Below are 55,994 nucleotides of genomic sequence, written 5' to 3'. Positions count from 1 at the left end.
CCGCCTCGCTGGACACGTGGAGCAAGGTCGCCGCCTGCGAATCCACGAGCAACTGGCACATCAACACCGGCAACGGCTACTACGGCGGACTCCAGTTCAGCCAGAGCACCTGGCGCGCCTTCGGCGGAACCGCGTACGCCGCCCGCGCCGATCTGGCCACCAAGGCGCAGCAGATCGCCGTGGCGGAGAAGGTGCTGAAGGGTCAGGGCCCGCAGGCCTGGCCGGTCTGCGGGAAGAAGGCCGGACTCAGCCGCAGCGGCCCGGCGCCCGCGCTCGGCGCGCAGGGCAAGGCGACCGGACCGGGGAAGGCGACGGCTCCGAAGGTCGCGGCCCAGGCCGCGCCGAAGGCGACCCCGAAGGCCGCTCCCCAGAGCACGACGCCCCGCCCGGCCGGGACTTCCGTGCTGCCCGACCCGTACGTCGTTGCTTCCGGCGACTCGCTGTCGGAGATCGCCACCGAGCAGCACGTCGAGGGCGGCTGGCAGTCCCTCTACGCGACCAACCGGGCCGTCCTGGGCGGCGATCCGGACCTGATCTTCCCGGGGCAGAAGCTCACCCTGCGCGTGACGGCGGCGCCGCCCGCGCAGCCCGCGCCGAATCCGGAGAAGCCGCCGCGCACGGCCGAGCCCGTGAAGCCCGTGGCACCGGCGAAGCCCGCCGAGCAGGCCGGCAGGAAACCGGCCGAAAAGCCTGCCGAAAAGCCCGCGGAAAAGCCGAAGGCCCCCTCCGGTGCCTTCAGCGCCCCGGTCGACGCGGGCCTCGGCACCTCCTACCGGGCCTCGGGCTCGGCCTGGTCCAGCGGCTACCACACCGGCATCGACTTCCCGGTGGCCACCGGCACCACCGTCAAGGCCGTCAGCAACGGGCAGGTGGTCTCAGCGGGCTGGGCCGGTGCGTACGGGTACCAGGTCGTCATCCGGCACACCGACGGCCGGTACTCCCAGTACGCGCACCTCTCGGCGCTCTCGGTCAAAGCCGGCTCGGCGGTCTCCGGCGGACAGCGGATCGGCCGCTCGGGCTCGACCGGCAACACGACCGGGCCGCACCTGCACTTCGAGATGCGTACGGGACCCGGCTACGGCACCGACATCGACCCGCTGAGGTACCTGCGGGCGCACGGAGTCTCCATCTGAGGCAGGGGCCGCGGCCGAAACCGGAGTCCGGGTTTCGGCCGTAGCCGTCGCCGGAGCTGCAGCCGGCGCCGCTCCCGATGCCACGGGTACGCGCGCGTCCCGGGGCGCGACCGTGAGCAGGACGAGCCCGGTCGCCGCCACCGCCGCGCTCACCAGCGCCGCGGCGGCGCCGGCCGCCCCGTAGCGGAAGCCCTCGTCGAACAGCGCGATGCCGACCGCCGCCGCGACCACCGGGTTGGCCACCGTCACGGTGGCCAGCGGCGCGGTCAGCCCGGCGCCCCGGTAGGCCGCCTGCGACAGCAGCAGTCCGGTGGCGGCCAGCGCGGCGATCGCGGTCAGCTCCGGCCAGAGCGTGACCAGCGCGTCCGGCGAGAAGCTCTCGGCCACCGACTTCGTGAACACCGAGCCCATCCCGAAGGCGGCTCCCGCCGCCGTGGCCAGCAGCACGCTGTGTGCGGTGACCCGCCGCACCCGGCGCGCGGCCAGGAACAGTACGGACACCAGGGCGCCGGTCGCCGCCAGGAGCAGGCTCTGCTCCTGGCCCGACAGGGACTGCTCGGCCCGCCCGCCCCCGCCCGTCAGGGCCAGCAGCCCGGCGAGCCCGGCCGTGGCCAGCACGGCCCCGCGCCAGGCCGCGGCCCCCGCCCGCCGCCGTACGAACACGGCGGCCATCGGGAGCGCGAAGACGATGGTGAGCGCGCCGAGCGGCTGTACCAGGCTCAGCGGCCCGTAGGCCAGCGCCACCACGTGCAGCAGGGCGCCGAGGCCGTTCAGCGCGATCGCCGCGTACCAGGCGGGCCTGCGCACCGGGGCGTACGGCAGGCCCGTCGTACCGGACGCGACCCGCTCCTGGACGATCGCTCCGGCCGCATACGCCACGGCGGACACCAGGCACAGCAGGACCGAAAACGCTAGGGCACTCATAAAAGTCACAATGCCCGAGTCCGGAGAGCTATTCCTCCCCCTCAAGGCGGGCACGGGTACGCCCCTGGTCGTACTCCGAACGCAGTAGCCGCGAGCGCGGGAGTGCGTTTGTCTTCCCCCGTGGGGGATCCGTACACTAGCCCTTTTGGGGACTTCCGCATCCGGCGGACGCGGACGACTGATCAAGGAACGCAGCGGGTATGACGGTGACCGAAGACAGCCAGGAGCAGGGCCACGCCTTCGGGCCCGGCATCGACCCCGACCGCCTGGCCCTCTGCCTGAGCGTGCTCGACGAGCTCGACAAGCTCGACGTCGACCACCCGGACGCGATCACCGTGCGCCGCGCCACCGCCGGTCTGTACCGGACGGTCAAGCAGCGCCGCCGCCAGGACCGCCGCGCCGCCAAGACCGCCAACGACAGGGCCGTCACCGAGGCGACCGCGACCGGCTCGGCCGAGCGCATCGACGACGAGACCGAGGGCCTGCTGCCCTCCTCGGTCACGGAGGCCGGCCGGATCGCCGGAGTCCTCCAGCGCCCTCGCTCCTGCTACGTCTGCAAGACGCGCTACGTAGAGGTCGACTACTTCTACCACCAGCTCTGCCAGGACTGCGCCACCGTGAACCGGACCAAGCGGGAGGCCCGCGCCGACCTCACCGGCAAGCGCGCGCTGCTCACCGGCGGCCGCGCGAAGATCGGCATGTACATCGCGCTGCGGCTGCTGCGCGACGGCGCGCACACCACGATCACCACCCGCTTCCCCAAGGACGCCATCCGCCGCTTCAAGGCGATGGAGGACTCTGCGGACTGGATGCACCGCCTGGAGGTCGTGGGCATCGACCTGCGCGACCCGGCCCAGTCCGTGGCGCTCGCCGACCAGGTGGCCGCGGACGGTCCGCTCGACATCCTGATCAACAACGCGACGCAGACCGTGCGTCGCCTGCCGTCCGCGTACGCGGCGCTGGTCGAGGGGGAGAGCGCCCCGCTGCCGGCCGGCGAGCTCCCGGCCCACCACGTCATCGGCGCCTTCAACTCCGGCGCGGTCGACGGCCTGGCGGCGCTGCCCGTCGGCGTGAGCGGGCTCGAGGCGCAGAAGGTCGCCGACCTCGCACTGGTCGCGGGCAACGCCAGCCTGGAGCGGCACCTCGCCGGTACCGCCATCGACGCGGGCGGCCTGCTGCCCGACGTCGTCGACAGCAACACCTGGGTGCAGACCATCGACCAGATCTCCCCGGTGGAGCTGCTCGAGACCCAGCTGTGCAACTACACCTCGCCGTTCATCCTGATCAGCGCGCTGCGGCCCGCCATGGCCGAGGCGGCCCGGAAGTCGGACGGCGGGCGGGCGTACATCGTGAACGTCTCCGCGATGGAGGGCGTCTTCAGCCGCGGCTACAAGGGCGCGGGACACCCGAACACCAACGCGGCCAAGGCCGCGATGAACATGGTGACGCGGACCAGCGGCCAGGAGATGTTCCAGGCCGACCGGATCCTGATGACCTCGGTCGACACGGGCTGGATCACCGACGAGCGCCCGCACTTCGACAAGCTCCGCCTCGCCGAGGAGGGCTTCCACGCCCCCCTCGACCTGGTCGACGGCGCGGCCCGGGTCTACGACCCGATCGTCCGCGGCGAGCTCGGCGAGGACCTGTACGGCATCTTCCTCAAGGACTACGCGCCCGCCAACTGGTAGGCCGCGCGTCCCAGGGCCGCCAGGCCCCGGTCACCCGCCCCGCGTCACATGAGCGCCCCCGGTCACCCTCCCCGAGAGGGTGACCGGGGGCGCTCATCTGTTCAGGCCGTACGGCCGTAGGCCCCGGCGGCGACCAGCTCCAGCACCGGGCGCCAGTCCTCCAGCACGCCCGCGTCCAGGCCCGCGGACCGGCCCGCTTCGGCCGCGTGACCGAGGGACTCCGCGTCGGGGTCCGGCCCGGGCGGCGGTGTGCCGGGTCTGTGGAGCCCCGCGCCGTGGAACCGTACGAGCCGGGCCACCCGCTCGCCCAGCAGGGGGCGGATCGCCTCCGCGGGGTGGTGGATCAACAGCCCCGCGACCTGCAGTTCTTTGTCGAAGGGGTGCGACCGGCGCAGCAGCGCCGCCACCCGCAGCCCGTGACCATCGCCGTGCTCGCCCCGCAGCAGGTCCATCAGCTCCCCGACGCTTCCGACGACCACCGGCACTTCGGACTTCGCCACTGTCGTTCCCTCCGTCGCCCGACCGCGCATCACCCGTATGGCGCCGTCGAGCAGATCAGCCGTACACGACGCGCCGCCGTGCGAGGTGATGAACTCGTGGAGAAAACAAGCTGTCCGGAGCGGATTTTACCTTTCCATCGAGCGGGGGTGCGCTCATATGTGTACTCTGATCGCCATGAGAGCCCCACACGGGCACTCGCTCCAGCAAGGCGCCACCGCGTCCGGAAACCCCCTCTTCCCGCACCCGCGCGCGGTTCGCCCGCCGGGTTACGCGACACAAAGGAGTGCGCGGTGACGCCAGAACTCACGACGACCGACCAGACGGCCAGGGAACGGACCGGGACGCGGAGCACGAAGCGCCCCGAGACCCTCGGCAACCTGGAGGTCTGGGCCCGGTCCGCTCCGATCCGTCTCGCCGGCTACGAGGACGACCTCGCGGAGCCGCACATCCTGCCCGGGATCGACTGATCACGCTCCAGATCCGTACGGTGCGTTCCGCCCGTCGTCCCCGGTGTGAAGACCCGGGACGGCGGGCGGCGGTCTGCGGTGGGGGAGCGGCGGGCGCTCGATGACGGCTCCGTTCCATGTCGGACGGCGCCCGGAAGTTCCCGGTATCGGTACGCCGTGGGCGTCATCGCTGTGGGCGATCAAGGGTTATGCGGACCACCGGCCCCGGGCAGGCTGACCTGCATGAAGCTGCTGATGCTGGGTGGAACCGAATTCGTCGGGCGCGCGATCACCGAAGACGCCCTGAGCCGCGGGTGGGAAGTGACCGTCTTCCACCGCGGGAACCACGCGCCCCCGCCGGGCACCAAGGCCCTGCACGGGGACCGCACCGCCCCCGGCGGCCTGGACGCCCTCGTCGAGGGGGAGTGGGACCTCGTCGTCGACACCTGGGGCAACGCCCCCACCGCCGTCCGCGACAGCGCCCGCCTGCTGCACGGCCGGGTCGGCCGGTACACGTACATATCCAGCCGCTCGGTGTACTCCTACCCCGCCCCCGCCGGTCTGGACGAGAGCGGCCCGCTGGTCGAGGGCTCGCCCGACGCGGACGCCACCGCCTACCCCGAGGACAAGCGCGGCGGCGAACTCGCGGCCCTGGACGCCTTCGGCGACCGCGCCCTGCTGGTGCGCGCCGGGCTGATCATCGGCCCGTACGAGAACGTCGGCCGGCTGCCCTGGTGGCTGAACCGCGTCGCCCGCGGCGGCCCCGTCGTCGCTCCCGGGCACCCCGAACTGCAACTGCAGTACATCGACGTGCGCGACCTGGCGCGCTGGACCCTCGACGCGGGAGCGGCCGGGCTCGGCGGCGCCTACAACCTGGTCTCCCCGGTCGGCCACGCCACCATGGGCAGCCTGCTGGAGGCCTGCGCCACCGCCACCGCCACCGGCGCCGAGTTCGATCCGCGCTGGACCGACTCGGCGCTGATCGAGAAGGCGGGCATCGAGCCCTGGACCGAGCTGCCCATCTACCTTCCCGAGGGCGAGCTGCACGACTTCATGTTCGGCGGGGACGTCACCAAGGCTCTGGAGGCGGGCCTCGTCTGCCGCCCGGTGGAGGAGACCGTCGCCGACACCTGGACCTGGCTGCAGACGCTCGGCGGAGTCGCCCCGCACCGGCCCGACCGGCCGCAGAAGGGCATATCGGCGGAGCGGGAGGCGGCGCTACTCGGGCTCTGACCGGGGGTTCGGTCGGGGTTTCGACCGGGGTTCCGGCCGGGGCTCCGACCAGGACGCCTCCGCGAGCCGGGTCGGCGGCAGGTACTCGCGCACCAGCGTGCGGTGCCACCACGCCCCGGTCTCGCGGAGCTCCCGCCAGGTCGTGAACCGGTAGCGGTACAGCCGTGCCCGGACGTAGAGCGGCGGTGCGTCCGGGAAGGGGTTGTACCGGATCAGCTTCAGGGTGTCCCGGTCGCCCGCCAACAGCCGCTCCACGAACGGCCCGAACCAGTCGCGGGCGTAGCCGGGGGAGAGCGCCGCGAACCACATCAGCCAGTCGAGGCGCAGGTGGTACGGGGCGAACTGGCGCGGCATCCGGCGCACGTCACCCGGCTTGCCCCTGAACCCGTACTCCCGCCACGCGCCGTCCTCCCGGGGCCACCGGTCCGCGGTGCCCTCCACCACCACCTCCTCGCGGATCCGGCCCACCGTGCCGAACGCCCCGTAAGTGTTCACCAGGTGGAGGGGGTCGAAGGACCGGTTCATCACCTGGCCGCGCGAGATCATGTTGGCCACCGGGTGCCGGCTCAGCACGAGCACCAGCGCGGTCATCGCGCACACCAGCACCACGTACCAGAGCGGGCCCTGCCGGGAGGCGGCCGGCGGCGGGTCGCCGGCGAGCGCGCCGAAGTCGATGGCCGGCAGGGCCGCCGTGATCGTGATCCAGTTCAGCCAGGCGAAGTTCCCCGACACCACCAGCCACAGCTGGGTCGCCACGATGATCCCGGCGGCGTACGAGGCCACCGGCTGCGGGGTGAACAGCAGGACGGGCACGACCAGTTGGGTCACGTGGTTCGCGGCGCACTCCACCCGGTGCAGCGGCTTCGGCAGGTGGTGGAAGAACCAGCTCAGCGGACCGGGCATCGGCTGCGTCTCGTGATGGAAGTACAGACAGGTGAGCCGGCGCCAGCAGGGGTCGCCCCGCATCTTGATCAGCCCCGCGCCGAACTCCACCCGGAAGACCACCCAGCGCAGCAGCCACAGCACCAGCACCGGTGGCCCCGCCCGCGCGTTGCCGAGGAAGACGGCCAGGAAGCCGACCTCCAGGAGCAGCGACTCCCAGCCGAAGGAGTACCAGGTCTGCCCCACGTTCACGATCGACAGGTACAGCAGCCACAGCAGCGCCCACATCGCCATCGCCGCGCCCAGCGGCACCGCGTCCCCGGCCCCCGCGGCGAGCGCCGCCGCCAAGGCGGCCCCGGTCCAGGCGCAGACGGCGAAGAACCGGTCGGAGTAGTGGAGGTGGAACAGGCTCGGGGCGCGCCGGAAGGGCACGTACCGCAGGTGGCGCGGCACGGGCAGCATGCCGTGCGCCCCGATCAGTGCGCGGAACTGCAGGGCGGCCCCGGTGAAGGCGACGAGGTAGACGCCGGCCAGGGCACGCTGGAAGATCAGCCGCCCCAGCCAGTATCCCGGCGCCGTGAACCATTCCATCCCCTCCAGTATCGGGCCGGCGCGGGCCGGGCGCCCGAGGCGAGGCGCCGCACGTACCGCCCGAGGCGGCGGGCGTAGGCCTGCTGGAGGAAGGGGACGACCGGGCCGGCGAGGCGGGTGTACCAGGTTGCCGGGCGGCTGAAGGCGTTCACCTCGAACCACACCGAGCCGTCCGGCTCCATGTCCACGACGAAGGACTCCTCGCCGCTCTCGGGATGCCCGGCGAGCGTGCCGTAGGCGAAACCGGTCCGGCGGGGTTCGTACGCGGTCCAGATCACCTCGCACGGGGCGTCGATCCGCACCGGGCCGATCCCGATCCCGACCACGACCCGGTCGCCGGGCCGGACGGGGAACGCTCCGGCGGTGACGAGCATGCCCGAGGCGCGGTGCGCGCGGAAGGTGGTGACGGCCGCCCCGGCGGCGTCGAAGGCGGCCTGCCCCTGCCCGATCCGGGTGCGGTGGTGGGTGAAGTGGTACCCGGCGGGCAGTGGCCGCCGGGCCGTGGCGCCCCGGTCGGGGTAGTTGAAGGTGCTGCGGCCTACGCTGCGGCCTACGCTGTGGCCTGCGCTGCGGCCTTCGCTGATGAGGCGGCTCATGCCGGGATCTCCGTTCGGTCGGCCAGGGCGGCCGGTGCGGGCAGGGCGGCGGGTGCGGGCAGGTCGGCCCCCGCAGGCGGTCCGGGTGGGCGGGTGGTCAGGCGGCGCCAGGCCAGCAGCGAGCACAGGCCGAAGCCGAGGGCGTTGCCGAGCCCGTGGGTCGCGGCCATCCAGGTCAGGGTGGGGTGCACGATCCCGGTGGCCTCGCCGAGCGCCCACCACAGGGCGAGCAGCATGGTGGCCACCAGAACGGCCGCCGAGCTCGCGAGCAGCGCGCCGGTGATCCGGTCGCGCACGGCGGCCCCCGGGCGGACGTCCCGCCAGGTGAGCAGGGCCACCGCCCACATGCCGCCGGTCAGCGTCACGGCGCCCACCAGCTCGGCCCAGTCGTCGATGAAGTAGCCGAGCAGCACGAGCGCCGTCCCGGCCGGGACGCTGTACGCCGCCCAGCGCGCGAGGGCTCCGTCGGCGCAGGCCCGGCACACCAGCCCGGCGACCAGGGCCGCGGCGAAACCGGCGAAGTGGAAGTGCGGCACGGTCAGGGCCAGGATGTCGAGGTCGAAGCCGAAGAGCCGGTACCCGGCGCGTTCGGCGACCAGCGCCGTCCCGGCGACCGAGGGCGCCACGAGTGCGGTGAGCACGGCCACCTCGGCGGGCCCGAGAGCCCGACCGGGTGCGCCGGTACGGGTCAAGCTCCGCGCCGACGGGTCCGGGACCCGCGCAGACGCGGCCGGTACCCGCACCGACGGGTCCGGGACCCGCGCCGAGGACCGTACCGACAGGACCACGGTCCGTACCGCCGGGACCGCGGCCCGTACCGCGAGGGCCAGCGCGGCCGCCGCGTAGAGCGCGGCGAGGGCCGTGGCCGTGGCTCCCCGGGGCAGCCACAGGCAGACCGCTCCCGGGGCCGCGAACAGCGGCCACAGCCGGGCCGTCCGGCTGAACCGGACCGGATCGATCAGGCGCAGGCCGGCCGGGACGACGTACAGCATGCCCAGGGTGACGATCAGATTCACGAGCACGGTCACCGAGGATCCCCCCTCCCAGGAACGAACGCATTGAACGCGTTCAACTCACGATCGTGAGCCTAGACCCTCTCTTGAACATGTTCAAGAGAGGGTCCGGTGCGTGATCTCCGGTTGCGGCCACCCCGGACATGCGGCAGACAAGAGGGAGCAACCGGGGCGAAAAGGGAGATGCAACGTGTACGCACCGACACCTCGTCAGGCGCCGCGTCGTCACGCACCGGCCCGTGCGGCCCTCTTCACCGTCCTCGGACTCCTCGCCGCGGCCTGCGGGGCCTCCGGCGAAGAGGGACGGACCAAGGGCCCCGCCGCCGAGAGCCAGGACGTCCACCTCCAGCCCGTGGCCTCGGCCGGCCCGGACCCCTTCACCTCCTCCTCCGCCACCGGCGAATCGGCCCCCGTCCAGCCCCCGCTGCCCAACGCGACCGGCCGGGGCATCCGTACCGTCAACGCGGCCACCCCCGGCCTGTACGGCGGAACCCAGCGGCTCGGCAGCTGCGACGTGGAGGCGCAGGTCCAGTCCCTGACCGCCGACGACGCCAAGGCCCGCGCCTTCGCCCGGGCCTCCCAGGTGGAGCAGGAGCAGATCCCCGACTTCCTGCGGGGCCTCACCCCGGTCGTGCTGCGCGCCGACACCCGGGTGACCAACCACGGCTTCGTCGGCGGCAACGCCAACGCCTTCCAGTCCGTCCTCCAGGCCGGCACCGCCGTCCTCGTCGACGACCACGGCATGCCCCGCGTCCGCTGCGCCTGCGGGAACCCGCTCCTCTCGCCACGCGCCGCCCCCGGCGCGCCGGTGCTCAAGGGGGAACCCTGGAGCGGCTACCAGCCCACCCAGGTCGTGGTCATCGAGCCGACCATGCAGGTGATCAACAACCTGGTCATCGTGAACATCGCCGACAACACCTGGATCGAGCGCACGGCCGGCGACGACGGAGCCCAGGACCGCACCCCGCGGACGCCGCCCCCGTACGACCCGGCCGACGGGATCCCCGCCGGTCCCGCGACCCCGCCCGGCACCGCGCCGGCCGAACCGTGCCGGACCCCGGAGAGCAACAGCCTCGCCCGCACCGAGCCGCCGCCCACCGGCCCGCCGAGCCCCGGCCGCAGCCCCGCCCCGAACGCGGCCGACTGCCCGCCGGGCTCCCCGCAGACGGCCCCGAACACCCCGAACACCCCGGTGACCCCCGACCAGCCCTCGTCCGGCATCCCCTCGGGCCCGCCCACGGCCCCGCCGCCCGCCACCGACCAGCCCTCGGACGTGCCCACCGACATCCCCTCCGACCTGCCCGGCCAGACCCCGAGCGACCCGGGGACCCTGGTGGGCCCCGACGGGGTGTCGCCGCAGCCGAGCGATCCGTACGCGGACCCCTATGCGGACCCGTACGCGGACCCGTACGCCGACCCCTACTCCGTCCCCGAGCAGCAGCCCTCGGCCCCGTACGACGGCCAGTACCTGGAGAGCGCCTGACCGGCCCGTGTGTCATGGTGGACCGGTGCCGACCGCCGTATCGCTGCCGGAGGACTGGCCCGCACACCCGGACCGGTCCCTCTCGCTGAACCGCATGGGCAGTTTCGACTGGGACCTGGTCACCGGTCTCATGCACATGGACTCGGCCGCCCTCGAGGTCTTCGACACCACCCCCGAGGATTACGACGGCCGGCCCGGCTCGCTGTCGCCGCGCGTCCCGCCCGCCGAGGGTGCCCGGCTCGACGCGCTGGTCTCCTCGGCCCTCAAGAGCGGGGTCGACAGCTACGGCGCCTACTTCCGCATCCGCTGCCACGACGGCCAACTGCGCTGGACGCACACCCAGGGACGGGTCATGCGCGGCCCGGACGGCCGCCCGTACCGGATCATCGGCATCGTCCGCGACGCCACCGACGAGCTCAGTCATTCGGCGGAACGCCTCGGGCTGGACGAGGAGCGGCGCCGCCAGACGTCCGTGGTCGAGTCCACCACCGCCGCGCTCGCGCACGCCCGTACCGTCCAGGACGTCATCGACGCGCTCGGCGACGCCCACGGCCTGGAACGGCTCGGGTCCATGGGCATGGTGATGGGACTGGTCGAAGCCGGCCGGATCCACCTCGTCGCCGAGGGCCCCGCGGGCAGCTTCGTCCCCGGTACCCGCTACACCCGCATCGACGAGCAGTACCCGATGAGCGAGGTGGTGCGCTCGCTCCAGCCGCGCTTCCTGGACTCCGCGGCCGAGTTCGCCGCCGGCTATCCCGGGCTCTGGGCGAAGATCTCGTCCATGCACATCTCGGCGGCCGCCTACCTGCCGCTGATCGCCCAGGCCCGCCCGATCGGCGCGATCGGCCTGCTCTACCGGGACAAGGACGGCTTCACCCAGGAGGAGCGGAACCTGCTCGTCGCGCTCGGCAGCAGCATCGCCCAGAGCCTCCAGCGGGCGATGCTGCTGGAGCAGGAGCACGATCTGGCGGAGGGTCTCCAGCAGGCGATGCTGCCGCGCCGGATCCCCTCGGTACCGGGCGCCGAGATCGCCGTACGGTACCGCTCGGCCCGGATGGGCCGGGACATCGGCGGCGACTGGTACGACGTCATCCCGCTGCCCGGCGGCCGGGTCGGCGCGGTCATCGGCGACGTCCAGGGCCACGACACGCACGCGGCGGCGGTCATGGGCCAGCTGCGGATCGTGCTGCGCGCCTACGCCGCCGAAGGGCACTCGCCCGCCACCGTCATGGCCCGGGCCTCCGTCTTCCTGCACGAGCTGGACACCGACCGCTTCGCCACCTGCACGTACGTCGAGGCCGACCTCTCGACCGGGGTGCTGCAACTGGTCCGGGCCGGCCACATCGACCCCCTGATGCGCACCCGGGACGGCGGCTGCGAGCGCCTCGCGCTGGAGGGCGGGATGCCGCTGGGGCTGTCCGCGGAGTTCGGGCTGCTGGAGTACCCGGTGACCACGGTCGAGATGGGACCGGGGGAAACGCTTCTGCTGTGCACGGACGGCCTGGTGGAACAACCCGGAGCCGACCTCGACGACGGCATCCGCCTCCTCGCCTCCCTCGTCCGCACCGGACCGGCCGACCTGGCCCTGCTCGCGGACCGGCTGTGCGAGGTCGTCGACGACCGGGGCGGCGACGACGACATGGCCCTGCTGCTGCTCCGCCGCGACGCCGAGGAGGCCCAGCAGGCCGGCGGCCGGCTCCAGCAGCACGTGGCCCCCGGCGACCCCGAAGCCCTCGTTTCGGCCCGCCACATGATCGGCGCGGCGGTGCGGGCGTGGGGCGCGCGGGACCGGGCGGACGAGATCGAGCTGATCGCCGACGAGCTCATCGTCAACGCCCTCATGCACACCGACGGTCCCGCCATCGTGACGCTGCGGGTCCTGAGCGGCCCCGAACGCAGGCTCCGCGTCGAGGTCGAGGACCGCTCCAGCGCCCTGCCCCGGCGCAGGGAGGCGGGCGACTCCGGGGTCTCGGGACGCGGCCTGATGCTGGTGGACCGGCTGGCGGACGTCTGGGGCGTGGAATCGCGGGGGAGCGGCAAGTGCGTGTGGTGCGAGTTCACGATGCCGTGAGCTGCCGCTGCCGCTGCCGCTGCCTCAGCGGAACTCGTGCACCACCTGGATCGCGCCGACGATGTGAGCGTTGAAGTCGTCCAACTCCTTGGCCGGAACCCACAGCTCGAGGATCGTCCGTCCCCCGGCCTGCTGGACGGGGTACCGGCTCAGGAACTCGGACTCGACCTCGAACCGGGTCACGAAGCCGACGCCGCTGTGCTTCACGTTCCAGTCCCTCGCGATCCTGATCGCGTAGTCCTCGTTGAGGACCGGGTAGAAGATCGGCTGCTCGGGGAGCCGGGGCGGCCAAGCGCGCCAGTTCAGGCCGCGGACCAGGTCCAGCTCCTCGGGGCCGGTGGGGCGCCACAGGGTCGTCGTTGCTCGCCGGCTGGTCATGTGAATCGCTCTCCGGGTGCGGAAGGCCGCTGGTACGGCTGCTCGGAGAGCGGACAGTACCGGCGCGGGCGACTCGACTGCCACACCGTTTCCGCACCGGGACGTCCCCGGCTCGCGCTCCGCCCGGGGCCGCGGCAGGCTGGGGGCATGCCCGAGCTGCCCGAAGTCGAGGCCCTGAGGGGGTTCCTCGACGAGCACCTCGCCGGGCGGGTGGTCGAGCGCGTCCTCCCGCTCGCCGTGAGCGTGCTCAAGACGTACGACCCGCCCCTGACCGCGCTCGAAGGGCAGCGGGCCGGGGCCACGGCCCGGTACGGCAAGTTCCTCGCCCTGCGGATCGGCGAACTGCACCTCGTCACCCACCTCGCCCGGGCCGGCTGGCTGCGCTGGATCGACACCGTTCCCGACCGGCCGCCGCGACCCGGCAAGGGGCCGCTCGCCCTGCGCCTCGTCCTGGAGGGCGGCGGCGGGTTCGACCTCACCGAGGCCGGGACCCAGAAGCGGCTCGCCGTGTACGTGGTCCGCGATCCGCAGGAGGTCCCCGGGATCGCCCGGCTCGGCCCGGACCCGCTCTCCGAGGACTTCGGCCGCGAGGCCTTCGGCGCGCTGCTCGCCGGGGAACGGCGGCAGATCAAGGGCGTGTTGCGCGACCAGAGCGTCATCGCGGGCATCGGCAACGCCTACAGCGACGAAATCCTCCACCACGCCAAGGTCTCGCCCTTCAAACTGGCCGCCTCCTTCGACGAGGCGCAGGTGGACCAGTTGTACGCGGCCGTCGAGGAGACCCTGCGCACGGCCGTCGAGCGGGCGCACGGAGTGGCCGCCGGACGCCTCAAGGCAGAGAAGAAGAGCGGGATGCGGGTCCACGGCCGCGCGGGCGAGCCCTGCCCGGTGTGCGGGGACACCGTCCGCTCGGTCTCTTTCGCCGACTCCTCGCTCCAGTACTGCGCCACGTGCCAGACCGGGGGCAAGCCGCTCGCCGACCGGCGGCTGTCGAAGCTGCTGAAGTAGGTCCCGGGGCCCTTCCCGGGAGGGTTCCGGGCGGCCCGGCTCCGGTTAGACTCCGGCCCATGGCCGAGGAGCAGCAGCCGCAGCCGCCCCGGAGGGAGGTCGTCACGGGGGTCCCGCGCGGCAGCCGCCGCAGGCCCCCGGCGCACACGCCGGCCCGCTCCGAGATCTCCGAGCAGACCACCCTCGGAGCCACCTACGTACGGGCCCTCATGCGCAGCCAGCTCCGCGCCGGACTCGGCGCCCTGGCCGCGCTCGTCCTCCTGGTGGGCCTGCTGCCCCTGCTGTTCCTGGTCCCGCGGGTGGCGTCGGGCCCGCTGGTCTGGGTCGTGCTCGGGGTCCTGGTGTATCCGGTGCTGTGGTGCGTCGCCCGCGCCTACGTGATCCGGGCCGAGCGCAACGAGGCCGCCTTCACCGGGCTGGTCACCGACCCGACGGAGCCGCCGGGGCCGCGCCGGCCGCAGTAGCGGGCCGGGCGCGGCACGTACGCGCCCTCAGAACAGGTGCATCGCCAAGTGCCCCAGCGGGAGCCCGAGTTGCCAGGCCGGGGTCCAGACCCGGGCGTTCTCGTCCAGGCCCGGCGGGGTGTCGGCGTGGCCGTGGCGCCCCGGGTCGAGGTTGGTGGCGAACAGCTCCGTGTGGTCCAGCCAGCGCCAGGCCGCCCGGGCCAGTTCCAGGTCGGGGTCCTCGCCCCGGCCGCGCTCGCGGGCCTCCTCGCCCAGCGCGAGGAACCGGGTGTGGACCCAGTCGCGCCAGGGGTGCCCGTACGCCGTCAGCGACATCCACTCGTCGAGCTGCGAGACGACCCGGATCCCGGAGAGTTCGCCGGCGGCGTCCGAGAGGTAGATGGTCAGCGCGAGCGTGTCGCGTCCGGCGCGGAACTCCAGGGTGCTGACCGGGATCAGCCGGCCCGTGCGCAGCAGTTCGTCGGCGATGTACTCCGCGTAGAGCCATGCCATGGGCACCGCGAGCCCACCGTCACTGGTGCCGTTCGTACCCTCGGGCTGCACCGTTCCACCTTCTCCCGCAAGCGTCGAGTCTTCCCGCCGTCAACGCCGAGCCTTCCTTGCGCGGCTCGCGGATCGGGGGATGTTTACTCAACTTGAACGCTCCCATGCCTGTTTCGATGCGGTTCGTGTCCGCTTCGACGGCGTTCAGGCCATTCTTTGACGCGTTCGTCGTAGGTCGTCGGGCCGTGGGTCCTCCTCCGGAACCGGACCGGTCAGACCGTGGCGATCACGGCGTGGCGTTCGTCGGTCACCGCGCGCCCCCACAAGGCCGCGTCGTCGCCGAGGGGTTCGACGCGCACGGTGGTGACGAGCGGTCGTACGGCGGCGGCGAGTTCGTCGGCGCCGACGCCGCGTCCCGCAGCCGGCACTGGCAACGCCCCGGGCGCCGGCCCTCAGGCACCTAGTCCGTACCCGTAGCCCTGGAGGCCCTTCCGCAGGGCGCGCAGGGCGTAGTACGTACGGGACTTGACCGTACCCGCCGGAATGCCGAGCTCCGCCGCGGCCTCGGCCACCGAGCGGTCCTGGAAGTAGACCTGCACCAGTACGTCCCGGTGCTCGGGCCCCAGTGATCCCACCGCCCGGCGTACGTCGATGGCGGTCACCGAGCCCGCCACCGCGTCCCCCGGCGCCGGTGCCTGCTCCAGCCCCGTCGGGTCCACCTCCAGGGGCCTGGACAGGCGTGCCCGGCGGGCGTCTATGGCGAGCCGCCGGGCCACCGTGAACAGCCAGGGCCGCAGGGACTCGTAGTCGCTCCCCAGGACCTCCGGATGCTGCCAGAGGCGCAGGAGGGTCTCCTGCACGAGGTCTTCCGCGCGCTGGGCGTCACCGGCCGTCAGGCCCAGCAGGAAACCGAACAGGGCCCGTCCGTGTTCGCGCTGGAGTTCGGCCAGTGCCTCGGGGTCGGTGTGTCGGAGGGCGGGGGCAAGGGGCACGGGAGGCTCCTTCCGGGGGGCGGTGCGGGGGTGGTCGAGGTCGACGGATCCACCCTGACCTGCACCGGGCCCGCCCGGAACCGTCCCGCCCGGACGGTGCGCCCAAGCACCCGGGTCATCCGGTGGGCGGCCGCGCCGGGCGGTGAACGGTCGAACGGCGCGCCGAACGGCCATTGGGGTGAGTGTGCGGCCGGCCGGCGGAGCCGTTCCTTGACTTCAGGCGTCTCTTTCTATGGATTGACGGAAGATCATGTAGTCGTATTAATCAAGGAGAGCTGGGACCGATGACCGCGCGCACCCGCCACGCCCTCGCACTGCTGACCGCCGTGGTGCTGTCGGCCGTAGCCGGCTGTTCTGCCGGCGGGGACCCCGCGCCGGCCCGCCTCGGCGGGTCCCGGACCACCCAGGCGCCCTCCGGCGCTCCCGGATCGACCACGGCCCCCGCCGCCGGCTCGATGAAGGGCTTCACCCTCGTCGCGAGCGGCGACGTGCTGCCCCACGAGTCGGTCATCCGGCGGGCGGCCTCCGACGCGGACGGCGACGGCCACGACTTCCGGCCGATGTTCTCCGCGGTCAAGCCGATCGTCTCGGCCGCCGACCTGGCCCTCTGCCACATGGAGACCATCTACGGGCCGGATGGCGGCCCGTTCACCGGCTACCCCGCCTTCCAGTCCCCGCCCGAGGTCGCCGACGGCCTCAAGGACGCCGGGTACGACGGCTGCTCCACGGCCTCGAACCACACCCTCGACGGTGGTCGCGCCGGGCTGAAGCGCACCCTCGACCGCTTCGACAAGGTCGGTCTGAAGCACGCGGGGTCGGCCCGTACGGAGGCCGAGGCGGGCACCGTGACGATGTACGCGGCGGGCTCCGCGAAGGTCGCGCACCTCGCGTACACGTACGACACCAACGGCTACCCGATGCCCGAGGGCCAGCCCTGGGCGGTCAACCTGATGGAGCAGGAGAAGATCATCGCGGACTCCCGGGCGGCCCGGAAGGCGGGCGCCGACGTGGTCCTCGTCAGCCTCCACTGGGGCACCGAATGGCAGACCGCACCGGACGAGAAGCAACTCGCGCTCGGCAAGGCGCTGACCGCCTCGCAGACCGGCGGCCGCCCCGACGTGGACATGATCCTCGGCACGCACGCCCACATTCCGCAAGCGTACGAGAAGGTCAACGGGACCTGGATCGTCTACGGCATGGGCGACCAGGTGGCCGGCGAGATGTTCAACTACAGCGGCGCCCGCGACATGCGCGGCAACTACGGTTCCATCGGCCGCTTCACCTTCGCCCCGCCGGCCGCCCCCGGGCAGCGCTGGCAGGTCACCAAGGCCGAGTTCGTCCCGCAGATGATGGACCTCGGAGCGGGCCGGGTCGTCAACCTCCCGGCCGCCCTCGCCCAGTCGCCCGGCCGCGAGGACTACGAGGAGGCCCGCGACGAGATCACCGAGGCCGTCCTCGGCCGCGGCGCGGCCAAGGACGGGCTGACGATGGCGAAGTAGGCCCGAAGGGGGCTGGAGGGGGGCCGCCCAGGGACCGAGGGGGCGGGGTCAGGCCGCGGCGTTCGGACCCTGGGCGGCCTTGACGGCCTGGAGCGCGGTCAGCTTGCGCACGAACAGGACGGCCAGCACGGCGGCCAGGACGATGACCAGGTCCGCGACCACGGCGAGGGCAGAGGCGTCGCGGACCGCCTCGCCACCGACCGCCTGCCTGTACTCGTACGAGCCGAGCCCGTTGAGGAGCCAGGCGGCCACACATGCCAGCCACCACGCGACCACCGGGGCACCCGAGACGGAGCGGAAGGAGCCGTCGGGCGCGTTCTGCGTGCTGGCGTTCCAGGTCTCCCGTGCCGTCCGGTACGGGAAGAAGAGGTTCGCGATCGGGACGAACCACCCACCGATGGCCCAGCCGGCGGACTGACTGAAGCCGTCGGGGCGGAACACCTCGGCATTGCAGCGGACCCGGTGGAACCACACGATGAAGACCGCGATCGTCGCCAGCATCGTGAGGCTCTCGGCCAATCCGACCAGGTTGATGAGGATGTCGTGCGAGACGATCTCGCCGTGGATGATGCTCTGGGGATCGGCGAGCACCTCCTCTATCTGCTGCCACCTGTACAGCTTTCCCCAGGCCGAGAGCAGAGTGAACACCGCTCCCACGGACAGCAGCACGATCACCGCGGTCGCGGTCGCCTGCGGGGAGCGCAGGACCTGGGCGGGCCGGGACGGCGGAAAGGGCGACGGTGACGGCGACGGACCGGGCGCGATCGAGGACATGACGAAGTACCCCCCACGGGAACATGTGCGACGTATGACAGGGAAGCGGAACGGCCTACAGGCCGTCCGAGCTGCCCGAACATACGTCAGCAGCGGCGCCGACGTCTACGGTGATCATGTTGCGCAGGCAAAGAAATGCGGTGGTCGCCCACCGTTTACGGAACCACCGTGACCGGCCAGCGCCCCGCCTTTACCAGGCGGATCGCCACCGAGCCCACGATCCGGTGCCCGGCCTGCTCCGAGGCCCCGACCACCACCGCGTCCGCCATCAGCTCCTCCGCCGCGCCCACCAGCCCGGCGTACGCGTCCCCGCGGAAGGTGTGGAACTGCCAGCGGACGTCGTAGACGCCCTTCAGCCGCTCCGCGGACTCCCGGATCTCGGCCACCAGCCCCTCCGCGATCTCCTCGGTGGCCTCCGACACCGGAGCCCCCAGCGAGGCTCCGGCCGGCATCACCGGCTGGACGTACACCAGCGCCAGCAGCGCGTTCTGCCGCCGGGCCAGCCCCGCCGCGTAGGCGGCCGCGCGGAGCGAGGACTGCGAACCGTCCACCCCGGCGAGGATCACCTTCGGACCGTCCGTACCGCGCTCGAATCCCGTACCCACGTCCTCTGTCACCCTTCCGAGGTTAGGGCGTGTGGTGCCACACGCCCTGACCCGCTCACCGCGCGAAGGGGCGCGGCCCTCCTTACAGTGCGAACCATGAGTGCCACCGTGGAGGAGACGCGCGGGACGCGCGGCAGCCGCAGCCGCTTCCTGAACCGGGTGCCCGACGCCTTCGGAGCGTTCTTCGGAACGCTCGGGCTGTTCTGCGCCCTGCTGGCCCTCTCCCCGGCGCTGCGCCGCCTGCTGCGGCCCGTCGTGCGCTTCCTCGACGCCATCGTCGTGCCGGTCAGCGCCAACCTCGCCTACGCCGTCTTCCTCTTCCTCCTCGCCGCCGCACTCGGCATGCGCAAGAAGGTCGCCTGGTGGATCGTCGTCACCTATTTGGCCCTGCTGGTCCTGGTCGACGTGCTGACCGTCGCCGCCGAGGACTACTGGGTGGGCTTCTCCTCCATGGCCCTCGCGATCGCCGCCCTCGTGATCCTGATCGGCGCGCGCAAGGAGTTCAACGCCGCTTCCCGGCCGGGGGCCCTGTGGCGGGCCATGCTCGTGCTCGGGCTCGGCCTGCTCGCGGCGGTCTTCCTCGGCTGGGGCCTGGTCGCGCTGTTCCCGGGCACCCTGCCCAAGGGGCAGTGGCTGGACTGGTCCGCCAAGCAGGTCTTCGGCGGGCTGTTCTCGGCCCGGCAGTTCGACGGACACCCGGCCAGGCCCCTGTACTTCCTGCTCGGCCTCTTCGGCGCCCTCGCCCTGCTGAACGCCGCCGCAACCCTCTTCCGCTCCCAGCGGCTGACCGCCGCCCTGCACGGGGACGAAGAGCCCCGCATCCGGGCCCTGCTGGGCGCCTACGGGCGGGGCGACTCCCTCGGCTACTTCGCCACCCGGCGCGACAAGGCCGTCGTGTTCGCCCCGAACGGCAAGGCCGCCGTCACCTACCGGGTCGAGGCCGGCGTCTGCCTCGGCAGCGGCGACCCCGTCGGCGACCCGGCCGCCTGGACCCCCGCCATCGACGCCTGGCTCGCCGTCGCCCGCCGCTACGGCTGGCAGCCCGCCGTCATGGGCGCCTCCGAGGACGGGGCGACCGCGTACGCCCGCTCCGGGCTCGGCGCCCTCCAACTCGGCGACGAGGCCATCCTGCACGTCGCCCACTTCGACCTCGACGGCCGCGACATGCGCGTCACCCGCCAGGCCGTCAACCGCGTCAAGCGGACCGGGGCCAGCACCGTCATCCGCCGCCACTCCGCCCTCTCCGAGGACGAGATGCAGATGATCGTGGACCGGGCCGACAAATGGCGCGACACCGAGACCGAACGCGGCTTCTCCATGGCCCTCGACCGGCTCGGGGACTCCGCCGACGGGGACTGCCTGCTCGTGGAGGCCTTCGACGACAAGGGCGAGCTGATCGCCCTGCTCTCCTTCGTGCCCTGGGGCAAGGACGGCATCTCCCTCGACCTGATGCGCCGCGACCGGGCCGCCCCCAACGGGGTCATGGAGTTCATGGTCGCCGAGCTCTGCGCGGCCGCCCCGGGCCTGGGCGTGCGCCGCATCTCCCTCAACTTCGCCGTCTTCCGCTCCGCCTTCGAAGAGGGCGGCCGGATCGGCGCCGGTCCCGTCCTGAAGGTGTGGCGCAAGCTGCTGCTCTTCTTCTCCCGCTGGTGGCAGCTGGAGGCGCTGTACCGCTCGAACGTCAAGTACGGCCCCGAGTGGTACCCGCGGTTCCTCTGCTTCCAGGACGCCGGCTCGCTCGCCCGGGTCAGCCTCGCCTCCGGCATCGCCGAGGGGTTCGTCTCCGTACCGAGCATGCGCACCCTGTGGGGCAACGGCCACCCGCGCGGGCTCACCGCCCCCGCCACCACCGCCGGCCTGCCGCCCATCGAATCCCTCGGGCTGGAATCCGCAGGGGAGGAGGACGGCGCGGGAGCGCGGTCCGAGCGGCTGCCCGAACAGGTCCGGGTCCGGCACGACAAGCTGGAGCGGATCCGGGCCGCCGGCACCGACCCGTACCCCGTCGGCATCCGGCAGCGCACCCACACGGTCGCCGAGCTGAAGGCCGCGCACCCCGGCTACCCGCCCGGCTCCCGCACCGGCTCGCCGGTCACCGTCGCCGGACGGGTGATGGTCGTACGCGACCTCGGCGGCGTGGTGTTCGCCGTCCTGCGGGACTGGTCGGGGGACATCCAGCTGATGTTCACCCGGGACGAGGCGGGCGCCGCCGTGCTCGGCACCTTCACCTCCCAGGTCGACTTCGGCGACCACGTCGTCGCGAGCGGCGAGGTCGGCGCGAGCAAGAGCGGCGAACTGTCCGTGGTCGTCGACTCCTGGCAGCTCACCGGCAAGTGCCTGCGCCCGCTGCCCGACAAGCGCAAGGGCCTCGCCGACCCCGAGGCCAAGGTCCGCCGGCGCTACCTCGACCTGGTGGCCAGCCCCGAGGCGCGCGACGTCGTACGGGCCCGGTCCAGCGCCGTCCAGGCCCTGCGGCAGGGGCTGCTGGACCGGGGCTACCTGGAGGTCGAGACCCCGATGCTCCAGCAGATCCACGGCGGGGCCAACGCCCGGCCGTTCCGCACCCACATCAACGCCTACGACCTCGACCTGTACCTGCGCATCGCGCCCGAGCTGTACCTGAAGCGGCTGTGCGTGGGCGGCATGGAGAAGGTCTTCGAGATGGGCCGCACCTTCCGCAACGAGGGCGTCTCCTACAAGCACAACCCCGAGTTCACGATGCTGGAGGCCTACGAGGCCTTCGCCGACTACGACGTGATGCTCGACCTGACCCGCGAGCTGATCCAGGGCGCCGCCACGGCCGCCTTCGGCTCGCCCATCGCGCACAAGGCCGGACCGGACGGAAAGCTCGTCGTCCACGACATCTCCGGGCCCTGGCCGGTCAAGACGATGTACGGGGCGATCAGCGAGGCGCTGGGCGAGGAGGTCGACGCCGACACCGAGGAGCACGTCCTGCGGCGGCTGTGCGACCGCGCGGCCGTGCCGCACACCCCCGACAACACCCGGGGCGACGTGGTCCTGGAGATGTACGAGCGGCTCGTGGAGGAGCGGACCAAGCTGCCCACCTTCTACAAGGACTTCCCGACCGACGTCTCCCCGCTCACCCGGCAGCACCGCAAGGACCCCAGGCTCGCGGAGCGCTGGGACCTGGTGGCCTTCGGCACCGAACTGGGCACCGCCTACTCGGAACTGACCGACCCCGTCGAGCAGCGGCGCCGGCTGACCGCGCAGTCGCTGCTGGCGGCGGGCGGGGACCCGGAGGCGATGGAGCTCGACAACGACTTCCTGGACGCGCTGGAGTACGCGATGCCGCCGACCGGCGGCCTGGGCATCGGCGTCGACCGGCTCGTCATGTTCCTCACGGGTCTGACGATCCGGGAGACGCTGCCGTTCCCGCTGGTGCGGCGGGGCTGACCGGCGGCGACGGCCGGAGGGACTGCTCCGAGCGGGTGAGCGGCGGGGGCCGTGTCCGCGCCTCTCGACATCTGCGGCGATGTCGTTGATACGTAGTAGTAATGAAAAATGACGAGCCGACAGTAGGGCGACGCATGCTCCTGCGTTCCGCCGTCTTCCTCGGAGTCGCCGCCGCCGCAGGGCTGCTGACGGGCGGCGAAAACGATCTCCCGACATCGGGCGCGGGGACCCCCGCGGCAGGAGCCGGACCCGGGGCGGTGCCCGGCGGAGCCGCAGGCCCCGGACCCCTCACCGGAGCCCCCGGCCAGCTGCCGCAGTTCCCGCGCGGATCCCCGTACCGGCTCGAGCCGATGACCTCCGAAGGGGCCCCGGAGCGCGCGCCCGCGGCGAAGCCCGCCGTACGGAGCCGGCCGATCCTGGAACTGCCCGCCGACGCCCAACGTGGGTCGGCGAGCGCCATGACCCTCACCTTCGACGACGGGCCCGACCCCCGCTACACCCCGGGCATCCTGGACACCCTCGCGCGCCACGGCGTGCGGGCCATGTTCTTCGTCTGCGGGGAGATGGCCGTGGACAACAAGGACCTGCTGCGCAGGATGGTGGCCGAGGGACACGTCATCGGCAACCACACCTGGACCCATCCGCAGCTCACCAAGATCAGCCGGCCGGCGATGGCCTCCGAGATCGGCCGGACGAGCGAGGTCGTACACCAGGCCGTCGGGACGGCTCCGCTGTGGTTCCGGGCGCCCTACGGGGCATGGAACCGGGCCGCCTTCGAGATCGGCGCGGAGCTCGGCATGGAACCGCTCGCCTGGACCGTGGACACCCTGGACTGGAAGGAGCCGGGCACCACCGCGATCGTGTCGCGGGTCCTCAAGCAGGCCGCGCCCGGGGTGATCGTGCTGAACCACGACGCGGGCGGCAACCGCTCGCAGAGCGTGCAGGCGCTGGCGAGCTACCTGCCGCAACTGCTCGGACGGGGATTCCGGATGACGCTGCCGGAGCTGCCGCCGCACTGAGGGGCCGTACTGGGCGTACCCCCCGCGCGGCGGCGCCGTCCGTCGCCGCGCGGGTGGGTCAGCGGGCCTCCACCATCCGCGCGAACACGACGACGTTGCCGTCGTAGCCGCGCCCCTTCGAGTAGCCGCCGCCACAGGTGATCACCCGGAGCTCCGGGTGCCCGGCGTCCCCGTAGACCCGGGATCCGGGAAAGGTGTTCTTGGAGAAGACCTCCACGCCGTACACCTCGAACACCGCCGTGCGGCCGTCGTAGCGCGCCACCTCGACGCGGCTGCCCTTCTGGACCGAGCCCAGCCCGTAGAAGACCGCGGGACCCTGCGCGTTGTCCACGTGGCCCACGATCACCGCCGAACCCTGCTGGCCCGGCGAGATGCCGTTCAGGTACCAGCCGGCCAGGTTCTTGTCCTGCGGGGGCGGTGCGTCGATCCAGCCCTGCGCGTCCAGCCCGACCGTCATCACCGGTGCGTCCACGCTGATCGACGGGATTCGGATGCGCTGGACCGACGAGTGGCCCAGCACCTCCATGTCCGGCGGCGGCACGGGCGGCTCGGCGGGCGCCTGGTCGGCCTGCGGCCCGACCGCCGACCCGGCCGGTGCGCTGACCGCCGCCGCGGCGGCCGGCTGCGGGGGGCCGTCGCCGGCCTCGGCTCCGTTGCGCATCATGGCGAGGCCGCTGAGCATGACCAGCGCGATCGCACCCCAGGGGGAGCGCCTCCTCGGTGGCCTCTCACCCTCGTCCTCGAGCATGGTTCTCCCTTCCCGACGCGGGGGTCCCGACCCGCGTTCCTGTCCCACCCCTTCACGCCCTACTTCACGCACGCTAAGGCGGTGCGTGCGGGACGGCGATCGGGGAAGGGCGAACGGGTGGTGGGGCCGGAAGGGGTGCGCCCATCCAGGTAATCGTCACATAAATGCCTGACGGGTCGTGACCTGCGGATCCGTCAGCAAACGCGTCCGCGCATCGGCGTGTCGCTCAACCTTGCGGCCCAAAGGTGGAAATGCGCTGGTTGCGGACCGAGCCGAGGGTTCGTGATGGGAGGCGTTCTCGTCGATCTGCCCGGGCCACCGCTCCGGGGCGCTTCCCGCTGGAGGTTCCACCATGCGTGTTCTCCGCGCTCTTACCGTGACCGCGGCGGCCACTTGCGCCGCCATCGCCCTCAGTGCCCCATTCGCCTCCGCGAACCCTGCGGGCGGTCCGCCCTCGGGAGGCAACGGCGGGCCCAGCAATGTCACCGTCAACCCGTACTCCGTGCACCAGGGCTCCACGATGCAGGTCAGCGCGGCCGGTTGCCACCACGGCGGCATCGTCTTCTCGCACGGCAACTTTCCGCAGACGAACCTGTCGGCCGGCTCCATCGGCTTCGCGACCGTCCGGATCTTCAACCACGCCTCGCCCGGGCACCACACACTGTCGGTCAAGTGCCACGACAACAGCCTGGTCGCCACGCACCGCTTCACGATCCTGGACGGCCGAGGCGCCCAGGGCGGCATCGGCGGCTCCCTCGGCCCGTCCACCACCGAGACCGCCATCGGCGCGAGCCTCGTCGGTGCGGCGGCCCTCGGTGCCGGCGCCCACGTGATGCGCCGTCGGCGCCCGATCCGCGGCCGGGCCTGACCGGCCGACCTCCCCGGTCGGCCCGGACAACCGCCGGTCGCCCCGTGTCCTGGCCAGGACACGGGGCGACCGGCGGTTTCGGGAGGATCGCGGGGGTGGGGTGGGGGTGTGCGGGTGGGATGGGTGTGGGCCGGTGGTGCGGCGCGGTCAGTGGACGCGGCGGATGTCGCGGCGGCGCAGGGCGTAGCCGAGACCGACCAGCCCGCCGAGGACGAGTCCCGCGCCGGCGCCGAGCTCCAGCGGATCGAGCCCGGCGATGCTGCCGCCGAGGCCTCCGCGGACGCCGAGGGCGGCGGGGCGCGAAGCGCCCGTACCGGTGCCGGCGCTGGTACCCGTACTCGTACCGGCGACCGCGCTCGGGCTCTTGCGGGCACCGACGGTGGAACTGGTCGTGGGCCTGCCGGTGCCGCCGGTGATCGTGAGGTCCGCCGAGCCGGTCTCGCCGGCGCAGGTGAAGGAGACGGAGTACTGGGCTCCGCGCCGCGCGTCCTGGTCCACGGTGACCCGTGCGGTCTTGCCCCGGTCGATGCTCACGGTGTCGAAGACGCCGGAGGAGACGGTGGCGAAGGCGGCGTTGCAGCCGGTGACGGACAGCACCACTTGGCCGCCGGGGGCGACCGTCGAGGGGGTGATGGCGAAACCGAAGGAGGTGATGGGCGCGGCTTCGGCCGCACGCGCGGCGGGCGCGGCCGCCGCGCCGAACACGAGGAGGGCGCCCGCCGCGGCGGCGCCCAACAGGGCTGTGGGGGAGGTGGGTATCGCGCCCATGGTTGATTCTCCGGATCCCCGAGGAGCAGCCGCGGAACGGTTTCCGCACGTGGGGGGTCGTGCGCCTCGATGTCCGCCACGCTAGGTCCGGGCGCGGTGACCCGCGATCAGGAGCGGGCGAATGGGGCATGGCGGTAGGCCGAACCGGGGACGGGAGGCCCGTCCCCGGTTTGCCGTGCCGCGGTGGGGGGCGGTCGGTTCCCCGGTGCGGTGCGGTGCGGTGCGGTGCGGTGCGGTGCGGTGCGGTGGGGCGTACTACGGCCGCAGGGGCGACGCCGTGTCAGCCGCTCAGGCCCAGATGCGGGAACTGGGAGAGGAACGGCTCGGCGGTGGCGGCGATGCCCCGGCCGAAGGGTGCGTCGAAGTCCCAGATGAGGAACAGCAGGAACGCGATCAGCGCGCTGAACAGCCCCGCCAGCAGCAGTTCCCGGAACGAGCGCCTGATCTGCAGGGTGAAGATCAGGCCCACCGTCACCAGGGCCCCGGCGATCAGGCCGAACCAGACCACCCCGGGCATGGTGGCCCCGGCGCTGAGGCCGCGCGCGTTGCGCGCGTCGTCGACCACGGCGACCTGGTCCACGAGCGGCTGGTACGCCTGGCCCTCGTGGTCGGTCTGCGGTTCGTAGTCCGTCACATCGCGGCGGATGCGTTCCAGCAGCTCCCCGCTGCGGTCCGTCAGTTCGCCGTTCTCGGCCATCTCCTTCCATTCGGTGTCGACGACGTAGGTCACGTAGGCGTCGACGTCGGACCTGATCTTCTTGCGGACCTCGGCCGGGTAGACCTCGGAGCGGACGCTGATTTCGTGCAGGGCCTGCGATTCCTGGCGCACGTACTCCTGGGCGGCCCCGCGGCCCTCCCAGACGCCGGCGATCGCCAGGCCCAGCACGATCGCGTAGATCACGCCGATCATCATCGTCATGTACTCGATGACGTCCGGGGTCTCGCTGGGATCGTCGTCCTCACCGATCCGGCGCTGGTTGAAGAAGGCGATGGACAGCACCACGGCACACGCGGCGGCCATCGCGAGGGACAGGACGAGCCATTCCGACAAGATGACTCCCAATCGATTGCGGGGTGGAATGCGGCTGCTCTAGCGCGGGCGCAGCGCGATGATCGCGAGCACCGCGGGGGTCGCGGTCATCAAGGTGAAGGTCACCGGTGAGATGTGGTGCTCGACCGGCTTGCGGGCCGCCGCGTGGTAGGAGGGGCGCTCGACCGGCTTCTGGGGCGCGGCCACGGGGATCACCCGGGGCGGAGCGGGCGCCGGCGCCGGTGGCGCGGGCGGCTTCACGACGGGTTTCGGGACCGGCTTGGGGGCCGGTTTCGGGGCCGGGGGAGCGGGGGCCGGGCGCGCGGGGGGCGGGGCCGGCTCGGGGGGTTTCGGGACCGGCTTCGGAGCGGGCGGTGGCGGGGGAGGTGGCGGCGGTTTCGGGGTGGGCGTCGGCTTCGGGGGTGGCGGCGGAGGGGGCGGGGTGGGCTTGGGCGGGCACGGCGGTGGAGGCGGCGGCGGGCAGGGCGGATGCCCGTGGTGGCCGCCGTGACCGTGGCCGTGACCACGGCAGTGTCCGCCGTGGCCGTGGCCGTGGCCTTTGCCGTGCCCGGGCTTGTCCGGTCCGACCCGGTTGCCGCGATCGCCCCGGCCGACCTGGTTGCCGCGGTCGCGCGGGCGGCTCTCGTCGCCGTGACGTCCGCCACCTCGGATGCCCCCGGTCGCGCTGCCGAAGACGGACGCGGCGTGCCTGACGGCGCTCGCCCCGTCGCCGGCGTCGATCGTCGCGTATGCGCTGCTATCGGCCATGGCCGGTGTCGCGGACAGGGCCGCCCACAGCAGGACCGGGACTGCCAGCAGGCGCCTGGAAGAGGCTCTTTTCACCCGGGGATCATGGGGTCGCGCGCGCCCGCGCGCGGGAAGGTTGACCTTGGTTCGCCTGAACGGGTGAGGCTTTGGCTATGGAGGTTTGAGCCAGACTCGCTTCGTGTCGGATCGTTCACCGACCTTTTCCCAAAAGGTATTTGTCGGTTTCGGTCATTCCCCGGACGCCGCCCGTCCGGCCTTTGACGTGTGACGAAGAACGGATCACCAATTTCCGCTTTCGCTCGCTCCGTTGGGCAATGATCAGTACATTCGGCTCGGACAGGAGTCCGATCTGCCCGGACCGCTGCAGGACTAAGGCTTGGAGACCCCGATGGAGCGCCCCGCCTGGGCCCCGCAAGGCATCGACATATCGGTGCCGAGCGTGTCCCGCATCTACGATTACTACCTGGGCGGCTCCCACAATTTCGAGGTCGACAGGCAGGCGGCCCGCCGGGCCATGGAATTCATGCCGGGCCTGCCCAAGATCATGCAGGCCAACCGGGCATTCATGCGCCGTGCCGTCCGCTACGCCGTCGCCGAGGGCGTGACGCAGTTCCTCGACATCGGCTCCGGCATCCCGACCTTCGGCAATGTCCACGAGATCGCCCAGGCCGCCAGCCCCGAGGCGCGCGTGGTCTACGTCGACCACGACCCGGTGGCCGTCGCCCACAGCCAGGCCGTCCTGGCCGGCACCGAGCGGACCGGGGTCGTCGCAGCCGACCTGCGCAAGCCCCAGGACATCCTGGCCGCCCCCGAGGTGGCCCAGGGGCTCGACCTGAGCCGCCCGGTCGCCCTGATGCTGGTCGCCGTCCTGCACTTCCTGGAGGACTCGGACGACCCCTACGCCGCCGTCGCCCAACTGCGCGACGCGCTGGCCCCCGGCAGCCTGCTGATCCTCACGCACGCCTCGTACGAGGGGATCCCGCTGTCAGCGGAGGTCGCGAGCGGAACCGTCGGCGTCTACCGCGAGATCCGCAACCCGCTCGTCATGCGGGACGGGGAGCAGATCCGGCGCTTCTTCGACGGCTTCGGCCTGATCGAGCCCGGCCTCGTGTCCATGCCCGACTGGCGGCCCGACACGACCGGCGGGCCGGAGGGCGGGACCGCGGACGAAGACCCCTACGCCTTCTCGGGCTTCGCCGGAGTGGGACGCAAGGCGTGAGACTGCCGACGCAGACGGCGGACGACCCTGCCGCGCCGCAGGGCGGCCTGGAGGACCGGATCGGGCGGTTCGCGACCATCTGGGGGAGGGCGATCTTCCCGGTCACCGCGACCTCGCTCACCCGCGGCGAGTTCGAACGCCACCTCGTACCGCTCACCCGCACCCTCGTCGAGGCCCTGCGCGCCCGCCCCTTCGACTCCTCCGTCGGCCAGCGGGTCGGGGAGGAACTCGTCGCGGTCCACTGCACCGACCCGGAGGCGCTGGCCGGCACGCTCGGCGTCGTCGAGTCCTACCTGGTGCTGTACTGCGGTCCGCAGGGCCCCGACGCCGAGAGCGTCGAGGGAACCGAGGAGTACCGGTCGCGCTGCGCCCGGCTCCAGCACGGCATCGCGGCCGGGTTCGCCCGCGCCCTGCGCGAGCGCACGCTCAAGGAGCAGGAGGCCATCGCCCGGTCCGCCCTGACCGCCCGCATCGACGCCCAGCAGGCACTGCACGCCAGCGAAGCCCGTTTCCGGGCGGTCTTCGAGGGCGCGGCCGTCGGGATCGGCATCGCCGATCTGGAGGGCAACGTCCTGGAGATCAACGACGCGCTGCTGCAGATGTTCGGCGGCATGGACGGGCACGTCCGCGGCCGCAACGTCAGCGAATGGAGCCACCCCGACGACACCCCGCACGTGTGGCGGATGTACGGGGAGCTCGTGCGCGGCGAACGCGAGAGCTACCGCGTGGAGAAGCCGTACTACCGGCACGACGGGACCGTGCTGTGGACCAACCTGACGGTCTCGCTGCTGCGCGACGCCGAGGGCGTGCCGCAGTACCAGCTGGCGCTGATGGAGGACACCACCGAGCGCCGGCTGCTGAACCTGCGCCTGCGCTACGAGGCCACCCACGACGCCCTGACCGGCCTGCCGAACCGGACCCTCTTCTTCGAACGCCTGGAGAAGGCCCTGAGCGGCTCCGGCGGCTCGCGCTTCGGCCTGTGCTACCTCGACCTCGACGGCTTCAAGGCCGTCAACGACAGCCTCGGCCACTCGGCCGGCGACCGGCTGCTGGTGGAGGTCGCCGACCGGCTGCAGAGCTGCGCGACCGGACCGGGCGAAGTCGTCGCCCGGCTCGGCGGCGACGAGTTCGTGGCGCTGACCACCGGTCCCGACACCGAGGAGAAGGCCACCGAACTGGCCGTCCGTATCCTCTCCGCCCTTTCCGTCCCGATCCGCCTGGAGGGGCGCGAGCTGACGGTCCGGGGCAGCATCGGCATCGTCGAGGGCCCGGCGCGCGAGCGCACCCCCGCCGAGGTGCTGCGCAGCGCCGACATCACCATGTACCGGGCCAAGGCGGCCGGCGGCAACCGGTTCGAGTTCGCCGACGCCGCTGCCGACGCGCGCGCCATCACCCGGCACGGGCTGACCAACGCCCTCCCGGCGGCGCTGGAACGCGGCGAGTTCTTCATCGAGTACCAGCCGTTGGTCCACATGCACGACGGCAGCGTGCACGGCGCGGAGGCGCTGGTGCGCTGGTCGCACCCGCAGCACGGGGTGCTCGGCCCGGACCGGTTCATCCCCCTCGCCGAACGCACCGGCCTGATCGTGCCGCTCGGCCGCTGGGTCCTGGAGGAGTCCGTCCGCCAGGCCCGCGCCTGGCAGCACCAGAAGGGCGGTGCCACGCTGCGGATCAACGTCAACCTGTCACCGACCCAGCTGCACCACCCCGGCCTGGTCGCCGACACGATCCGGGTCCTGGAGTCCTCGGGCCTGACCCCGGGCACGCTGTGCCTGGAGGTCACCGAGTCGGCCCTGATCGGCGCCGACGACGAACTCCTCGAACCCCTGCGCCGGCTCGCCGCCCTGGGCGTGGACATCGCCCTCGACGACTTCGGCACCGGTTACTCGAACCTGGCCAACCTGCGCCGCCTCCCCGTCAGCGTGCTGAAGCTGGACCGCTCCTTCACCAAGGGCATGCAGCAGCACCCTGCCAACCCGGTCGACGTCAAGATCGTGGAGGGCATCGTGGCCCTGGCCCACAGCCTCGAACTCGCCGTCACCGTCGAGGGAGTGGAAACCGGCGCCCAGGCCGCCCAGCTCCGAGCCCTCGGCTGCGACACGGCCCAGGGCTGGTACTACGCCCGCCCGGGCGCCGCCGACCGCATCCACACCCTGTCCCTGTCGGACGCGGTACCCACCTCCTGAACACCGCCGGCGCCAGCCGCTTCCGGACCGCCCAGTCTGCCCCGGTGGGCACCGCAGCGCCGGTCGGCTCGGTCCGGGGCGGGCTGGCTCACTCCAGGCCCGCCTCCGTGCCCCGGCCCGGCTCGCGGACGGCCGCCACCACCCGCTCGTAGCGCCGAGCCGTGTCGGCCAGGACCTGGGCGGCCACCGGCAGCCGCTCCGCCTGGTACCCGTCGAGCGCTTCCTCCCCGGCCGCCCCGGAGAGGACGGCGGACAGCGTCCGGCCGAGGGCGGCGGCGTCCTGGATGCCGGTGTTCATGCCCAGCCCGCCGGCTATGGGGTGGACGTGTGCCGCGTCCCCGGCGAGGAAGGCCCGGCCCTCGCGTATCCGGGTGGCCATGCGGACGTTGACCCGCCAGGAGGAGAGCCAGGTGGGCTCGGTGAGCCGTATCCCCGGCATCCGGGCGTGCCGGTCGAAGAGCCGCTGGAAGCTCTCCAGCGAGGGCGGCAGTGCCTCGCCCCGCTCGTCCGTCTCGGGACCGGCCTGCAGCTGGAAGGTGTCCGTCCCCGGCATCGGGCAGAGCAGGATCCCGCCCCCGTCCGACGTGAACCACTGGTGCCAGAACTCGCGGCCGAGCCCCGGCGCCCTGACATCCCCGAGGACCATCGCCGGTTCCCTCTCCCCGCTCCCTTCGAAGGGGATCGCGAGGAGTCCGCGGGTGGTGCTGTGCCCGCCGTCGCACCCCGCCAGATAGCCGGCCCGGATCACGGTGCCGTCCTCCAGCTGCGCGCGGACGCCGTCCGCGTCCTGGGTGATTCCGGCGAGCCGGGACCCGTACTCGACCCGCACGCCCAGCTCGGCCAGCCGGTCGCGCAGGCTCTCCTCCACCTGCCACTGCCCGATGAGCAGACCCCCCTCCACGGTGGTGTCCTTGACGGGCTCCCCGTCGAAGTACTTGCGCAGCACCACGCCTTCGCGTCCCTTGCCCCGCACGGAGTCGGCCACGCCGAGCTCCTCGAAGAAGGCGAGGCTGCCCGGCTGGAGCCCCTTGCCCCGCGACTCGCGGTGCGGTCCCGGGCGGCCCTCGACGATCCGCACCGCGATGCCGCGGCGGGCCAGGTCGCAGGCGAGCGTGAGGCCGGTCGGGCCGGAGCCCACGATCAGCACGTCCGCACCATCAGCGGCGCCCGCTGCACCCCCTGCGCCCGCTGCACCCACGTCATCCCTTACGCCCATTGCGTCCATTGAGTCCATTGCGTCGGTCATGAGACGTCCCCTCGTCGTCGGTATCTCAAGGAAAGCGGCTCCCGAGCGAAAAGGCAACCCAGTTACAAAATTAACTGGGTCACTCTTTCGTGTTAGGCTGGGCGCATGGAGAACACGAAGGGTCTGCGCGAGAACAAGAAGCTCCGTACGCGCCGACAGCTGGCGGCCACGGCGCTGGAACTCTTCCTGGAACGGGGCTTCGACGCCGTCTCGGTGGCCGATGTGGCGGCCGCTGCCGAGGTCTCCAAGCCCACGCTGTTCCGCTACTTCCCGAGCAAGGAGGACCTGGTCCTCGACCGCTTCGCCGACCATCAGGACGAGGCGGCGCGCATCGTGCGCGACCGGGTCGCGGGGCAGACCCCGGTGGCGGCGGTGCGCGCGCACTTCCTGGCGGCGCTCGCCGAGCGGGACCCGATCACCGGGCTCTGCGACCACCCGAACGTGCTCGCCTTCGAGCGGCTGCTCTACGGCACCGCCAGCCTGGAGTCCCGGCTGGCCCACTACACCGCCCGCGAGGTGGAGTTGCTCGCCGCCGTCCTGGAGGCCGAAGCGGTCGACCCGCTCACCGCACGCCTGGCGGCCGGCTATCTGGTGGCGGCCCGTCAGGAGCTCGGCCGGGAGAACTGGCGCCGCATCGACGCCGGCCAGAGCGCCGACGAGGCCCACCCCGCAGCCGTGGCCGACGCGGAGCGCGCCTTCACCCTCCTCTCCGGCGGCCTCGACCGGGCACTGCCCGCACGCAAGGCGCGGTGACGGCATGGCGAGAGCGAACGGGGAGTCGGTCGAGTGGACGCACGAGGAGGTCCATGCCGGTGAGCATGGTGCCCGCACGCCGTGCCTGCCCGAGCCGTGGATGTGTGATGTCTTCCAACTCGACGGCAGCCTGAGGGACATCCGGGTTCTCGACACGACCCGTGCCGAGTGGGTCGCGGTCCTCGAACGTCTGCGTGTCGTAGCCGACGAGACCAAGGTGGAGCACCCCTACCTCCGGCTCGATCCCGTACGTCCCGCCGTCGCCGACCTCTTCCACCGTTGGGCGGACGAGCCGGAGGGTGAGGGCGAGGGTTTCTGCTTCCGGGCCCGGTTCGGCGCCGTGTGGTTCTTCGCCCTGCCATGCGACGAGGAGGAGATTGAGTTCTCGGTCCAGCCCGAGGACGTCCTCGACGGGGCAGGGGTGGCCGCTGTGCTGCGGTTCCTGGGAGAGGTCGCGAGGGCCTGCCGGCGGCGGGCGCTGCTGACCGCCGAGGTCGTCCAGTACGACCCGGGTCTGCCGACGCTGATCTCCCACGACCCGGTCACCGGCCTTACTTCCCATATTTGAAGAGTCTGAAGAGAGGCTCAGCCCAGCAGGATGCGCTTCAGTTCCCGGGCCGCTCGCGGGGGTGCCACGTCCGTACGGTGGGCCAGGGCGATCGTGCGGCGCAGGGGGGAGCCCGTCAGGGGGGTGGCGCGCAGGCCCGAGCCCGCGTGGGCGACCACCATCGCCGGGACCACCGCGATGCCGAGGCCCGCGCGGACGAAGCCCAGGACCGCGTCCATCTCGCCGCCCTCCACCGTGAACACCGGCTCGAAGCCCTCTGCCCGGCACGCCGCCACGGTGAGGTCCCGCAGGTCGTAGCCGTGCCGGAACATCACCATCGGCTCGTCGCGCAGCGCGGACACCGTGAGCGAACCACCGCCCGCCGGGGGCGGGAGGGCCGCCGAGGAGACCACCACCAGGTCCTCCGTCAGCAGTTCCACCGTGGTCAGCGCCGGCGCCGAGGGGGGCAGCGGCAGGGCGATCAGCGCCAGGTCGAGGGAGCCGCGCGCGAGCGCCCGTACGAGGTCCAGCGAACCGCTCTCCTCGATCAGCAGCTCGATCCCCGGATGGGCGGTGTGGAAGGCGCGGAGCACGCCCGGCAGCAGACCGGTGCACAGGCTCGGGGTGGCCCCGAGCCGGATCCGGCCGCGCCGGAGCTGCGCCAGCTCCTGGACCTCCAGGCGGGCCGTGTCCGCGTCCGCGAGGATCCGCCGGGCCAGCGGCAGCAGGGTCTCGCCGGCATCGGTGAGCGCGATGTTCCCGCGCGCCCGGCTGAAGAGCTCGGCGCCCAGCTCCCGCTCGAGCGCCTTGATCTGTTGCGACAGGGACGGCTGGGCCACGTGCTCGCGCTCGGCCGCCCGCGTGAAGTGCCGGGTCTCGGCGACGGCGACGAAGTAGACCAGCTGCTGGAACTGCATGGCCCCAGGTTAGCGGCTACATAGCCTGAGCCTATCGACTTGAGCTCTGCCATGTCTTGGACCTTTCGGGACCTTCGTCCCTACGGTCAATGTCATGGCTCTGGCAACACGGACGGATCGACGGCCGTCCACCACGCGCACGCTCTGGGACTCCTCCGTCGGCAAGAAGTCCGTGATGGCGGTCTCCGGCCTGATCATGCTCGGCTACCTCGTCGTGCACATGCTCGGAAACCTCAAGATCTTCTTCGGGGCGGACGAGTTCAACGGCTACGCCCACTGGCTGCGCACCCTCGGCTCGCCCTTCCTGCACCACGAGTGGGCCCTGTGGATCGTCCGCGTGGCCCTGCTCGCGGCCGTCGTCGCACACGGGGTCTGCGCGTACCAGCTCAGCCGCCGCGACATCAAGGCGCGCCCGGTGAAGTACGCCCACAAGCGCCGCCGCGCGAGCTACGCCACCCGCACCATGCGCTGGGGCGGCATCATCCTCGCCCTCTTCATCGTCTGGCACCTGCTCGACCTCACCACGCTCACCGTGAACGAGCGGGCCTGGGCCGGGCATCCGTACGAGAACGTCCTCGCCACCTTCTCCACCTGGTACGGCAACACCATCTACCTCGTGGCGATGGCCGCCCTCGCACTGCACGTCCGCCACGGCTTCTGGAGCGCCGCCCAGACCCTGGGCGCGGGCAACGCCCGACGGGACAGGACGCTTAAGTTCCTGGCCAACGCCCTCGCCCTCGTCCTCTTCGCGGGCTTCGTGTCCGTACCCGTCGCCGTCATGACCGGAGTGGTGAGCTGACATGAGCAACGACTACGCCGACTACACCACCGGGGACCCGATCGCCGACGCGAAGGCCCCCGAAGGCCCCATCGCCGAGCGCTGGGACCGCCGCCGCTTCGAGGCCAAGCTGGTCAACCCCGCAAACCGGCGCGGGCACACCGTCATCGTCGTCGGCACCGGCCTGGCCGGCGGCGCCGCCGGCGCCACCCTCGCCGAACAGGGCTACCACGTCGTCCAGTTCTGCTTCTCCGACTCCCCGCGCCGAGCCCACTCGATCGCCGCCCAGGGCGGCATCAACGCGGCCAAGAACTACCGCAACGACGGCGACTCCGTACACCGCCTCTTCTACGACACCGTCAAGGGCGGCGACTTCCGCGCCCGCGAGTCCAACGTCCACCGCCTCGCCCAGATCTCCGTCGAGATCATCGACCAGTGCGTGGCCCAGGGCGTCCCCTTCGCCCGCGAGTACGGCGGCCTCCTCGACACCCGCTCCTTCGGCGGCGTCCAGGTCTCCCGCACCTTCTACGCCCGCGGCCAGACCGGGCAGCAGCTCCTCCTCGGCGCCTACCAGGCGCTCTCGCGGCAGATCGCCGCCGGCAACGTCGAGATGCACGCCCGCACCGAGATGCTCGACCTGATCACCGTCGACGGCGTGGCCCGCGGCATCGTCGCCCGCGACCTGGTCACCGGCAAGATCGACACCTACTACGCGGACGCCGTCGTCCTCGCGAGCGGTGGCTACGGAAACGTCTTCTACCTCTCCACCAACGCGATGAACTCCAACGCGACCGCCGTCTGGCGGGCCCACCGCCGCGGCGCGTACTTCGCCAACCCCTGCTTCACCCAGATCCACCCCACCTGCATCCCGCGCACGGGCGACCACCAGTCCAAGCTCACGCTGATGAGCGAGTCCCTGCGCAACGACGGCCGCATCTGGGTCCCCAAGGCCAAGGGCGACACCCGCCCCGCGGCCGACATCCCGGAAGCCGAGCGCGACTACTACCTGGAGCGGATCTACCCCTCCTTCGGCAACCTCGTGCCCCGCGACATCGCCTCCCGCGCGGCCAAGAACGTCTGCGACGAGGGCCGCGGCGTCGGCCCCGGCGGCCAGGGCGTCTACCTCGACTTCGCCGACGCCATCCGCCGCATGGGCAAGGAGAAGGTCGCCGAGAAGTACGGCAACCTCTTCGACATGTACGCGCGGATCACCGCGGAGAATCCGTACGAGGTCCCCATGCGGATCTACCCCGCCGTGCACTACACGATGGGCGGACTGTGGGTCGACTACGACCTCCAGACCACCGTCCCCGGCCTGTTCGCGATCGGCGAGGCCAACTTCTCCGACCACGGAGCCAACCGCCTGGGCGCCTCCGCCCTCATGCAGGGCCTCGGCGACGGCTACTTCGTGCTGCCCTCCACCATCAACGACTACCTGGCCCGCCACCCGCACCGGGACACCGTCGACGACACCCACCCGGAGGCCGCGGCCGCCGTCCGCGAGACCCGTGACTGCCTCGCCAAGCTGCTCGCCGTCGACGGGGACCGCACGCCCGACTCCTTCCACCGGGAGATCGGCGAACTGATGTGGGAGTACTGCGGGATGGCCCGCACCGAAGAGGGCCTGCGCAAGGCCCTCGACCGGATCCCGGAGATCCGCGAGGAGTTCTGGAAGCGGATCAAGGTGCCGGGCAGCGGCGAGGAGTTCAACCAGTCGCTGGAGAAGGCCAACCGCGTCGTCGACTACCTGGAGCTCGCCGAGCTGATGTGCCTCGACGCCCTCCACCGCGCCGAATCCTGCGGCGGCCACTTCCGCGAGGAGTCCCAGACCCCGGACGGCGAAGCCGCCCGCCGCGACGAGGAGTTCGGGTACGCGGCCGCCTGGCAGTACACCGGAACCGGCGCCGCGCCCGTCCTGCACAAGGAAGACCTCGTCTTCGAGTACGTCCACCCCACCCAGCGGAGCTACGCATGAAGCTCACCCTGCGCGTCTGGCGCCAGAAGAACGCCGACGCCCCCGGCGCGATGGCCTCGTACGAGGTCGACGGCATCTCGGAGGGCATGTCCTTCCTCGAAATGCTCGACACCCTCAACGAGGACCTCATCCTGAGCGGAGAGGACCCGGTCGCCTTCGACCACGACTGCCGCGAGGGCATCTGCGGCGCGTGCAGCCTCGTCATCAACGGCGACGCCCACGGCCCGGAGCGCACCACGACCTGCCAGCTCCACATGCGCTCCTTCGACGACGGCGACACCATCGACGTCGAACCCTGGCGGGCCTCGGCCTTCCCCGTCGTCAAGGACCTCGTCGTCGACCGGGGGGCCCTCGACCGGGTCATCCAGGCCGGCGGCTACATCACCGCCCCGACCGGCGCCGCCCCCGAGGCGCACGCCACGGCCGTCCCCAAGCCCGACGCCGACTACGCCTTCGAGCACGCAGAGTGCATCGGCTGCGGGGCGTGCGTGGCGGCCTGCCCCAACGGCTCCGCAATGCTCTTCACCTCCGCCAAGGTCAACCACCTCAACGTGCTCCCGCAGGGCTCGCCGGAGCGCGAGACCCGGGTCCTGGACATGGTGGCCACCATGGACGCCGAGGGCTTCGGCGGGTGCACCCTGACCGGCGAGTGCGCCACGGCCTGCCCGAAGGGCATCCCGCTGCCGTCGATCGCCGCCATGAACAAGGAGTGGCTGCGGGCCGTCCGCCGAGGCCCCCGCTGACGTGCGGGCTCCGTCGGCGCACGGCCGTGACGCGTCCGCCGATCGGATGATCGGAGCGGCCCCCGTCGCGCCGTGACCGGCCGGTTTCCCGGGCGTGGGTGACAGTGGGCGCATGCCTCAAGCCCCCGCCGGATCCGGCCCCCGCCGCCGTACCGTGCTGGCCGCCGCCCTCGCCCCCCTGGCGGCGGCGGCCTGTGCCGGGGAGGAGCGGCCCCCTGAGCCGCGCCCCGGCCCCGAGGTGGCCAAGGACGCGCTGGTCATGGTCATCCGGCATGCAGAGAAGCCGTACGCCGGGGACACCGGCGAGGACGACGACGGCAACGAGGACCCCGGTTTCCTCGCCGTCCGGGGCCGGCGCCGTGCCCAGGAACTGCCCACCCTCTTCCCGCCGACCCGGGGCGCCGCCCTGCCCCGGCCCGGGGACGTCTTCGCGGCCGGCGGCAAGGCGGGGGCGCCCGCCCGGTGCCGCCAGACCGTCGAGCCGCTCGCCACCGCACTGGGTACGCCCCTCCGGGCCGAGTTCGCCGTGGGATCGGAGCCCGCCCTGGCCCGGGCGGTGCTGGCGGCGCGGATGCCCGTCCTGGTCTGCTGGGAGCACCAGGGGATGCCCCGCCTGATCCGGGGCCTCGGAGCGCAGGACGTGCTGGGGCTGCCGGCTGCCTGGCCCGACCGCTACGACCTGGTGTGGATGTTCAGCCGGAAGCAGGGCGTCTGGACCTTCCGCGAGCTTCCGCAGCGCCTGCTTCCGGGAGATGCGTAGCGGCCCCGTACGCCGGGAGTTCTCCGCGGTGCGGGCGTACGCTGAGAAGTGGACTCGGGGCAGTCGTGTGCCGGGAGGTGGGCCATCATGTCTGGAATCGTGAGGCGGGGTTTCGACTCCGCCGATGAGACGCGTCCGTTCGAGGACGGCAAGGGCAGGCTCGAACTGCTCAACACCGAACAGGGACCCGTGGGACGGGCCGTGTTCGAGCCCGGATGGCAGTGGTCGAAGCACGTCAAGCCCATTGCGGGGACCGACAGTTGCGAGGCGCCCCACGTGGGCTACATCGTCAGCGGCCGGATGAAGATCGTCATGGACGACGGCGAGAGCACCGAGACGGAGCCGGGGGACTTCATCCAGATCGCCCCCGGACACGACGCGTGGGTGCTCGGTGACGAGCCGTGCGTCGTCCTCGACTGGCAGGGCTACGGGGACTACGCCAAGCGCACCTGAATCCGTCGGCCGAGCCCGCAACTGGCCGGCCATGGATCCGTCGGCCACGCGAGCGAGCGAGCGAGCGCGGGCCGGGCCCGAACCACTACGGCCGCACCGCGAGGGCCCGCGCGAGATAGGCCGCCGTACGGCTGCCCGTGGCGCGGGCCACCTCGGACGGGGTGCCCGCGGCCACTACCCGGCCGCCGTCCGCACCGCCGCCGGGACCGAGGTCGATGACCCAGTCGGAGCCCGCCACCACCGCCATGTCGTGCTCCACGACCACCACCGAATGCCCGGCGTCCACCAGACCCTGCAACTGCCGCATCAGCACCGTGACATCGGCCGGATGGAGCCCCGTCGTCGGCTCGTCCAGCAGGTACAGGGTGTGGTCGCGGCGCACGCGCTGGAGCTCCGTCGCCAGCTTGATGCGCTGCGCCTCGCCGCCCGACAGCTCCGTGGCGGGCTGCCCGAGCCGCAGGTACCCCAGGCCGATGTCCGACAGAGCCCCCAGGCTGCGGGCCGCCGCCGGGACCCCGGCGAAGAAGGAGGCCGCCGACTCCACGGTCAGGGCGAGCACCTCCGCGATGTTCAGCCCCGAGTAACGGACCTCCAGTGTCTCGGAGTTGTACCGGGCCCCCGCGCACTCCGGGCACGGGGCGTACGTACTGGGCAGGAACAGCAGCTCCACCGAGACGAAGCCCTCGCCCTGGCAGGACTCGCACCGACCGCCCGGCACGTTGAAGGAGAAGCGGCCCGCCTTCCAGCCCCGCGCCTTCGATTCCGGCGCCGCCGTGAAGAGCCGGCGCACGACGTCGAACAGCCCCGTGTACGTGGCCAGGTTGGAACGCGGGGTCCGGCCGATCGGCTTCTGGTCCACCTCCACCAGCCGCCGCACCGGGAACTCCGGCTCCGCCAGCCGCTCGTGGACCTCCCGCGCGAGCACCTGGCCCACCAGCGTGGACTTCCCCGACCCCGACACCCCGGTCACCGCCGTGAACACCCCGAGCGGGAACTCGGCCGACAGGTCCCGCAGGTTGTGCCGGTCGACACCGCTGAGCCGGACGGACCCGGTCGCCTTCCGCGCGGCCCCCGAGCTTGATTGCGGGGCCTGCCGGGTCCCGAACAGGTACCGGGCCGTCGCCGAGTCCGCCACCGCGGCCAGGTCCTGCGGCGGCCCGCTGTGCAGCACCCGTCCGCCGTGCTCCCCGGCCAGCGGGCCCACGTCCACCAGCCAGTCCGCGTGCCGCACCACGTCCAGGTCGTGCTCCACCACGAACACCGTGTTCCCGGCCTCCTTGAGCCGGTCCAGGACGCCGAGCAGCGCCTCCGTATCGGCCGGGTGCAACCCCGCCGACGGCTCGTCCAGCACGTACACCACCCCGAACAGCCCCGAACGCAACTGCGTGGCCAGCCGCAGCCGTTGCAGCTCGCCCGCCGACAGGGTCGGGGCGCCGCGGTCCAGGCTCAGGTACCCCAGCCCCAGCTCGGTGACCGGGCTGATCCGGGAGCGCAAGTCCTCGTTGAGCACGCGGGCCGCTTCGCCGCCGCCGCGCTCGCGGGCCAGTACCCCGTCCAGCTCGGTCAGCGCCAGGGCCGCCAGTTCCGCGATGGTGCGGCCCGCGAAGGTCACGGCCAGCGCCTCCGGACGCAGCCGCCTGCCCCCGCACACCGGGCACGGCGAATCGGTCAGGAACTTCTCGGCGCGGGCCCGCAGGGTGAGGCTCTTGCTGTCGGCGAAGGTGCGCATCACGTACCGGTGGGCGCTCATGTACGTCCCCTGGTACGGGCGTTGGATCCGGTCGGCCTCCCGCACCGGATGCACCGTCACCACCGGCTGCTCCTCGGTGAACAGGATCCACTCGCGGTCCGCCGCCGCCAGCTCCCGCCAGGGCGCGTCCACGTCGTGGCCGAGGGCCTCCAGGATGTCGCGCAGGTTCTTGCCCTGCCAGGCACCCGGCCAGGCCGCGATGGCACCTTGACGGATCGACAGGCCGGGATCCGGGACGAGCAGTTCCTCGCTGGTGCGGTGCACGCGCCCGAGGCCGTGGCAGGAAGGGCAGGCCCCGGCCGCGGTGTTGGGGGAGAAGGCGTCGGAGTCCAGCCGCTCGGCGCCCGGCGGGTAGGTGCCGGCCCGCGAGTACAGCATCCGCAGCGAGTTGGACAGCATGGTCACCGTCCCGACCGAGGACCGGGAGCCGGGGGAGGAGCGCCGCTGCTCCAGCGAGACGGCCGGCGGGAGCCCGGTGACGGAGTCGACCTTCGGCGCGCCGATCTGGTGGATCAGGCGGCGGGCGTACGGGGCCACGGACTCGAAGTACCGGCGCTGGGCCTCGGCGAAGAGCGTGCCGAAGGCCAGCGAGCTCTTCCCGGACCCGGAGACCCCGGTGAACACGGTCAGCGCGTCCCGCGGGATGTCCACGTCCACCCCGCGCAGATTGTGCTCCCGGGCGCCGCGGACGCGGACGTAGGGATCGTGGGCGTGCGGAGCGGCGGGCTGGTGCATTCGTCCCAGTTTAGTGGCCGGGGACGGCGGACCGCTCCGCGATGCCGGTGGTGCTGCTGATGCCGGTGAGCCGGGCGAGCCGGCCGAAGGAGTCCAGCAGCGCCGTGCGGTCGTACGTGGACGTCGTGACCAGCAGCTCGTCCGCCCCGGTCAGCTCCGCGACCTCGGCAAGCTCCGCCGCGACCTGCTCCTCCGTGCCGTGGATGTGCCCGGCGAGGGCGCCCTCGTACAGCTCCCGCTCCTTGGGGCTCATGGCGAGGGCCTCGACCTCCTCGGCCGGGCGCAGCGGCGGGAAGCTGCCCCGGGTGCGGGAGTACGCGACCGCCCAGGCCTCCGGCACCAGGATCCGCCGGGCGGCCTCGGCGGTGGCCGCCACCGCGACCGTCCCGGAGGCCACGACGTACGGCCGCGCGCCCCAGGGGGAGGGCCGGAACTGTGCGCGGTACGCCTCGATGATCTCCGCGACCCGGGCCCGGGTCCGCAGGTCCCCGACGACCAGGGGCAGACCGGCGCGGGCCGCGATCCCCGCCCCCTCGCCGGTGGCCAGCACGTAGGCCGGGATCCGCATCCCCTCCGCCGGGCGGGCGTGCACCTCGGGGTGCGTCTGCTGGGAGCCGTCGAACCAGCCCAGCAGCTCCGCGAGCTGCTCCTCGAACCGGTCGGCGTCGGCGGTGTCCCGCCCGAGCGCGCGGCGGATCCCGCCGGTGAAGCCGACCGAGCGGCCGAGCCCCATGTCGATGCGGCCGGGGAAGAGCGATTCCAGGACCCCGAACTGCTCCGCGACGACCAGGGGCTGGTGGTTGGGCAGCATCACGCCGCCGGTGCCGACGCGGATCCCGGTCGTCGCCCCGGCCACGGCGGCGGCGAGCACGGTGGGCGCGGATCCGGCCACCCCGGGCACGCTGTGGTGCTCGGAGACCCAGAACCTGCGGTACCCGAGCCGCTCGGCGGCGCGGGCGAGCTCCACGGTGTCGCGCAGGGCCTGGGCGGCGGGGTGCCCCTCGCGGGTGCGGGACCGGTCGAGTATCGAGAGTGTGCGGATCACACCGTGGTCAACGCGCGCAGGGCGTCAGGATTCCCGGCGCATCAGGACTCCCTGCGCATCAGGATTCTCTGCGTGTCAGGATTCCCCGCGCGTCAGGATTCCCCGGGCGTCCGGGCGGGGGTGGTCCGGTCGCGAAGCCAGCGGGCCGCGGCTTCGAGCGTCCGGTCCTGGCCGCTGCCGAGCTCGCGGGTGTCGTCCGGGACCTCTTCGTCGGGCGGGAGGGGGCCGTTGTGGATCCGGCCCGTGCGGTCGGCTTCCCGGGCCTGCGTGAGGAGGACGAGCGCGCCGTCCGGGAGGGCGTGGGAGTCGTTGCCCGTGGGGACGCCCCGGGTGGCCTGGCCGAAGCTGCGGGTGTCGGGGCGGCCGCGGAAGGCGATGGTCACGGCCTCGGCGGCGCTCGCGGTCCGGCTGCTGGTGAGCACCGCCACGGGGGGAGCCGCCTGCGCCAGCGGCTCGGCGGGGCCCCAGGTGGCGAGGTACTGGCTCGGCGTACCGTGCTCGATCGTCCACGGAGTCCGCTTTCCGTCGGCCTCCACGAACGCTCCGGTCTCCCCGTCGCCCAGGATGGCCCCCACCGCGGCCAGCGGCCCCCACATGTCCCCGCCCGTGTTGCTGCGCAGGTCCACGATCCACCCGCGGGCCCCCTGCCCGTCTGCCTCCGCGACGGCCTGACGGGCCTGTTTCACGTAGGCCGCGGCGGCCCGGTCGGACGACACCGCCGGCAGGGACAGGTAGCCGAGGGAACCGGCGAGCACCTTGGCCTCCGGCAGGGCGGAGGAGCCGGGTGCCGGGCTCAGCGCCTGCTCGGCCTCTCGTGGGGTCATGAGTTGGCTGTGCCGGTCGCCCAGGGTCCGCAACGCCTCCCTGACGGCCCCGTACGTGTCGGCGGGGACCTGCGCGCTCCCAGCCCGGGCGAAGGCCTCGCGGCGTACGGTCGGCCAGTCGACGTCCGCCGCGAAGAGCGAGTTGCCCTCCATGACGTCCAGCGCGGTGGTGAGGTATCCGCGCGCTTCCGGCGACATGGCCGTACCCTCCGCCCCGTCTCGGCCGGCGCAGCCCGTCGCGGCGAGGAGGACCGCCGCCGCCGCGCCGATCAGCCGGCGGCGGGTCACGGGTTCCGGGGTTCGTGTCATGAGGATCGGTCGTCCTCTCGCCGTGCGGGTCGGCGAGTTCGCCCAGGTCAGGCCAAAGATACCGAAGACCCCGGTGAACTCACCGGCCCGTCCCGGCTCAGCGGGCGCTCGACGGCAGCGTCGCCACCAGCCGCCGGATCACCTCGGGAGCCAATGCGGGGTTCGCCGCGGCAGCGTGGGCCAGTTCCTCGTCGTCGAGGAGTTCCGCCAGCCGGGCGCGCGGAAGATTCGGGTGGCGTGCCAGCGCCGCGCGCACGGCCGGGTCCGGGTCCCGGGTGAGGCGCTCCACGGTTGCCGGCGCGGTGTGGGGGTCGCGGGCGGCCAGGGCGCGGACCTCGGGGTCCTCGTGGTCGGCGAAGGCCGCCAGGCCGGCCGTGGGAAAGTTCGGCCGGGTGGTGAGGTGCGCGCGCTCGTGGCCGGTGTATTCGAGGAAGCTGCGCAACAGGAGCGGGGCCGGGGCGTCCGGATGGTTCTGGGCCAGCAGGACGCGTACGCCGAGATCCTCGTCGGCGGCCAGGCGTTCCAGGAGGTCGGGCGGCAGAGTGCCGACCATGGCCGCCCTCTGGCGAAGCAGCGGGTGACCGGAGTTCGCGTCCCGGCGGACGTCCTGCGGGTCCCGGGGCACGGTGGGCCCGCGCCACGCTTGGTAGCAGCCGTCCTCGGGGATCTCGTAGTCGATCGCGGCCCGTTCCTCCTCGCTCAGCGCGGGGTGCACGGACAGGGCGAGCCGCACACTCGGATCCGGGTCCACGGCGAGCGCGCGGCGCTCGGCGGGTCCGAGGTCCGCGCGGTGGGCGATCCGCTCGCGCACCTCGGGGTCCGGATCGCCTGCCAGGAGGACCACCACGTCGGCGGGCAGGCTGGGGTTGCCGGCGATGGCCTCCCGCTCCTCCTCGGCGACCGGAGCGGTCAGGACGTTGTCCACGACGGTTCTGCTGAGGGCCTGGTACATCAGCATGTTCCAGCGTGCGTGGCACGACCAGTCGGGCAGTTCGCGCTCCACCCACGCCGGATCCCGGGATTGCGCGGACATCCGTGCGTGGGTCCGCGCGCTCTCCCGGACGTCCTCGTCGGGATCTGCCAGCAGCGCGTCCTGGACCTCGTCGGGCAGCTGGTCCCACCTGCCGACGCTCCAGCGGCGGACCTTCGCGACCGGGTGGGTGGGCATGGACCGCTCCAGCGCGGTGGAGATCTGCCGGTAGACGGTGCCCTGCAGGATGTCGTTCTCGTACGTGCTGATCATGTGGACGACGACCTCGTCGGGCAGTGGCCTGTTCACGCCTCCGGCGGGCAATCCGGGTGCCTCGGCGAGGTGGCCTCGGACGAACCACTCCGGATCGTCGACCAGTCGGGCCCGTTGGGCCGGATCGACGTGGGGGTTGCGGGCGAAGAAGCTACGGGTACGGGTGTCGGGGTGCTCGAGCACGGCCTCGACGACGGCGTCGGGCAGGATCCGGTCCCGGCACAGCACCATCCGTACGGCCGGCGGACCGTCGGCGAGCAGACGCAGCAGGACGTCGTCCGGAGAGGACGGATTGAGGGCCACCCCGGCGAGCCGGCGCGCGGGCAGGTCGGCTGCCTCCCAGATGTCCCCAGGCGTGGGCATGTGTCGTAACCCCCGTGCTCAGTCGGCCCCCCCCGGAGCACCGGGTCACGACCCTACCGGCCTCGGCCGGCTGCTGACCGGGCCCGATTGTCAGTAGCCCGTCGTACGCTCCGGTGAGTGAGCGGACATCCCCTGGAAGCACGCGTCCTTGAAGCCGCGGTGCGCGATGCGCGTCGTGCCCTGGCCGACCACGACGGCACCGTGGAGTGGCTGATCCGCCCCGATGCGGCCCTGGAAGGCCCGCTCGCCGCCGAGGTGTGGGTGTTCGACCGCACGTTGACCCGCGTCTTGCTGGTGAGTCACCGCCGGCGAGGGTGGGTGCCACCGGGCGGGAAGGTGGATCCCGGCGAGACGCCGCGCGAGGCGGCGCGCCGGGAGCTGTTCGAGGAGACCGGTGTACGGGCGGAACCGCACGCGACACCGGCGGCCGCCACGGTCCGCTCGTACCGCCCCGGCTGGTCGGCCACCGCGGGCATTTCCTACGTGGCGGTCGTCGATCAGGGGATGCGCCTGGTGCCCGAAAGCGGCCAGCCTGCAGCCTGGCACCGGCTGGACGAGCCGTGGCAGGGATGGTTCTCCGGCGAGCGGCTCCGGATGAAGCAGTGCGCCCTCCGGCTCGGAGGCGGCGCCGACCCGGTCGGACCTTGACGTCGCCACCGAAAACCCCGCGCCGTCCGGAAGGCGTCGCTGCTTAGGCTGGCGGGGTGACCGAGACTCAGAACCGCAGGCCCCTGGCCGTCTTCGACATCGACAACACCCTGGCCGACACCGCGCACCGCCAGCACTTCCTGGAGCGCCGGCCGCGCGACTGGAGCGGGTTCTTCGCTGCGGCTCCGGCCGATCCGCCCCTCGCCCGCGGGATCGCGCTCGCCGTGGAGAGCGCGGCCGACTGCGAGGTCGCGTACCTCACCGGGCGCCCGGAGCGGTGCCGCGCGGACACCGAGGACTGGCTGGTCCGCAACGGGCTGCCCGAGGGGCGGCTGTGGATGCGCGGGAACCTGGACCGGCGGCCCGCCCGCACGACCAAGCTCGAGGTCCTCCGGCGCATCTCGCGGGGCCGCGAGGTGCGGATGCTGGTGGACGACGACGAGCTGGTGTGCCAGGCGGCGCGCGCGGCGGGCTTCCGTGTGGTCCTGGCGGACTGGGCGGCGGACGCGCCGGAACTCAAGGACGCGCAGGAGGGGGAGGGGCGCACCTGAGTGCGCCCCCGCCTGCTCCTCGGGGGCGTGCCTGGCGGGCCCGGCGCTCCTCGGGTGGGCACGGCGCTCGGTGCGCCGGACGGGCTCGGTGCGCCGGACGGGCACTGCGCACCGGGCGGGCCCGCGGCGCCCGTGGGTGACCGAGGGGCCCCGGGCACTCCCGAGGCCCCCGGGGAGCCCCGTAGAGCCCCGTAGAGCCCGGAGAAGACCTGGCTCAGGCCTCGCCGTCGAGACGGAAGCCGACCTTGATCCCCACCTGGTAGTGCGCGATCTCGCCGTTCTCGATGTGGCCCCTGATTTGGACGACTTCAAGCCAATCCAGATTGTGGAGCGTCTCGCCCGCGCGGGCGATGCCGTTGCGGATGGCCTGGTCGATGCCCTCGTGGGACGTGCCCACGATCTCGGTCACCCGGTACGTGTGATTGGACATGGGGGTCTCCCGACACTGGGTGGCTGTTGCCTTGTTCTACGGTGCCCCAGTAAGTCCGGGTACGCGAACTTTGCGTGAACAATCCATAGCGATACCCCCTTGACCCACCCATTGGTCTATGCCAATTTCAAGCCATCTGAGACCAATCCCCAGAAGGTGACTCCTCGTGAAGATGCGCTTCCTTGCCGTGTCCACCGTTCTCGCGGCCGCGGCCGCGACCGCCCTCGCCGGCTGCGGCCTCACCGAGTCGGGCGGAGGTACGCAGAAGGTGACGCTCTGGCTGATGAAGGGCAGCGCCTCCGACGACTTCATAGGCCAGTTCACCAGCACCTTCGAGAAGGAACACCCGGGCGTGGACCTCGAGGTGAAGATCCAGGAGTGGAAGGGCATCGGCGACAAGGTCAACGCCGTGCTGGCCGGCACGAGCGAGGAGAGCGCCGACGTCATCGAGGTCGGCAACACCCAGGTCGCCCAGTACGTGGAGGGCGGCGGCGTCTCCGAACTCACCCTGGAAGCCCTGCGCGAGTGGGACGGCAAGGACTGGCTGAAAGGTCTCTCCGAACCGGGCAAGGTCAACGGCGCCCAGTTCGGCGTCCCGTGGTACGCCGCCAACCGCGTGGTGATCTACAACAAGGAACTCTTCGCGAACGCCGGGGTCAAGGCGCCGATCAAGACCCGCCAGGAATGGATCCAGAGCACGCAGAAGCTCAACAAGGGCAGCCAGCAGGGCATCTACCTCGCCGGGCAGAACTGGTACGTCCTCGCCGGGTTCGTCTGGGACGAGGGCGGCGAGCTCGCCGTCGAGAGCAACGGCCAGTGGTTCGGCACCCTCGACGAGGAGAAGGCCCTGGCCGGAATGGAGTTCTACAAGCAGCTCCAGGCCCTCGGCGACGGCCCCAAGGACGCCGACGAGGAGACGCCCCCGCAGTCCGACGTCTTCGCCCGCGGCGAGATCGCTCAGATCATCGCCCCGCCCGGCCAGGCCGCCGCCATCGAGGCCGCGAACCCGGACCTCAAGGGCAAGCTCGGCTTCTTCCCGATCCCCGGCAAGACCGCCGACAAGGTGGGTTCGGTCTTCACCGGCGGCTCGGACCTGATCATCCCCGAGAAGACGAAGCAGCGTAGACACGCCGTCGACGTGATCACGGCCCTGGTCAGCGAGAAGTGGCAGACCGAGCTCGCCCGCACGATGAGCTACGTACCCAACAAGAGCACCCTCGCGCACGTGGTCGCGGGCAACGACGGCGCCACGGCGATGGCCCCCGGCGCCGCCCAGGGCCGGGCCACCCCGCAGTCCCCCCGCTGGGCCGAGGTGGAGGCCGAGAACCCGATCAAGCCGTTCATGACGGCGGTCCTCACCGGTCAGGACCCGCAGAGGGCGGCGAAGGCGGCCTCCGACACCATCAGCAAGGTCCTCAGCTCCGACCGCTGACCCGGGGGCGGGAGGGGGCGGGTGGGGGCGATGGGGAGGGACGGGCGAGGGTGAGGGGGAGGTCTCCGCAGGGCCCGGCACGGCTCCGGAGGGGGCCGCCCACCAAGTTCAGCGTCCGCACATCCAAGGGCCTCAAAGCGGCCATGTCGAATCCAGCCGGTCACGGAAGAAGTAAAGAAGCCAGGCCACACACCTGCCGGCCTGGCTTCCCGTGCCGGACCAGGAGCCGTCATGACCATCGCCCCCCTGTCCCCGTCCGTCGTTCCCCCCGCGGTCGCCCCCGTCTCCGTACTCACCTCCTCCGCGGCGCCCGCTCCCGCTTCCGCCTTCACCTCTTCCGCGGCGCCCGCCCCGCACGCCGAGGAGGCCCCCGCACCCCGCTACGCCGTCCGCCTCGCCCGCAACGAGGACGAGGTGCGCGCCGCCCAGCGGCTGCGCCACCAGGTCTTCGCCGGCGAGCTCGGTGCCCGTCTCGACGGACCGGAGCCCGGCCTGGACTCCGACGCCTTCGACGCCTACTGCGACCACCTCCTCGTCGTGGACGAGGAGACCGAGCAGGTCGTGGGCACCTACCGGCTGCTGCCCCCCGAACGTGCCGCCGTCGCCGGACGGCTCTACTCCGAGGGCGAGTTCGACCTCTCCGCCCTCGCTCCCATCCGACCCGACCTGGTCGAGGTGGGCCGCTCCTGCGTCCACCCCGACCACCGCAACGGCGCCGTCATCGCGCTCATCTGGGCCGGCCTCGCCCGCTACATGGACCGCTCCGGGCACAACTGGCTCGCCGGCTGCTGCTCCATACCGCTCTCCGACGGCGGGGTGCTGGCCGCCGCCACCCGGGAGAACGTCCTCACCCGCAACCTCGCCCCCGTCGAGTACCGGGTCACCCCGCACCTCCCCTGGAGCCCCGAAGGCATCGACTTCCCCGGCCGGATGGAACTGCCCCCGCTGCTGCGCGGCTACCTGCGCCTGGGTGCCTGGGTCTGCGGCGAGCCGGCCCTCGACGCCGAGTTCGGCTGCGCCGACCTGTACGTCCTGCTCTCCCTGCGGCGCACCAACCCCCGCTACCTCAAGCACTTCCTCGCGCTCGCCCCGGCCGCATGAGCGCCTGGCTCCCGACCTCGCCCTGCACTCCCGAGGCCTGCGCCGGCCACGAGGGGCGCACGGTGAGCGTGCCGCGCGCGGTACTGCGTCTCGCCGGCGCCGTCGCCCTGGTCCTGCTCGGAATCCTGGGCGCCCCGCCGCTGAGGCTGCTGCCGGAGCGGCCCCGGCACGTGGTGGTACGGGCCTGGGCCGCCGCCCTGCTGGGCGCCTTCGGCCTGCGGATCACCGTGCACGGGACCCCCGGCCCCGGCGGCGGCCGGCTGATCGTCGCCAACCACATCTCCTGGCTGGACATCCCGCTCGTCGCCGCCGTCCTGCCCTCCCGCATGCTGGCCAAGAGCGACATCCGGAGCTGGCCGGTCCTCGGGCCGCTCTCCCGGCAGGCCGGCACCCTCTACATCCAACGCGACCGGCTGCGCACCCTGCCCGCCACCGTCGACGCCCTCGCCCGTGCCCTGGTCGACGGCGACCGCGTCACCGTCTATCCCGAGGGCTCCACCTGGTGCGGACGCGCCCAAGGGCCCTTCCGGCGGGCCGCGTTCCAGGCCGCGCTGGACGCGCGGGTACCCGTACAGCCCGTACGGATCAGCTACTTGTCCGACGGCGGGGGGACGGCCGGGGCGCCCGCCTTCGTCGGCGACGACGTGCTGACCGCCTCGCTGTGGCGGATCGCGCGGTCCCGCGGGGTCCGCGCCGAGGTGTGGCTGCTGCCGCGGATCCCGCCGGGCCGGTACGCGCACCGGCGGGACCTCGCGGCGGCGGCTCAGGCCGCGGTGCTCGCCGAACCCGCCGAACCGGCGCCCTCGTCGCGACCGGCGGCGCCGCTGCTGTCCGGCGTACCCTCCCAGCTGTCGGTGCCGATACCGTCCGCCACCGACAGGGACAGGGCGAAGCGGCCCGCCGCGTCAGTCCACCAATGCGTCAACTCCAGTCCGGCAGAAGCGAGTTCCCGGCGTACGCCCTCCTGACGGAACTTCGCCGAGATCTCCGTCAGGATCTCCTCACCCGCCTCGAAGGGCACCTCCAGATCCAGCGCCCGGACCTTCACCACCACCGGCCCGCGGGCCCGCAGTCGCATTTCGATCCACTCGTGCTCCCGGTTCCACACCGCCACGTGCTCGAAGTCGGCGGTGTGGAAATCCGCGCCCAACTCCCGGTTCACCACGGACAGCACGTTCTGGTTGAACTCGGCGGTCACCCCCTGGGCATCGTCGTACGCCGACACCAGGACGGCCGGGTCCTTCACCAGGTCCGTCCCCATCAGCAGGGCGTCCCCGGGCGACAGCATCGCCCGTACGTCCGCCAGGAACACGGCCCGCTCCGCCGGCAGCAGGTTCCCGATCGTGCCGCCCAGGAACACCACCAGCCGGGGACCGGGCGACTCCGGCAGCCGCATCGCCCGGGTGAAGTCGGCCAGCAACGCGTGTACGCGCAGGCCCGGATGCTCATCCAGCAGGATCTTCGCCGCCCCGGTCAGCGCGCTCTCGCTCACGTCCACCGGGACGTACGTGTCCAGCGCGGGCAGCGCCTCGATCAGGTGCCGGGTCTTCTCCGAGGAGCCGGAACCCAGCTCCACCAGGGTGCGGGCCCCGCTCACCGAGGCGATCTCCCGGGCCCGCTCGAGCAGGATCTCCCGCTCGGCGCGCGTCGGGTAGTACTCGGGCAACCGGGTTATCTCCTCGAAGAGTTCACTGCCGCGGGCATCGTAGAACCACTTGGGCGGCAGCGACTTGGGGGACCGGGTCAGCCCGTCGCGCACGTCCGTGCGCAGCGCCGCCTCGGCGGCGTGCTCGTCGAGGGTGCGGGTCAGCTGGAAGTCGTTCACTGGCCTTCTTCTCCTTGATGCGGCGCAAGCGGTGCGTGCGGTGCGTGCGGTGCGTGCAATGCGGGTGCGGGTGATGTGTGCGGTGGGGCGGCGGGGGTCTCCTTCAGGGAGACGAGGTCGACCCGGGTGCGGGTGGCGGTCAGCAGGGTCCGGTCGGGTACCTCGCACCAGCGCGGGTCGTCGTCGTAGGGCTCGGAGGCCACCACCGTGCGCTGCGCCGCCGCGTCGGTCAGGTACCACAGGGAATCCCCCCAGGCCGTCGCCGCGATGGCCCGGCCGTCGGTCAGCAGCAGGTTCAGCCGGGATCCCGGCGCGGCCTCGGCCAGCTCCCGGACCGTCCCGGCCAGTGCCGCACCGAGGTCCGGGTCCTTCCGCAGCCGGTGCAGGACCAGCGCCCAGATCAGCGCCGAATCCGTACGGGCTGCCAGCGACAGCAGTTCCTGGGGCGGCAGCCCGGCCGCGACCGGGGCCGCGGAGTCCGGCCAGTCCCGCAGCGACCCGTTGTGGCTGAACAGCCACAGCCCCTCCGCGAACGGGGCGGCCGCCGCCTCCCCGTCCGCCCCGGGCCGCGTGGCGTCCCGTACGGCGGCCAGCACGGCCCCGCTGCGGACCACCCGGGCGAGATCGCTGAAGGTCAGGTCGCCCCAGATCGGCCCGGCCCGGCGGTAGCGGGCGGGAACCGGGTCCCCCTCCGCGTACCAGCCGACGCCGAAGCCGTCCGCGTTGACCGTGCCGGAACGCTGGCGGCGCGGCTCCCACGACTGCCGGACCAGCGAGTGCTCGGGCTCGCTCAGCACCCTGCCGAGGCTCACGGGCGCCCCGAGGTAGGCGAGGTGACGGCACATCAGGCCTGCCCGGCGGAGTCTGCGGGGCCTGCGGGGACTGCGGGGCCTGTCGAGCGTGCGGGGCCCGTCGAGCGTGCGGGGTCTGTGGGGCCCGCGGGGCCGGCGCTGCGCGCGGTCCGGAACCCGGAGAAGATCTGCCGGCGCACCGGCAGGTCCCAGTTGCGGAACGTGCCCCGGCAGGCCACGGGGTCCACGGCGAAGGAACCGCCGCGCAGCACCTTGTGCTCGGGGCCGAAGAACACCTCCGAGTACTCGCGGTAGGGGAACGCCCGGAAGCCCGGGTAGGGGAGGAAGTCCGAAGCCGTCCACTCCCACACGTCGCCGATGAGCTGGCGCACCCCGAGCGGGGAGGCCCCGGCCGGATAGCCGCCCGCTCGGGCCGGCCGCAGGTGGCGCTGGCCGAGATTGGCGTGCTTCGGCGTGGGGTCCGCGTCGCCCCACGGGTAGCGGGTGGAGCGCCCGGCCGCCGGGTCGTGCCGGGCGGCCTTCTCCCACTCCGCCTCGGTGGGCAGCCGGCGCCCCGCCCAGCGGGCGTACGCGTCGGCCTCGTACCAGCTCACGTGCAGCACCGGCTCGTCCCCGGGCACCGGCTCGGTGACCCCGAAGCGGCGGCGCAGCCAGGTGCCGCCCTCGCGGTGCCAGAACAGCGGGGCCTCGATCCCGTGCCGGCGGATCTCCGCCCAGCCGGCGGCTTCCCACCACCGCTCCTCGCGGTAGCCGCCGTCCGCCATGAACTCCTGGTAGGCGGCATTGGTCACCGGAACGGTGTCGATCCAGAACGCCTCGACCTCGCGGACGTGCGCGGGCCGCTCGTTGTCCAGCGACCAGGGCTCGGCGGAGGTCCCCATCGTGAACGGCCCGGCGGGTACGAGCACTTCGGCCGCTGCCGGCGGAGGTCCCTGCGGGGGTTCGGGGTCGGGCGCCGCCAGCACCGGCGCGCCCTTTCGTAGCTGATGGGTGATCAGCATCGTCTCGTCGTGCTGCTGTTCGTGCTGGGCGATCATCCCGAAGACATAGCCGCCGTCCAGCAGGGCCGTGCCCTCCAAGGGGGTGCGGTCCAGCAGGTCGAAGACCCGGCCGCGGACCTCGGCGGCGTACCGGCGGGCCTCGTCGGGGCTCAGCAGCGGCAACTTCGGGCGCTCCGCACGGGGATGCTCGAAGGCGTCGTAGAGCGGGTCTATCTCGGGGTGCATCGACTCCCGGCCGGCCACGTTGCGCAGCAGCCAGAGCTCCTCCATGTTCCCGATGTGCGCGAGGTCCCAGACCAGCGGAGACATCAAGGGGGAGTGCTGGGCGGTCAGTTCGGCTTCGGTGACGGCATCGGTGAGTCCGGCCGTACGGACGCGCGCCGCGGTCAGGGCGGCGGCGGCCCGCTCGCGCAGGAGCTCCGGTTCGGCGGTCATGAGCGTGCCTCCTCGCCGGTCGGCAGGGTGTGCGGGGTCTGCTGCGCCCGGGTCTGCGCCTGCGTCTGCCTGTGTGCCGGCTTCTGCTTCCGGAGCGGGTGTGGTTCGGTCCGGTCGTCGTCGGCCGGACATCGGCCACGGGAGACGTAGCGCTCGGTGAACTCCCCGACGGTGTCGACGATGTGGCTGTCGGCTCCCAGCCGGGGCAGCGCCGAGGCCGCGGCCCGGAAGCAGGCGCGGGCGGCGGAGCGCAGCTCCGGATCGGTCAGGGCGTCGCGAGCGGCGGAGCGCCACAGTGGATTGCGCGGCGCGGGCTGGGCGCCGTAGGAGTCGGCCAGCCCCTTCGCCACCCGGTACGCGGTCTCCGCCGCCTCCGGGTCGTCGAACAGCGCGTGCGTGACGGCCACGGGTACCAGCCAGCCGTCCTCGCCGGGCTGGGCGTCGATCATCCGCAGCTCCAGATGGCCCCGGGGCCGTACCGGTGGGAAGAGGGTGGTCAGGTGGTAGTCCAGATCCCCGGCGGTCGGCGGGCGCAGGCCGTTGTCGGAGCGCAGCCAGTCGCGGAAGGTCAGCCCGCGCGGTACCGCCCAGGGCGCACGCTCCGCGCGGGTCCCTCCGGCCCCGCCCGGCCCGCCGTCCTCATCGCCCGTCCCGCAGTCTTCGGTCGTCCGCACGCACATCACCTCGGTGTCCAGCGCCTGCCGGATCCACGCACCGCGCGGCTCCGCCTCCAGGGGCGGGGCGAGGGAGCGCCGGGTGTCGATGTCGCTCCAGACCCCTTGGCGGGCGCAGCGCCAGCCGGCGTACGGGCCTTCGTGCGCGGGGGAGTTGGCGAAGGAGGCGACCAGCACCGCACCGAGGAGGTGGGCGAGCCGCCAGCGCCTGCCGTGGCCCAGCGGCCCGGGCTCCTCGTGACCGGCGTCCACGCACACCTGGACGGAGGCCGAGGCGCACATCATGGCGCGTCCGGCCGGGCCGGTGCGGTCGAAGTAGGCCTCCATGGCCTCGTACCGCGGGCTGGCCAGCATCCGCCGCAGCGGCCGGCGCGGGTCCTGGCCGAGTCCGCGCAGGGCCAGGCCCTGGTCGCGCAGGACGCCCCGGACGGCCTTCAGGTCGGACTGCAGGCCGTCGACGCAGCCGGTCAGGGAGGAGGCGGGGGCCGAGCTGAGCTCCAGCTGGCCGCCGGGCTCGACGGTGACGCGGGAGCCGAGGGGGAGGGCGCGGGCCGCATCGTGCGCGGCGGCCAGGCGTTCGTGGGAAACGGGCCGGTCGGGTCGTTCGGATTCGAACACCAGCCATTCGAGCTCCGCGCCCAGCAGGCGGGGCGGGCCGGTCTTGAAACAGATGCCGTGGATCAGTTCCTCGGCATCTTCTTCGGTCAGTCGGGTGAGTGAGTCCTGGGGCATGACGGGGCCCTCGTCTCCTGTCGTCGGTTGTGACATCACTCGTGCCTACCCGTCCCTTGGGGCACAAACCCATTGCGGGCGCCCTGCCGGAGCGCCGAAGATCGCCGTATGAGTGGCAGATTGCGCGAGATCGCGCGGGAGAACGCGGAGATCGTGGCGGCCGGGGGGTACCGGACGCGGTCGGGACGGCAGGTGTCGCTCGCCGCCGCCGTGGCGGAGGCCAAGGCAGGAACCAGGATATATGGCCCAAACCGGGTCATTCCAGGCGAACCGGCCTCGAAGGACAGCCACCGGACCGTCGTCGAGGTCACCGGCGAGAGCAGCACGGTCGCCGCCCGCCGGCTAGCCGAGGAGGTCCCGGGCACGGTCCGCACGGTCCCGGTGGCCGTCCTGAACTTCGCTTCGGCCCGGAATCCCGGGGGCGGCTACGTCCGCGGGGCCAAGGCCCAGGAGGAGGCACTCTGCCGCGCCTCGGCGCTGTACGAGACCCTCCTGGAGGCCCCGGAGTACTACGAGATCCACCGGGCCGGGGTCAGCACCTTCTACACCGACCGGGTGATTCACTCGCCCGGGGTCCCCGTCTTCCGCGACGACCGGGGCGACCTGCTGGACACCCCCTTCCGCGCCGGATTCCTCACGTCACCGGCCCCGAACGCGGGCACCATCCGCCGCCAGGAACCGGACCGCGAGCCCGAGATCCCCGCCGCGCTCGCGCGCCGCGCGGAGCTGGTGCTGGAGGTGGCCGCCCTGCACGGCTACCGGGGGCTGGTGCTGGGCGCCTGGGGGTGCGGGGTCTTCCAGAACGACCCCGCCCAGGTGGCGGAGGCCTTCCGGGGGCTGTTGACGGGGCGGTTCGCGGGCGTGTTCGAACGAGTGGTCTTCGGCGTGCTCGACCGGAAGCCGGAGACGCGGGAGACGTTCGAGCGGGTGCTGGCGGGGGTGGGGCAGGGGCAGGTCTCGGACCAGGGCTAGGGCTCGGACCAGGACCAGGACCAGGGCTAGGGCCAGGACCAGGGCTAGGGCCAGGGCCGGTCCTAGGGCCCGGGCCCGGCCTGGGCCGCGTCCGGGAGCAGGCGGGTCCGCAAGAGTTCGAGCACTTGGTCCAGAGCCGCGCGGGTGGCCTGACCGGGC

52 protein-coding genes and 2 pseudogenes (2 of these 54 only partly in view) are annotated in these 55,994 nt (G+C 72.7%); 27 read left to right on the top strand and 27 right to left on the bottom strand.

Going from position 1 to position 55,994, the window contains the following annotated elements:
• Positions 1–1,133, top strand: partial view of a transglycosylase family protein gene (locus tag ACODT5_RS08175; RefSeq protein ID WP_422518510.1) — the 3' portion only. It extends 121 nt beyond the left edge of the window; the window shows 1,133 of its 1,254 coding nt (coding positions 122–1,254); its start codon lies beyond the left edge, outside the window; its stop codon occupies positions 1,131–1,133.
• 141 nt (positions 1,134–1,274) lie between these two features.
• On the opposite strand, the pseudogene ACODT5_RS08170 reads toward ACODT5_RS08175, so the two are convergent.
• A pseudogene (locus tag ACODT5_RS08170) lies at positions 1,275–2,057 on the bottom strand (DMT family transporter); the annotation flags it as partial.
• A 200-nt stretch (positions 2,058–2,257) separates the two neighbouring features.
• Between ACODT5_RS08170 and ACODT5_RS08165 the strand changes: the two are divergent.
• Entirely contained in the window at positions 2,258–3,745 is a 1,488-nt protein-coding gene (locus tag ACODT5_RS08165) for an SDR family NAD(P)-dependent oxidoreductase (RefSeq protein ID WP_422518509.1), read from the top strand.
• A gap of 101 nt (positions 3,746–3,846) precedes the next feature.
• On the opposite strand, the gene ACODT5_RS08160 is transcribed toward ACODT5_RS08165, so the two are convergent.
• Positions 3,847–4,224: a hypothetical protein gene (locus ACODT5_RS08160; protein WP_422519593.1), complete on the bottom strand. Its 378-nt coding sequence runs from the start codon at positions 4,222–4,224 to the stop codon at positions 3,847–3,849.
• 312 nt (positions 4,225–4,536) lie between these two features.
• Between ACODT5_RS08160 and ACODT5_RS08155 the strand changes: the two genes are divergently transcribed.
• The gene (locus ACODT5_RS08155) at positions 4,537–4,713 is read left to right on the top strand and encodes a hypothetical protein (RefSeq protein ID WP_422518508.1); all 177 of its coding nucleotides are present in this window, start codon (positions 4,537–4,539) and stop codon (positions 4,711–4,713) included.
• 222 nt (positions 4,714–4,935) lie between these two features.
• On the top strand, positions 4,936–5,925 hold the full coding sequence (locus tag ACODT5_RS08150; protein WP_422518507.1) for an NAD-dependent epimerase/dehydratase family protein: 990 nt from the start codon (positions 4,936–4,938) through the stop codon (positions 5,923–5,925).
• Here ACODT5_RS08150 and ACODT5_RS08145 read toward each other — a convergent pair.
• The 3 genes from ACODT5_RS08145 to ACODT5_RS08135 are packed head-to-tail and all read right to left on the bottom strand — an operon-like array spanning position 5,911 to position 9,022.
• Positions 5,911–7,398, bottom strand: coding sequence for a lipase maturation factor family protein (locus ACODT5_RS08145; RefSeq protein WP_422518506.1), 1,488 nt, complete (start codon positions 7,396–7,398; stop codon positions 5,911–5,913). The two genes, ACODT5_RS08150 and ACODT5_RS08145, sit on opposite strands and share 15 nt — an antisense overlap.
• Positions 7,356–7,994 (bottom strand): DUF1990 family protein, encoded by a 639-nt coding sequence (locus tag ACODT5_RS08140; RefSeq protein ID WP_422518505.1) that lies wholly within the window; start codon positions 7,992–7,994, stop codon positions 7,356–7,358. Before ACODT5_RS08140 ends, ACODT5_RS08145 begins: the two co-directional genes overlap by 43 nt.
• Positions 7,991–9,022, bottom strand: a complete 1,032-nt coding sequence (locus ACODT5_RS08135) for a YndJ family protein (RefSeq protein WP_422518504.1) — start codon at positions 9,020–9,022, stop codon at positions 7,991–7,993. The genes ACODT5_RS08140 and ACODT5_RS08135 overlap by 4 nt, the downstream gene beginning before the upstream one ends.
• Before the next feature lie 175 nt (positions 9,023–9,197).
• On the opposite strand from ACODT5_RS08135, the gene ACODT5_RS08130 reads away from it, so the two are divergent.
• Both ACODT5_RS08130 and ACODT5_RS08125 read left to right on the top strand, forming a co-directional pair.
• Positions 9,198–10,490 carry a DUF6777 domain-containing protein gene (locus ACODT5_RS08130; RefSeq protein WP_422518503.1) on the top strand — a complete coding sequence of 431 codons (1,293 nt, stop codon included), beginning with the start codon at positions 9,198–9,200 and terminating at the stop codon, positions 10,488–10,490.
• Between the two features lie 7 nt (positions 10,491–10,497).
• On the top strand, positions 10,498–12,561 hold the full coding sequence (locus ACODT5_RS08125; protein ID WP_422518502.1) for a SpoIIE family protein phosphatase: 2,064 nt from the start codon (positions 10,498–10,500) through the stop codon (positions 12,559–12,561).
• 24 nt (positions 12,562–12,585) lie between these two features.
• Here the strand turns inward: ACODT5_RS08125 and ACODT5_RS08120 are convergent, their stop codons facing one another.
• Complete coding sequence (locus ACODT5_RS08120) at positions 12,586–12,939, bottom strand: hypothetical protein (RefSeq protein WP_422518501.1); 354 nt, start codon at positions 12,937–12,939, stop codon at positions 12,586–12,588.
• A gap of 147 nt (positions 12,940–13,086) precedes the next feature.
• Here ACODT5_RS08120 and ACODT5_RS08115 point away from each other — a divergent pair, with 147 nt between their 5' ends.
• Positions 13,087–13,947, top strand: coding sequence for an Fpg/Nei family DNA glycosylase (locus ACODT5_RS08115; protein ID WP_422518500.1), 861 nt, complete (start codon positions 13,087–13,089; stop codon positions 13,945–13,947).
• Positions 13,948–14,006: 59 nt separating this feature from the next.
• Positions 14,007–14,411 (top strand): hypothetical protein, encoded by a 405-nt coding sequence (locus ACODT5_RS08110; RefSeq protein ID WP_422518499.1) that lies wholly within the window; start codon positions 14,007–14,009, stop codon positions 14,409–14,411.
• Positions 14,412–14,438: 27 nt separating this feature from the next.
• Here ACODT5_RS08110 and ACODT5_RS08105 read toward each other — a convergent pair whose 3' ends face one another.
• From ACODT5_RS08105 to ACODT5_RS08095, 3 genes are all read right to left on the bottom strand, one after another.
• The gene (locus ACODT5_RS08105) at positions 14,439–14,903 is read right to left on the bottom strand and encodes a hypothetical protein (RefSeq protein ID WP_243341408.1); all 465 of its coding nucleotides are present in this window, start codon (positions 14,901–14,903) and stop codon (positions 14,439–14,441) included.
• Between the two features lie 263 nt (positions 14,904–15,166).
• Positions 15,167–15,322 carry a hypothetical protein gene (locus tag ACODT5_RS08100; RefSeq protein ID WP_422518498.1) on the bottom strand — a complete coding sequence of 52 codons (156 nt, stop codon included), beginning with the start codon at positions 15,320–15,322 and terminating at the stop codon, positions 15,167–15,169.
• A 24-nt stretch (positions 15,323–15,346) separates the two neighbouring features.
• A complete protein-coding gene (locus ACODT5_RS08095) occupies positions 15,347–15,886 on the bottom strand; it encodes a sigma-70 family RNA polymerase sigma factor (protein ID WP_422518497.1) in 540 nt (179 codons plus the stop codon).
• Between the two features lie 284 nt (positions 15,887–16,170).
• On the opposite strand from ACODT5_RS08095, the gene ACODT5_RS08090 reads away from it, so the two are divergent.
• The gene (locus ACODT5_RS08090) at positions 16,171–17,385 is read left to right on the top strand and encodes a CapA family protein (RefSeq protein ID WP_422518496.1); all 1,215 of its coding nucleotides are present in this window, start codon (positions 16,171–16,173) and stop codon (positions 17,383–17,385) included.
• Between the two features lie 48 nt (positions 17,386–17,433).
• Here the strand turns inward: ACODT5_RS08090 and ACODT5_RS08085 are convergent, their stop codons facing one another.
• Together ACODT5_RS08085 and ACODT5_RS08080 are read right to left on the bottom strand one after the other, a co-directional pair.
• Positions 17,434–18,159, bottom strand: coding sequence for a DUF4328 domain-containing protein (locus ACODT5_RS08085; RefSeq protein ID WP_422518495.1), 726 nt, complete (start codon positions 18,157–18,159; stop codon positions 17,434–17,436).
• 155 nt (positions 18,160–18,314) lie between these two features.
• On the bottom strand, positions 18,315–18,776 hold the full coding sequence (locus tag ACODT5_RS08080) for a universal stress protein (RefSeq protein ID WP_422518494.1): 462 nt from the start codon (positions 18,774–18,776) through the stop codon (positions 18,315–18,317).
• An 84-nt stretch (positions 18,777–18,860) separates the two neighbouring features.
• On the opposite strand from ACODT5_RS08080, the gene lysX reads away from it, so the two are divergent.
• Positions 18,861–22,175 carry a bifunctional lysylphosphatidylglycerol synthetase/lysine--tRNA ligase LysX gene (gene lysX / locus ACODT5_RS08075; RefSeq protein WP_422518493.1) on the top strand — a complete coding sequence of 1,105 codons (3,315 nt, stop codon included), beginning with the start codon at positions 18,861–18,863 and terminating at the stop codon, positions 22,173–22,175.
• A 134-nt stretch (positions 22,176–22,309) separates the two neighbouring features.
• Positions 22,310–23,194 carry a polysaccharide deacetylase family protein gene (locus ACODT5_RS08070; protein WP_422518492.1) on the top strand — a complete coding sequence of 295 codons (885 nt, stop codon included), beginning with the start codon at positions 22,310–22,312 and terminating at the stop codon, positions 23,192–23,194.
• A 58-nt stretch (positions 23,195–23,252) separates the two neighbouring features.
• On the opposite strand, the gene ACODT5_RS08065 is transcribed toward ACODT5_RS08070, so the two are convergent.
• Positions 23,253–23,942, bottom strand: a complete 690-nt coding sequence (locus ACODT5_RS08065; protein WP_422518491.1) for a class F sortase — start codon at positions 23,940–23,942, stop codon at positions 23,253–23,255.
• A gap of 352 nt (positions 23,943–24,294) precedes the next feature.
• On the opposite strand from ACODT5_RS08065, the gene ACODT5_RS08060 reads away from it, so the two are divergent.
• A complete protein-coding gene (locus tag ACODT5_RS08060; RefSeq protein WP_385368089.1) occupies positions 24,295–24,810 on the top strand; it encodes a hypothetical protein in 516 nt (171 codons plus the stop codon).
• Positions 24,811–24,957: 147 nt separating this feature from the next.
• Here ACODT5_RS08060 and ACODT5_RS08055 read toward each other — a convergent pair whose 3' ends face one another.
• The 3 genes from ACODT5_RS08055 to ACODT5_RS08045 form a co-directional block, all read right to left on the bottom strand.
• Positions 24,958–25,578: a hypothetical protein gene (locus ACODT5_RS08055; protein ID WP_422518490.1), complete on the bottom strand. Its 621-nt coding sequence runs from the start codon at positions 25,576–25,578 to the stop codon at positions 24,958–24,960.
• 280 nt (positions 25,579–25,858) lie between these two features.
• Positions 25,859–26,629, bottom strand: coding sequence for a bestrophin-like domain (locus ACODT5_RS08050; RefSeq protein ID WP_422518489.1), 771 nt, complete (start codon positions 26,627–26,629; stop codon positions 25,859–25,861).
• 39 nt (positions 26,630–26,668) lie between these two features.
• Positions 26,669–26,815 carry a hypothetical protein gene (locus ACODT5_RS08045; protein WP_422518488.1) on the bottom strand — a complete coding sequence of 49 codons (147 nt, stop codon included), beginning with the start codon at positions 26,813–26,815 and terminating at the stop codon, positions 26,669–26,671.
• A gap of 949 nt (positions 26,816–27,764) precedes the next feature.
• On the opposite strand from ACODT5_RS08045, the gene ACODT5_RS08040 reads away from it, so the two are divergent.
• Both ACODT5_RS08040 and ACODT5_RS08035 read left to right on the top strand, forming a co-directional pair.
• Positions 27,765–28,595, top strand: a complete 831-nt coding sequence (locus tag ACODT5_RS08040) for an SAM-dependent methyltransferase (protein ID WP_422518487.1) — start codon at positions 27,765–27,767, stop codon at positions 28,593–28,595.
• On the top strand, positions 28,592–30,781 hold the full coding sequence (locus tag ACODT5_RS08035) for a putative bifunctional diguanylate cyclase/phosphodiesterase (protein WP_422518486.1): 2,190 nt from the start codon (positions 28,592–28,594) through the stop codon (positions 30,779–30,781). Before ACODT5_RS08040 ends, ACODT5_RS08035 begins: the two co-directional genes overlap by 4 nt.
• Positions 30,782–30,869: 88 nt before the next feature.
• On the opposite strand, the gene ACODT5_RS08030 is transcribed toward ACODT5_RS08035, so the two are convergent.
• On the bottom strand, positions 30,870–31,928 hold the full coding sequence (locus tag ACODT5_RS08030; RefSeq protein WP_422518485.1) for an FAD-dependent monooxygenase: 1,059 nt from the start codon (positions 31,926–31,928) through the stop codon (positions 30,870–30,872).
• A gap of 204 nt (positions 31,929–32,132) precedes the next feature.
• Here ACODT5_RS08030 and ACODT5_RS08025 point away from each other — a divergent pair, with 204 nt between their 5' ends.
• Together ACODT5_RS08025 and ACODT5_RS08020 are read left to right on the top strand one after the other, a co-directional pair.
• Positions 32,133–32,780 carry a TetR/AcrR family transcriptional regulator gene (locus ACODT5_RS08025; RefSeq protein WP_422518484.1) on the top strand — a complete coding sequence of 216 codons (648 nt, stop codon included), beginning with the start codon at positions 32,133–32,135 and terminating at the stop codon, positions 32,778–32,780.
• Between the two features lie 4 nt (positions 32,781–32,784).
• On the top strand, positions 32,785–33,348 hold the full coding sequence (locus ACODT5_RS08020; protein ID WP_422518483.1) for a hypothetical protein: 564 nt from the start codon (positions 32,785–32,787) through the stop codon (positions 33,346–33,348).
• Between the two features lie 17 nt (positions 33,349–33,365).
• On the opposite strand, the gene ACODT5_RS08015 is transcribed toward ACODT5_RS08020, so the two are convergent.
• Complete coding sequence (locus ACODT5_RS08015; protein WP_422518482.1) at positions 33,366–34,244, bottom strand: LysR family transcriptional regulator; 879 nt, start codon at positions 34,242–34,244, stop codon at positions 33,366–33,368.
• 94 nt (positions 34,245–34,338) lie between these two features.
• On the opposite strand from ACODT5_RS08015, the gene ACODT5_RS08010 reads away from it, so the two are divergent.
• The 5 genes from ACODT5_RS08010 (at position 34,339) to ACODT5_RS07990 (ending at position 38,953) form a co-directional block, all read left to right on the top strand.
• The gene (locus ACODT5_RS08010; protein WP_385379192.1) at positions 34,339–35,043 is read left to right on the top strand and encodes a succinate dehydrogenase cytochrome b subunit; all 705 of its coding nucleotides are present in this window, start codon (positions 34,339–34,341) and stop codon (positions 35,041–35,043) included.
• A gap of 1 nt (position 35,044) precedes the next feature.
• Positions 35,045–36,997 (top strand): fumarate reductase/succinate dehydrogenase flavoprotein subunit, encoded by a 1,953-nt coding sequence (locus ACODT5_RS08005; RefSeq protein ID WP_422518481.1) that lies wholly within the window; start codon positions 35,045–35,047, stop codon positions 36,995–36,997.
• Entirely contained in the window at positions 36,994–37,740 is a 747-nt protein-coding gene (locus ACODT5_RS08000) for a succinate dehydrogenase/fumarate reductase iron-sulfur subunit (RefSeq protein WP_243341339.1), read from the top strand. The genes ACODT5_RS08005 and ACODT5_RS08000 overlap by 4 nt, the downstream gene beginning before the upstream one ends.
• A gap of 112 nt (positions 37,741–37,852) precedes the next feature.
• Complete coding sequence (locus ACODT5_RS07995) at positions 37,853–38,500, top strand: hypothetical protein (RefSeq protein WP_422518480.1); 648 nt, start codon at positions 37,853–37,855, stop codon at positions 38,498–38,500.
• Positions 38,501–38,587: 87 nt separating this feature from the next.
• Positions 38,588–38,953 carry a cupin domain-containing protein gene (locus ACODT5_RS07990; protein WP_422518479.1) on the top strand — a complete coding sequence of 122 codons (366 nt, stop codon included), beginning with the start codon at positions 38,588–38,590 and terminating at the stop codon, positions 38,951–38,953.
• An 85-nt stretch (positions 38,954–39,038) separates the two neighbouring features.
• Here ACODT5_RS07990 and ACODT5_RS07985 read toward each other — a convergent pair whose 3' ends face one another.
• The 4 genes from ACODT5_RS07985 to ACODT5_RS07970 form a co-directional block, all read right to left on the bottom strand.
• The gene (locus ACODT5_RS07985; RefSeq protein WP_422518478.1) at positions 39,039–41,438 is read right to left on the bottom strand and encodes an excinuclease ABC subunit UvrA; all 2,400 of its coding nucleotides are present in this window, start codon (positions 41,436–41,438) and stop codon (positions 39,039–39,041) included.
• A 10-nt stretch (positions 41,439–41,448) separates the two neighbouring features.
• Positions 41,449–42,483 carry an MsnO8 family LLM class oxidoreductase gene (locus tag ACODT5_RS07980; RefSeq protein ID WP_422518477.1) on the bottom strand — a complete coding sequence of 345 codons (1,035 nt, stop codon included), beginning with the start codon at positions 42,481–42,483 and terminating at the stop codon, positions 41,449–41,451.
• 92 nt (positions 42,484–42,575) lie between these two features.
• The gene (locus ACODT5_RS07975) at positions 42,576–43,616 is read right to left on the bottom strand and encodes a S41 family peptidase (protein ID WP_422518476.1); all 1,041 of its coding nucleotides are present in this window, start codon (positions 43,614–43,616) and stop codon (positions 42,576–42,578) included.
• A 97-nt stretch (positions 43,617–43,713) separates the two neighbouring features.
• Positions 43,714–45,222, bottom strand: coding sequence for a hypothetical protein (locus ACODT5_RS07970; RefSeq protein ID WP_422518475.1), 1,509 nt, complete (start codon positions 45,220–45,222; stop codon positions 43,714–43,716).
• 117 nt (positions 45,223–45,339) lie between these two features.
• Between ACODT5_RS07970 and ACODT5_RS07965 the strand changes: the two genes are divergently transcribed.
• Both ACODT5_RS07965 and ACODT5_RS07960 read left to right on the top strand, forming a co-directional pair.
• Positions 45,340–45,870: an NUDIX hydrolase gene (locus ACODT5_RS07965; RefSeq protein WP_422518474.1), complete on the top strand. Its 531-nt coding sequence runs from the start codon at positions 45,340–45,342 to the stop codon at positions 45,868–45,870.
• A 56-nt stretch (positions 45,871–45,926) separates the two neighbouring features.
• Positions 45,927–46,421, top strand: coding sequence for a phosphatase domain-containing protein (locus ACODT5_RS07960; RefSeq protein ID WP_422518473.1), 495 nt, complete (start codon positions 45,927–45,929; stop codon positions 46,419–46,421).
• A gap of 214 nt (positions 46,422–46,635) precedes the next feature.
• Here the strand turns inward: ACODT5_RS07960 and ACODT5_RS07955 are convergent, their stop codons facing one another.
• Complete coding sequence (locus ACODT5_RS07955) at positions 46,636–46,851, bottom strand: dodecin (protein ID WP_243341332.1); 216 nt, start codon at positions 46,849–46,851, stop codon at positions 46,636–46,638.
• Positions 46,852–47,023: 172 nt separating this feature from the next.
• Here ACODT5_RS07955 and ACODT5_RS07950 point away from each other — a divergent pair, with 172 nt between their 5' ends.
• The 3 genes and pseudogenes from ACODT5_RS07950 to ACODT5_RS07940 all read left to right on the top strand — a co-directional run.
• Complete coding sequence (locus ACODT5_RS07950; protein ID WP_422519592.1) at positions 47,024–48,283, top strand: extracellular solute-binding protein; 1,260 nt, start codon at positions 47,024–47,026, stop codon at positions 48,281–48,283.
• Between the two features lie 231 nt (positions 48,284–48,514).
• The gene (locus ACODT5_RS07945; RefSeq protein ID WP_422518472.1) at positions 48,515–49,384 is read left to right on the top strand and encodes a GNAT family N-acetyltransferase; all 870 of its coding nucleotides are present in this window, start codon (positions 48,515–48,517) and stop codon (positions 49,382–49,384) included.
• Positions 49,381–49,914: pseudogene (locus tag ACODT5_RS07940) on the top strand (lysophospholipid acyltransferase family protein); the annotation flags it as partial. The gene ACODT5_RS07945 and the pseudogene ACODT5_RS07940, both read left to right, overlap by 4 nt.
• A 233-nt stretch (positions 49,915–50,147) precedes the next feature.
• Here ACODT5_RS07940 and egtD read toward each other — a convergent pair.
• The 4 genes from egtD to egtA are packed head-to-tail and all read right to left on the bottom strand — an operon-like array spanning position 50,148 to position 54,863.
• Positions 50,148–51,209, bottom strand: a complete 1,062-nt coding sequence (gene egtD, locus ACODT5_RS07935) for an L-histidine N(alpha)-methyltransferase (protein WP_422518471.1) — start codon at positions 51,207–51,209, stop codon at positions 50,148–50,150.
• Positions 51,206–52,054 (bottom strand): ergothioneine biosynthesis protein EgtC, encoded by an 849-nt coding sequence (egtC, locus tag ACODT5_RS07930; RefSeq protein ID WP_422518470.1) that lies wholly within the window; start codon positions 52,052–52,054, stop codon positions 51,206–51,208. Before egtC ends, egtD begins: the two co-directional genes overlap by 4 nt.
• Positions 52,054–53,457 (bottom strand): ergothioneine biosynthesis protein EgtB, encoded by a 1,404-nt coding sequence (egtB, locus tag ACODT5_RS07925; RefSeq protein ID WP_422518469.1) that lies wholly within the window; start codon positions 53,455–53,457, stop codon positions 52,054–52,056. Before egtB ends, egtC begins: the two co-directional genes overlap by 1 nt.
• Positions 53,454–54,863, bottom strand: coding sequence for an ergothioneine biosynthesis glutamate--cysteine ligase EgtA (gene egtA, locus ACODT5_RS07920; protein WP_422518468.1), 1,410 nt, complete (start codon positions 54,861–54,863; stop codon positions 53,454–53,456). The genes egtB and egtA overlap by 4 nt, the downstream gene beginning before the upstream one ends.
• Before the next feature lie 108 nt (positions 54,864–54,971).
• Between egtA and ACODT5_RS07915 the strand changes: the two genes are divergently transcribed.
• Positions 54,972–55,835, top strand: coding sequence for a TIGR02452 family protein (locus ACODT5_RS07915; protein ID WP_422518467.1), 864 nt, complete (start codon positions 54,972–54,974; stop codon positions 55,833–55,835).
• A gap of 62 nt (positions 55,836–55,897) precedes the next feature.
• Here the strand turns inward: ACODT5_RS07915 and ACODT5_RS07910 are convergent, their stop codons facing one another.
• Positions 55,898–55,994, bottom strand: partial view of a dienelactone hydrolase family protein gene (locus ACODT5_RS07910; RefSeq protein ID WP_422519591.1) — the final stretch only. The gene runs 749 nt beyond the window's last position; only the last 97 of its 846 coding nucleotides appear in the window; its start codon lies beyond the right edge, outside the window; its stop codon occupies positions 55,898–55,900.

Origin of the sequence: Streptomyces tatrensis (genome assembly GCF_049310065.1) — a bacterium.
In the GTDB taxonomy this organism is placed as follows: Bacteria; Actinomycetota; Actinomycetes; order Streptomycetales; family Streptomycetaceae; genus Streptomyces.
This window is presented reverse-complemented; position numbering and strand designations above follow the sequence as displayed.

Coding starts and splice junctions, on each gene's coding strand:
- ACODT5_RS08165 (WP_422518509.1), top strand. CDS start 2,258: ATGACGGTGACCGAAGACAGCCAGGAGCAGGGCCACGCCTTCGGGCCC.
- ACODT5_RS08150 (WP_422518507.1), top strand. CDS start 4,936: ATGAAGCTGCTGATGCTGGGTGGAACCGAATTCGTCGGGCGCGCGATC.
- ACODT5_RS08145 (WP_422518506.1), bottom strand. CDS start 7,398: ATGGAATGGTTCACGGCGCCGGGATACTGGCTGGGGCGGCTGATCTTC.
- ACODT5_RS08140 (WP_422518505.1), bottom strand. CDS start 7,994: ATGAGCCGCCTCATCAGCGAAGGCCGCAGCGCAGGCCACAGCGTAGGC.
- ACODT5_RS08120 (WP_422518501.1), bottom strand. CDS start 12,939: ATGACCAGCCGGCGAGCAACGACGACCCTGTGGCGCCCCACCGGCCCC.
- ACODT5_RS08115 (WP_422518500.1), top strand. CDS start 13,087: ATGCCCGAGCTGCCCGAAGTCGAGGCCCTGAGGGGGTTCCTCGACGAG.
- ACODT5_RS08110 (WP_422518499.1), top strand. CDS start 14,007: ATGGCCGAGGAGCAGCAGCCGCAGCCGCCCCGGAGGGAGGTCGTCACG.
- ACODT5_RS08105 (WP_243341408.1), bottom strand. CDS start 14,903: ATGGCATGGCTCTACGCGGAGTACATCGCCGACGAACTGCTGCGCACG.
- ACODT5_RS08090 (WP_422518496.1), top strand. CDS start 16,171: ATGACCGCGCGCACCCGCCACGCCCTCGCACTGCTGACCGCCGTGGTG.
- ACODT5_RS08085 (WP_422518495.1), bottom strand. CDS start 18,159: ATGTCCTCGATCGCGCCCGGTCCGTCGCCGTCACCGTCGCCCTTTCCG.
- lysX (WP_422518493.1), top strand. CDS start 18,861: ATGAGTGCCACCGTGGAGGAGACGCGCGGGACGCGCGGCAGCCGCAGC.
- ACODT5_RS08070 (WP_422518492.1), top strand. CDS start 22,310: ATGCTCCTGCGTTCCGCCGTCTTCCTCGGAGTCGCCGCCGCCGCAGGG.
- ACODT5_RS08065 (WP_422518491.1), bottom strand. CDS start 23,942: ATGCTCGAGGACGAGGGTGAGAGGCCACCGAGGAGGCGCTCCCCCTGG.
- ACODT5_RS08060 (WP_385368089.1), top strand. CDS start 24,295: ATGCGTGTTCTCCGCGCTCTTACCGTGACCGCGGCGGCCACTTGCGCC.
- ACODT5_RS08055 (WP_422518490.1), bottom strand. CDS start 25,578: ATGGGCGCGATACCCACCTCCCCCACAGCCCTGTTGGGCGCCGCCGCG.
- ACODT5_RS08040 (WP_422518487.1), top strand. CDS start 27,765: ATGGAGCGCCCCGCCTGGGCCCCGCAAGGCATCGACATATCGGTGCCG.
- ACODT5_RS08025 (WP_422518484.1), top strand. CDS start 32,133: ATGGAGAACACGAAGGGTCTGCGCGAGAACAAGAAGCTCCGTACGCGC.
- ACODT5_RS08020 (WP_422518483.1), top strand. CDS start 32,785: ATGGCGAGAGCGAACGGGGAGTCGGTCGAGTGGACGCACGAGGAGGTC.
- ACODT5_RS08015 (WP_422518482.1), bottom strand. CDS start 34,244: ATGCAGTTCCAGCAGCTGGTCTACTTCGTCGCCGTCGCCGAGACCCGG.
- ACODT5_RS08010 (WP_385379192.1), top strand. CDS start 34,339: ATGGCTCTGGCAACACGGACGGATCGACGGCCGTCCACCACGCGCACG.
- ACODT5_RS08005 (WP_422518481.1), top strand. CDS start 35,045: ATGAGCAACGACTACGCCGACTACACCACCGGGGACCCGATCGCCGAC.
- ACODT5_RS08000 (WP_243341339.1), top strand. CDS start 36,994: ATGAAGCTCACCCTGCGCGTCTGGCGCCAGAAGAACGCCGACGCCCCC.
- ACODT5_RS07995 (WP_422518480.1), top strand. CDS start 37,853: ATGCCTCAAGCCCCCGCCGGATCCGGCCCCCGCCGCCGTACCGTGCTG.
- ACODT5_RS07990 (WP_422518479.1), top strand. CDS start 38,588: ATGTCTGGAATCGTGAGGCGGGGTTTCGACTCCGCCGATGAGACGCGT.
- ACODT5_RS07985 (WP_422518478.1), bottom strand. CDS start 41,438: ATGCACCAGCCCGCCGCTCCGCACGCCCACGATCCCTACGTCCGCGTC.
- ACODT5_RS07975 (WP_422518476.1), bottom strand. CDS start 43,616: ATGACACGAACCCCGGAACCCGTGACCCGCCGCCGGCTGATCGGCGCG.
- ACODT5_RS07970 (WP_422518475.1), bottom strand. CDS start 45,222: ATGCCCACGCCTGGGGACATCTGGGAGGCAGCCGACCTGCCCGCGCGC.
- ACODT5_RS07955 (WP_243341332.1), bottom strand. CDS start 46,851: ATGTCCAATCACACGTACCGGGTGACCGAGATCGTGGGCACGTCCCAC.
- ACODT5_RS07950 (WP_422519592.1), top strand. CDS start 47,024: ATGCGCTTCCTTGCCGTGTCCACCGTTCTCGCGGCCGCGGCCGCGACC.
- ACODT5_RS07945 (WP_422518472.1), top strand. CDS start 48,515: ATGACCATCGCCCCCCTGTCCCCGTCCGTCGTTCCCCCCGCGGTCGCC.
- egtC (WP_422518470.1), bottom strand. CDS start 52,054: ATGTGCCGTCACCTCGCCTACCTCGGGGCGCCCGTGAGCCTCGGCAGG.
- egtB (WP_422518469.1), bottom strand. CDS start 53,457: ATGACCGCCGAACCGGAGCTCCTGCGCGAGCGGGCCGCCGCCGCCCTG.
- egtA (WP_422518468.1), bottom strand. CDS start 54,863: ATGCCCCAGGACTCACTCACCCGACTGACCGAAGAAGATGCCGAGGAA.
- ACODT5_RS07915 (WP_422518467.1), top strand. CDS start 54,972: ATGAGTGGCAGATTGCGCGAGATCGCGCGGGAGAACGCGGAGATCGTG.